Raw genomic sequence first — 57,671 nt, 5'->3', positions numbered from 1 at the left:
GAATCAGTAGCAGCTAAAGCAATCCGAAATATGAAAATTACGGATACTTTAAGTGGCCCACATCAACTTCAAAAAGAACTTGATTTAGAGATCATGATTGGGGAGTATAACGCTACTAATGATTTCAAAAATACGGCTGCGGAAGGATCTACGAAGGAATTTGTTTTAGTACCGAAAGACGCTTCAGTAGATGCTCTATTGAACGCATTGAAAAACGATCAAACAATAACGCTGACCTATAAAACTCAGGAAGATAAAGCAGGTAACGTTGGCGACATCAAGAACAAACTTGGACTGGAATTCCAAGGTGAAGATCGGTTTGTAGAAACGCCTGGCAAACCAGGTTTAATTAGCAAGGGCAGCAGCTTATCACGCGAAGTTCATCATGATGGTAAAGCGCACATCAATTGGACTGTGACGGCAAACTCGACAAAACGAGAATTTGATGAGCTTAAGTTAACCGATGTCTTACCGGAAGGAACTGACCATAATGAAGTGTCGCATGTTCTTGTCAACGGTCAGTCACTGGAGAACGTTAAGGGTGTCACAATGGTTGAAGGATGGGTAACCAGTACGAATCCAGTAGCTGGGAAAAACCCGTATGGATTTACTAGAGTGAAGCCAGAAAATGATAAAAACGCACGAGCAGCACTCCAGTTTATATTCGATAAAAGTTTCTCAACGCACCAAATTTCGATTACTTTCCAAACCGCCCATGAATGGGGTAGCGATTACCACACTAACTTAGTGGGCGCTGCAACGAATGAAGGAATTTATCAGTACACTTCAAAACGACAGGATATTGATGAAGAGACCCGTGACGGTGGTATGAAGGATGGGAAACTGCATCTTGATACCAGTCCCCGGGGTGATAATAACTATGTAACTTGGACGCTTCGTTTTGGTAGCCACCTTAACCACTACTTCGGTAAGGCGGAAGGCCAGACCGACACCATCACGGTTACAGATACACTAAATGGCGATGGTCCGCGCTACCTGAGTTTTCCAGGAAAGAAGACAGATTTCACCCTGTATTCATTAGATAGTAACCGTAACAATCCTAAAGAAATTGGGCAAGATCTGTATGACATTGACTGGGATAAAAATTCAGACAGCCGAGGTAAGCGAGCGTTCACGATTACATTTAATGATAAGGTGCCAAAGGAAGGATACACTAATTTTCAATTGGTATTTAATACACCTATTGACATCAGTGCTTGGGAAAAGGTAGATAACCCGCCATCGCATATTCCAAACACCCATAAATTTGAAAACACAGCGGATGTAGAATATGCCAACAAGCATATTAAGGATTTAGAAGCCAGCGAATCGTTAGCTTCTGAAGGCCTTTACGGACAGAAAACTGCCAAAGAAGTTGATGGTTCATTCTTAAATTGGGAAATCATTGTCAACGCACTGGGACAAGACATTGGTAAGCCTGAAATTAACGATACACTAACTGAAAATCATCGACATTCAGTAGATCGTGATGATATTGAATTGGCGTTCATAACGCCGAAGTATACAACTATCAATAATGGTTCAGGTTACAAGGTCGAAGTTGATAAAAGTAAACCGCAAGATATTTTACCGAAAACGGATTACTCGGTTGATTACGATGGTAATCAGAAAATGACGATTCAACTGAAAACAAAAGTTGACCGGCCTCTGGTAATCCGTTACAAGACCATCATGAATGGCGGAAATGGTGAGTATAGGAACAATGCTAGGATTTCCGTTCATGGGTATTCCACACAGTATACAGCTAAGCATGATATTACTGGGAGTGCGTCCATGGAAGACTGGACCTTACGTTTCCTAAAGGTTGATGGTTCTGATAAAGACAAGCCATTAGCTGGCGCAACTTTTAAATTGCAACAATTAAACAAAGATGGTAAAACCTGGGACGAAGCAAAACGAATGGATAACGGCGAAGGATACGGTGAAGTTGAATCGGGTCCAGATGGTTTGCTTCAGTTCCATTCATTAGGAACACGCGCAGAGTATCGACTAGTTGAAGTCTCACCGCCAAAGGGACATTCTAGTCAAATGAACCCGTTACAATTTAACAAAAAGGATGCTTTAGCAGCTGGCTGGGATAAAGAAACACATAAAATCAAAAACTATTCAACAACACCCGGTAACCTGACACTTAGCAAAGCAACTAAGAATCTCGACAACGAAAATAGTTTCAAATTTGAGGTTCGTGCGGTGGATGAAGAAGGAAATGTAAATACCGGCTTGCAGGGCACTTACGAGATTCCAGGCGTCGGTGAAGTGAGCTTCCACAACGGTGTGAGTGAAGAGATCGCGGTACCCGCTAACAAAGAACGTACCATCATTGGGTTGCCAACTGAAAAAGTTGACGCTGATGGCAACACGTCCGCCCAATATTATGATGTTCGTGAAACGAGTACCAGTGACAAATACAACACCCAGGTTGCAGTCGGCAATGACGACCCGGTTTGGGGGAAGCAGACTAAGCCATTTAAGCTGAGTACCAGCACAGCCGCACCAGTGATGATCTTCTTCACTAACACGGCTGCTACAGGTGACTTGGTTGTTAACAAGACAGTTAGCAGCAAGACTGAAGACGAAATAAACGCCTCGTATGAGTTTACAATTGAAGCTGACAAGGATAGCAAAACGAAGGTGGCCAACAAAACCTATAAGACTGAAGGAACCAGACTTAATGAGCTTAAATTTAAAGACGATGGTACAGCAACCTTTAGTCTGAAACATGCTCAGCAATTGAAGGTGAAAGGCTTGCCAGAAGGGGTTAAATTAACCGTGACTGAAAAGGCCACTGGTATGGTAACCACCTGGTCAGTCAATGGTGACAACTATGTGAATAGTACTGAGCCGGTCACAATCAGTACGGACGAAACGCAGATTTACGACTTTAAGAACAGTAGTCAGCCAACGGGTCAGCTTCAGATCACGAAGCAAATTGCCGGTGCGATTCCTGCTGATGAAGTCTTTAAGTTCGAAATCAAGGCAGATTCAAGCGTTGATGGTAAGTATCCTTACGAAACTTACACCGTTTCTAACCAGCATCCAGGCCAAGCTGGAACGCTTGAGTTTGAGAATGGAAAGTTAACGACACCACTCTCCTTAAAGGGTGATGAATACGTTAAGATTAAGAACTTGCCGCTTAATCAAGCATTTACGGTAAGGGAATTACCTCTTAGCGATAAGGATATTGAGACGACTTGGCAGATCGGCACTTCCAAGGAAGAAGGAATGGAAGCTGATCCAATCACACTGAAGGATGAAAATGATATCGCTAGCGTCACGTTTACTAACCAGTTACCAAATGGTTCACTGACGTTAGGTAAGAATGTTGTGGGCCTTCCAGGTGATTATGCAACGAAGTTTGATTTCACGATTCAAGCCGAGGATGCAAACTCAATCGATAAAGTAAGGAACAAGACGTTTACGGATGCCTACAACGTTGTGCATGAAGTTGACTTCGATAAAGATGGAAAAGCTAACATCAGTTTACGTGATAGCCAAAGAGTAAAAATCCTTGGCTTGCCTGCTGGCATCAACCTGCGAATCTCGGAAGCAAACAACCCAGATTTCAACGCGAGTTACAAAGTTGATGATGAGGCAGACGAAGAAGACGCTGACGGTCCGAGCGTAACTATCGAAGACAATGAAAACACTGCGGTTAGTTACACGAACACCAGGACTAAAAAGGGCGAACTGATTGTCAGCAAGACGGTTAGCAGCACAAACAAAGACGAATTAGATGCTAAGTACCACTTCACAGTTCAAGCTGATCCGACTGATGAAGTTGCCAACAAGACTTTTGAAGCGGATGGCGCAGGCTTAGATGAACTGGAATTTGATAGTAAGGGTCGAGCAGAATTAGATCTGAAAGATGGTCAGCGACTGAAGATTTTGGGCTTACCAGTAGGTGTAGAATTTAAGGTAACTGAAACTACTCCTGAAACTGATATGGACACCACTTGGTCAATTAACGGTGGTGACTATACCAATAATGACAAGTCAGTGACAATTAGCGGTCAAAAACCACAGATTGTCGACTTTAAGAACAGTAGTTATCCAACGGGTCAACTGCAGATTACGAAGCAAATTGCTGGTAGTATTTCGGCTGATGAAGTCTTCAAGTTTGTGGTTAAGACTGATTCAAGCGTTAACGGGAAGTACTCATATGAAACTTACACTGTTTCTAACCAGCATCCTGGCGCAGCCGGAACGCTTGAGTTTGAAAATGGAAGGTTAACAACACCATTGTCCCTGAAGGGTGATGAGTACATTCGGATTAAGAATTTGCCGCTAAATAAGGAATTTGCGGTAAAGGAACTTGCTCCAGACAATTCAGACATTAAGACAACTTGGCAAATCGGGACTACAAAGAAAGACGGACGTGCCGCTGAGCCAATCACATTGAAGGATGAAAATGATATCGCGAACGTAACGTTTACTAATACGTTGCTGAATGGCTCATTAACATTAACGAAACGAGTATTGGGTGCTCCGCAGGATCCCGGAACTGCCTTTGAGTTTACGATTGAAGCTAGCGATGATTCTCTCGAAAAGGTTAGGGATAAGACCTTCCAAGTTGATGCAGATTTTATGGATGAAATTCACTTCAATGATGATGGTCAGGCAACACTTAAACTGCGTGATACTCAACGAGTAAAGATTCTTGGCTTACCTGGTGGTATTACGTTGCGCATCTCCGAAAATTCACATCCTGACTTCAACGTTAGTTACAATGTTGGAAATGGTGAAGAAAAAGAGGATGAAGCTGGTCCTGCCGTGACTGTTCAGGAAGGTAAGAATACTACTGTGAACTTTACGAATACCGGAGTGATAAAAGGTGGCCTGATGTTAGAGAAACGTGCAGAAGGGTCTTTCCCAGTAGATAAAACTGTCAGATTTATGATTAATGCTACTGCTTTGGATGGCGAAAAAGATCCAGAGAAATTAAATGGTGACTTTGAAGCAACCTTGACTAAGAATAATGGTTCTAGTACTCAGCAGAAAGTTAGTTTTGAAAATGGTACAGCTAGAGTGGCAATTAAACCTGGCGAATCACTGTTGATTAAGAACTTAGATTCTGGGTCTTACCAGGTTTCTGAAAGAAGACAGGGTCGCCATGTGGTTACAACTTGGGATATCGGTAATACCAGTGGTATTGGTTTAAGAACCGATGAAGTAAAAGTTGATGGAAATGACACTGCTCATGTGCTGTTCACTAACAAGATCGCCACGGGTAAACTTGAATTAAACAAATTCGTTGCCTCGCATGATGATGCGGATAAGGACAAAGAATTTAAGTTTGAAATCCAGACAATTAACGATGACGACAAAGCATTAGTAGCAGCCAAGTCTTACGAAATTTCCGGATACGCTGGAACTAAACGAATCGAGTTTGACGAAGATGGCATTGCTAAGTTGTCATTGAAGGACGGTCAAACAGCTACAATTTCTGGATTACCAGCTGGTATTGAATTTAAAGTTGTTGAAACTGAAACACATGACTTAGATGCCTTTTGGAATGTGAATAATCTGAACGATTATGAAAAAGTGATAGATGATAACTATCCAGAAGTCACTATCACAGAAAATCAAAGTGACGTTGTCTCCTACCGTAACGTCCGTGATCCGGTCGGTAGCCTTCGAGTAGATAAAGTGGTGAAGGGTGCCTATACTGACGACAACCGTAAGTTTGAGTTTGAAGTGGCCGCTCAAAAAGAAGTTGAAGCTGATCCTGATGCAGAGACCGAAACTGAAGGGGACACTGATGCTGAGACTGAGGTTGAAGGTGAAGATGACAAGACAACGTGGGTTACTGACGATTCATTTAACGGTGAATATAGCGTGAGAATCTACAGCAGTGATAATGAACTGCAAGAAAGTCTGAAAGTCACCTTTGAGGATGGGATAGCGAAGCTCGAACTCAAGGCGGATCAATATGCTGTGATCAATGGCTTACCGCTTAAGGGCGAAGATGACAAAGATGCTCAATTCCAAGTAAGCGAAGTGGATCCTGAGATCGGCAACATGTCAACGACTTGGGCCGTCGATAACGGGACTGCAACCCCTGGTTTAGTAGCTGAACCGGTAGCATTAAATGATACAGATGTGCCAAAGGTTAAGTTCACTAACAGTCTCGAAACAGGCAGCCTGGTGCTTGACAAGAAGCTTTCAGGTGCTATCTCTGACGCAGACAGGAATCAGACGTTTGAATTTACGGTAGACGCACAGACTGAAGATATTGATGAACCAGGCGAATGGAAGACGGATGAAACGTTTGCTGGTGATTACGTGGCAACCAAGACCGACGCTGATGGGCGGCAGACCACGAGCAACGTGACCTTCACAGATGGTCAGCTCGCTGTCCACCTAAAGGGCGGAGAACGGCTGCAGATTCATAATTTACCAGCGGGCACACACATGGTGGTTAACGAAAACGTTGATGGCGACTACAATACGAGTCATCAAATCGACCATGGCAGCGTAACGCCGGGCGCAACCACTGATCAAATCACGATTTTAAACGGTGATGATCTGGCAGTAACGTTCATCAACGAACGGCCAGTACTCCCTCAAGATGCGTGGTTAAGCTTAACCAAGTCAGTGATTGGTGAAAATGGCGAACGCGATCGCGGATTCGAATTTAACGTTCGGTTTCTTGACGATCAGATGAATCCGGTAACCGGTACGATTGATTTCGTCAAGACATCGTCAGTTGGCGGCTATGAACCTGGTCAAATGATGCTTGAAGAAGACGGCAGCGGTTCGTTTGCACTGATGGATGGGGAAACGATTCGCTGGCAGCTGCCAAACGGGACTCACTATCAGATTACTGAAAGTGACTACTCGGCGGACGGCTATTCGACAAGTATCAGTCAAGGCCAAGAACCAGAACGGGAAGGTCTCACGACTACCGGTGTGGCAATGGCTAACGATCCGGTAAACGCGAGGGTGGTTTACTACAACCGCGCCGACCCGACACCTGAGGATGAACCGCATACCCCTGAAGATCCGGAAACAACTACGCCAGAGTTAGTTCCGCCAGCTCCAGAATCAGGCGGGGCAGATACTGAGGCGGTAACCGAACCCGGTTCAGGGACGCAGGCAACTACCGGTACCACGGGTACTGCAGGGACAACTCGTCCGCAAGCTTACGTTGGCGGTACTGGCAGTAAAGGGTTCTTGCCACAGACGGGTGAATGGCTGAAGCAAAACTGGTTACTCGTGTTAGGTCTAGTGATCCTGTTAAGCACAGTTGGCTTAATCATCAGATCTAAACGTAAAAAGAGCTGATGGTATTTCTAAGATCAGCTAGCTCGCTGGTTTCAGTGAGTTAAGGCAAACTGAGCCCCGGTATCATTTCTGGTTATTCGGAAATGGTGCCGGGGCTTTTGATGGGCCACCGTTTCGACACTTCGCTCTTGACCGCCCACTGACAAACGCATAAAATAGCATCTGGAATTCAAGTTAATTAAAACGTTTTACTAATTCAGGAGGATCGTTTATGAAGACTCAGGATGAACTGAAAAAAATTGCCGGTTATAAGGCTGCTGAGCTGGTGGAAGACGGGATGACCGTTGGCCTCGGTACTGGTAGCACAGTGCGTTATTTACTGGATGCACTGGGTGAACGTATCAAAAAAGACGGCGTACATTTTACCGGTGTGCCAACGTCTAACCGGACGGCTGAGTACGGTCGCAACCTTGGGATGACCATTAAGTCATTGGACGATGTGGATACCATTGACATCACCATTGACGGCGCGGATGAAGTCGATCCCCAGATCAATGGGATCAAAGGCGGCGGCGGTGCCCAGACTTGGGAAAAGCTGGTGGCAACTAACTCTAAGCAGTGTGCTTGGATCGTTGACGAAAGCAAAGCTGTCGATCAATTAGGCAAGTTTCCGCTACCCGTTGAGGTGCTGGAATACGGCCACCACCAACTGGTTAAACGGTTGGCTGACTTGGGCTACAAGCCAGAAGTCCGTCAAAAAGACGGCAAATTTTTCCGGACGGATGAAGGCAACATCATTGTTGACCTGCATTTAGGGAAGATTGCTGCACCCTACGATCTTGCAGATGAACTGAGCAACATGACCGGGGTTGTGGAACACGGCCTGTTCTTAGATATGACTAAAACGGTAGTGATTGGAACTCAAAATGGTGCGGTCGTTAAAACCAAATAAGTCCTAAAATAGCGGGTCAGAATTAATCATTGTCCCGACGATATTTACGCAGTCCAACGGCTGGTCAAAGTTGACCGGTTGTTGGGCTGTTTGTTGTTATAGCGGGGTTAAGCGGTGCCTTTAGAAGCGGTAAATTTCTCCTAAAAATTTTTAGCATTTGTATTGTAACCGGTTACATTCCATGTTATTATATAACCGTGGAAGAGATAAGGGACCGGTACCAGGGCGTTTCCAAGTTGTAGAGTTTTACCGATTATGAAGTTGATCCCGTTTTGTAGATCGAAGCTAATGATTGGCAACAAACAGCATAAACGTTTGGTTCCATCTGTTTAGAGTTTCAACAATGAGTTTCACGAGGTTCATATGTTTCATGTGCTTTATGAGTAACAGGTTTCACCATGTAACAGGATGTAAAATGCTTCACGCGGGAATTTCTAACGAACGCTAGCCACCTAAGGCTTTTGTTCCACCACTAATTGAATATGAGTTAAATGCTTAGCGTTTCTGCAAAAACGTGCGAATATCTTAGATGTAGTGATATTTTCTTAGGGGTTACAAAGAGTTCGAATGTGATGTAGGCTGGGTCTACGCGATGGTTATGCAATAACCTCTTGAGCGTAGAGAGTCGAGTTCATGAGATTCAATAAGATTCACGATTTCATTTCCAGTTAAACGGTAATTGAAACTAATATAACTATTACGGCAGTTGACTAGAAATAAGTATTTGAGGCGATAGATTATCATTTTAATGTTTACGAAACGGGTAGACTGGTCAAACGGTTCCGTCTCTTCCAACATAGATTCAAAAGTTTCATAGGGGCTCAAGGGTGAATGAATCATATTTCAACCTTGAGTCTAATTTTTTGGCCTTTTTTGGACCTAGTTATTCAAATAGAAGTGATATAATGTAATTCCTTGGCAGGGGCAACATTGAGGGGAAATTTCCCTGAGAGAAGGATTTACTAAAATTAGTAGATTCTTTTTTTATTGCCATTTTTAGGCAATGAAAGGGCTTTCTCCAATAATTGTTGCCTTGTTGCTTTACTCATCAAGCTTTAATCTTCACTGAAGGACCGCTGAGATTTCTCGAATGTGTGTTTACGGAAGCTTTAAAACAAGGTAAAATGGGATTTGCTTACTTGTTTATTTTAAAGAAGTAAGTGGTGGTTATTGCGAAGTCTGCGGATGTGTAACCGATTATTTTTGAAAGCGCTGAACTTTTTTAGCCGTTTGGTACGCAGTTTGTGCCATTATTCGGAATTCCAGTCAACAAGCGGCTAGATCAGCAAAGCGTTCTTCTGAAACAGTTTAGTTGCGGATCACACAGCAAAAAACAGAAAGAAGGTTTAGTTTAATGTCGATGTACTTAATCGTCAACATTATTGGGGTTTTAGTTTATCTCGGGATCGCGTTTCTGTTCTCGAAGAGTAAAAAGACGATCAACTGGAAGTCCACTGCAATTGTCTTAGTGCTTAACTTGGTTATCGCTTGGATTTTAACTAGTTTCGCTTGGGGCCGTGATATCGTTTCCGGTGCCGCTGCAGGATTCAACTGGTTAGTTCAAGTGGCTTACAAAGGTATTGTGTTTGCCTTACCTAACTGGGTTACACCACAGTTCGGCGGGACTGCTAAGTCAATGAACTTCGTTACCAGTTCACTGCTGCCTATCCTGCTGATCGTGCCAATGTTTGATATCTTAACTTACATTGGTTTCCTGCCTTGGGTCATCAAATGGATCGGCCGCGGCTTATCAGCTATTACTGGTCAACCAAAGTTCGAATCATTCTTCTCAGTTGAAATGATGTTCCTTGGTAACACCGAAGCCTTAGCCGTTTCACGTCTTCAAATTCAATCAATGCGTGCAGAACGTAACGTGACGTTGGCTATGATGTCGATGTCATGTATTACTGCTTCCATTGTCGGGGCTTATACCCAAATGGTTCCTGGTAACTACGTTTTGACGGCCATTCCACTGAACATTTTGAACGCCATTATCGTGACGAACATTTTGAACCCAGTGACAGTTAAGCCTGAAGAAGATACGATTGCTAAAATCGGTGGTGCTTCAGCTGCCGAAGAAGCCGAAATGGAAGATGGCAAGAAAGAACCATTCTTCTCATTCTTGGGCGATTCTATCTTGGGTGCCGGTCGTTTGATCTTGATCATCGCTGCTAACGTTATCGCTTTCGTTGCCTTAGCTGCTTTGATCGATAAGCTGTTAGGCTTGATCAACCCATGGTTATCACTTGAACATATCTTGGGGATCATCATGTTCCCATTTGCATGGTTGATGGGTCTGAACGTACACGATGCGTTCCAGTTCGCTCAATACATGGGGACGAAGTTAGTCACTAACGAATTCGTTGTTATGGGTAAGATTGCCCCAACAATTCACAACGTGCAGATGTATGGTGCTCACTATCAAGCACAATTGACAGTCTTCTTGACTTCATTTGCTAACTTCAGTACGACTGGTATGATTATTGGTGCCTTCAAGGGCTTGGCTGACAAAGAATCTAACGCTCTGATCTCTAAGAACGTTGGTTACATGTTACTGTCAGGGATCTTGGTATCACTATTATCAGCTGGTATCGTGGGCTTATTTGTTTGGTAATCACCACTTACGCATAAGTCAATTAATTAAGTATTAAAACCACGAACAGCCCAGATCGAGGAATACTTTCGGTCTGGGCTGTCATGGTCTAGGGCGTCGAAACTGACAGCAGTCAGCTGAAACCCATCGTTTAAAATAACGATGCAACCCCGATCACAACCGTCTCAACGACGAAAGGATAGGGATTATTTACATGAAACAAGCGCAACAACTTGAAGCAAAGAATAGGTTGTCATTACGAGAAGTATGGCAAAATAAGACGTTGCTGAAGCAAGAAATCATTGCGGGATTGACTGGTTTCTTTGCCATCTCGTACATCATTATTGTGAATCCAGTGATTCTTAAGGATGCTGGCATTCCCACAGATCTGAGTGTGTTTGCCACCATTATTAGTTCCGTGATCGGCTGTTTGATCATGGGGCTCTTCGCTAACGCACCGGTGATTTTAACGCCGGGGATGGGTGTAAATGCGTTTTTTACCTACACCATCTGCGCCACAATGGGCATGTCCTGGCAGGTCGCGGTGGCCATTTCAATCGTGGCCAGTGCCATTTACGTGCTGGTTGCCTTTACCAGCTTAAGCTCGGTGTTGGCAAAGGCCATTCCCGCCTCGCTGAAAAGCGGGATTACGGCGGGAATTGGACTGTTCTTGGTCGAAATTGGCTTGGAAAAAGCCGGCTTGATCGTTGCCGGAAAGACGTCGCTGATCGTTTTGGGCAATTTGACGTCACCCGCCACGCTGCTGGCCATCTTCGGTATTTTGCTGAGCGTGATCTTATATCTGCGGCAGGTACCGGCCAGCTTCCTGATTGGAATCGTCGTTACCAGTGTGCTCGGTGTGGCCTTTGGTATTCGTGATGAACAGAGCGTCAGTGTTCATTTGTCACGGTTAGCTGAGTATCACCAAATCGTGCTTCATGGTGACCTTTCCAAGGCGCTGACGATTCCGTTTATTCTCGCAGCATTCTCCATGACCATGATCCTCGTGTTCGAATCCATGGGGCTCCTGCAGGGGATCTTGCCGGATAACCGGAAATTCAAACGGGCGTTTCAGGCAAGTTCCGTCACCGCGCTGATTTCTGGCATGCTGGGAACCAGCCCAACGGTGGCAGCTGCCGAAAGTGCCTCCGGAATCGAATCTGGTGGCCGGACCGGCGTGATGTCGATCACTGCCGGCGTCCTGTTTGCCCTCTCTATGTTCTTTGTTCCGTTGCTGGCGTACGTCCCACAGGCGGCCATTGCACCGGTGATCATTATTACCGGCGCCCTCATGATGGCGTCCATCGGCTCAATCGATATGCACGATTTTGCTGCCTGGTTCCCGGCGTTTCTGATTATTGTGCTGATTCCACTAACTAACAGTATTTCGACTGGTCTGGCATTCGGTTTCGTGTTCTATCCCATTTTACGGATGGCTAGCGGCGATGGCCGAAACGTCAGCCCAGCAATGTACGTGTTAGGCGGATTGTTTCTCATTGATTTGGTTTTAAGTGCTCTACTATAATAAAAAATGAGTATGGAGGCTATTTATTATGACAATGAAAATTATCATGGATACTGATCCAGGTATCGACGATGCAGCTGCAATCACCATGGCAATTAACGATGACAACATCGATTTGAAGTTGATCACGACGGTTGCTGGTAACGTCACCGTGGACAAGACTACTAAGAACGCACTGAAGCTGGTTCGCTTCTTTAACTCCGACATTCCAGTAGCAGCCGGTGCTAAGCAGCCGCTGATCAAGCCGTTCGAAGACGCTGCCCGAATTCACGGTGAATCAGGAATGCCAGGATATGATTTTCCAGAAGACCTGCCAAAGCCAATGGCTAAAAGTGCCGTTGAAGCACTCCACGACGCTATCATGGTTAGTGATGAAAAAATCACCTTGGTACCAACGGGATCGTACACCAACATCGCTCTCTTATTCTCAGAATATCCAGAAGTAAAGGATAACATCGAACGCATCGTTGCCATGGGTGGCTCACTGGGTATGGGTAACATGACCAGTGCCGCCGAATTCAACGTCTTCACTGATCCTCACGCTGCTAAGATCGTTTACAATTCTGGCGTGCCGATCGTGATGGTTGGCTTGGACATTACCATGAAGGCTTTACTAACGCCTGAAAGTCTTGAAAAGCTGCCTAAGTTAAACGAAACTGGTCAAATGCTGCATGACATTATCATCCACGATGGTGATAACTCAGACAGCGGTATTGCCATGCACGATGTAAATACCATCTTCTACCTGCTTCACCCAGAAGCAATCACTACTGAAGACATGTGGGTGGACGTTCAGACTGAAGGCCCAGCAATGGGTGAAACGGTCGGCGACATTCGCGGTGCTTACCACGATGGCAAGACCAACGCTTCTGTCTGCGTTGACATCGACGCTGCAGCCTTTAACAAGTGGTTCATCGAAGAAGTTAGTCACATTTCAAAGTAATTTAATTTAGTTCAAACGCTGTTTATACCACTATACAAATAGACCGCACCAAGCTGTAAGGGGCTTGGTGCGGTTTATTTATTTGGCTAAAAAATCGTCTTGGATGATTTCCAATACGGGTGAATGTCTTGTATAATTGGAGGGTGTGAAACAAGGTGAGCCAGTCTCTGCCCACTGTAACCTGATTCGGCTATACAGACTCAGAGCTTCCGCTACACTCCAGGCGCTTGGGGGCTGGAACGCGGTGGCTCGCTCCGGAGCTAGTGCAACATAGCCGAAACGTGCTTCACGAGGCAGAGAGTTGCATATAAGTCACTTAGACCATAAACCCAAGTTCGGGGTTTCTGGTCTAAGCACCTTATATTCCACTCTCTTAACGCCTCGTTCCGCACTCTGGCCTCGAATGGATCTCCTCCGTCTCGCGTGATGCTAGGCAGCAGCCAGTGCTTCGCACTGTCAGCTACCAAGTATTACCGACACCGCTGAGCCCCAGCGCCTTCCGTTACGCTGACATAGTGGCCAAACTTCTTCATAGAAGGGCATTTGCGTCAGCAACCTAACTGTTAAGTCATTGTAAGTGCAGGATATAAATGCAGTGGAGTGTTCAGGGTAAATCGTGGTGTCGATGATGTTAGCGAGCGTTTCTTGCTCGGTTACATCATCAGGCGACGGAGGAGATCCGCCCCAAGCGAAACGCAGGTGCTAGCTCCGGAGCGCCTGCACGACGAGTTACCCTGAACACGGAACGAAATGAGCTGCAATGCATTCTCGCAACACTACTATAAAATATTTGTGTAGCAAGTGATAATTAGCACTGAAGCGCCTGCACAACGAGCTGCCCTGAATGCGGAACGAAATAAGCTAACAGTCGCGCCAAAACCACCCATAAAAAAGTTCAAAAAAGCGAGCAATAACCACTTGTAAGAGCTTGCGTACATACCATAATTAATGTAAAGTATACTAGAGCGTGAAACAAAGTGTTTCACAGAATGTCTTAGGAGATTTCAATGAATGATAGCCAATTTATTGCTGCGTTAAAAGTCCAAGGAATTACGGTTTCCGAGGAGCAAATGCAACAGTTCGACCAGTATTTTAAAGTTCTGGTCGACACGAATCAACACCTTAATTTAACAACCATCACTGAACGCGGTGACGTTTATCTGAAGCATTTTTATGATTCAGTAACGCCCGCCTTTTATGCACTCGAATTACGTACTGAGAAGCTGACACTTTGCGACGTTGGTGCCGGAGCCGGTTTTCCATCGTTACCGATGAAGATCCTGTTTCCTAATCTGCAAGTAACCATCGTGGATTCCTTGAACAAGCGGATTAATTTCTTGAAGGATTTGATTGCTGATTTGGGCTTAGACGGTGTGAACGTCTACCACGCGCGGGCTGAAGAGTTTGGCGGCAAGCGTTCCGAACACCGGGAAGCTTACGATGTCGTTACCGCACGGGCAGTAGCACGGATGAGCGTATTGAGTGAACTATGCTTGCCACTTGTTAAACTGCACGGCCAGTTTATTGCGTTAAAAGCACAGCAGACTGAATCAGAACTGGCACATTCACAATCCGCAATTGCCACGTTAGGCGGTAAACTGAGCTTAGACCAATCATTTACCCTGCCTGAGTCAGGGGACGAACGGCACATTGTGGTGATCGATAAGGTCAAGCCGACACCCAAGCGCTACCCACGAAAGGCTGGAACGCCTAACAAGGAGCCACTCGGCGATTAGTTAGAAAGGGGGACGATTAGGATGGCGTTTTCGTTATTTGGTCACGATAAATCCAACCAGCGAGAAACCGAAAACATTAAACAAAAAGTGGTCATGGTACCGGTAGATGCTATTGTGCCAAACCGGTTCCAGCCGCGGCACGTTTTTAATCAGCGCAGCATTGATGAACTGGCACAAACCATTGCGGATCATGGTTTACTGCAACCAATCGTCTTACGGGAGTACGAACCGCATCAATACGAAATCATTGCCGGGGAACGGCGCTATCGGGCGGTAAAATCGCTGAAGTGGCGTGAAGTACCGTCGATCATTCAAGCATTATCAGATGATGAGACGGCTTCACTGGCGCTGATTGAAAACTTACAACGGGAAGGGTTAACCCCGATTGAAGAAGCACAGGCCTACCAATCCTTGATGAAGCTGAACCAGTTGACGCAAAGTCAGCTGGCAAAAGACGTTGGTAAAAGCCAGTCATTTATCGCAAACAAATTACGGCTGCTGAAGCTTAGTGAACCCGTTCAAGAAGCTATCATGAACGAAGAGATCAGTGAACGGCACGGCCGGGCACTGTTGGCGGTGACGCCCAAGCAGCAAGAAAAACTGTTAGAACGGATCATTGCTGATCATTTAACCGTCCGTGATGCGGAACGGCTGATTCAGCGCCACCGTGCTAAGGAAAAGCCAAAGCCGAAGATCAAATCAGTTTCAGCCGATACCCGCGTGGCAGTCAACACCATCAAAAAATCGTTAAAGATGGTCAGTAACGCTGGTCTGAAAGTGAAAACGACGGAAGAAGATCATGATGATAGTTACCGAATTACTATCGACATCATGAAAAAATCATAAAAAGGAGTGACGAAAACCGATGGCAGATATAATTGCGCTTGCGAACCAAAAAGGCGGGGTCGGCAAAACGACGACTGCAGTGAACTTGGGTGCTGGCTTAGCCAACCTGGGCAACCACGTATTGTTGGTCGATATCGATGCACAGGGGAACGCTACCAGTGGGGTTGGCATTGCCAAGTCCTCCATTTCCAAGGACATTTACGACGTTCTGGTTAATGAAGAGCCAATTGCTGATGTGATCTTACATACGAGTCATAAAGATTTAGACATTGCGCCAGCAACCATTCAACTGTCAGGTGCTGAAATTGAACTGACGGCTCAAATTGCCCGCGAGACTCGTTTATTAGATGCCCTTAAAGCCATTCAGGATCAATACGATTTCATTTTGGTGGACTGTCCGCCTTCATTGGGTCTGTTGACCATTAATGCCTTTACTGCCAGCAACTCCATTTTGATTCCAGTTCAATCGGAGTACTACGCATTGGAAGGGCTCAGTCAATTGCTCAATACGATTCAACTGGTACGCAAGCATTTCAATCCTAACTTGAAGATTGAAGGCGTTTTGCTGACCATGTATGATGCCCGAACTAATTTGGGCCACCAAGTAAATGAAGAAGTGAAAAAGTACTTTAAAGACAACGTTTACGAGACCATCATCCCACGTAATGTCCGGTTATCTGAGGCACCAAGCCATGGGTTACCAATTATGGATTATGATCCGAAGTCAACCGGTGCTCAAGTTTATTCGCAACTCGCAAAGGAAGTGGCAGCTGCTCATGGCAAACAAAAATAATAAGGGACTCGGACGCGGCATTGAAGCATTATTTGCGGATAATAGCGTTGACCCAAATGTAGAAACAGTGATTGATATTAAACTCGATCAAATTCGCCCGAACCCGTATCAGCCACGGCAAAAGTTTGACCAGACGGCACTGAAGGATTTGGCACAGTCGATTAAAAAATCGGGTGTGTTTCAACCAATCATTGTTCGTCAGCCGGATCCAGAGGTTTCTCGTTATGAGATTCTAGCCGGTGAGCGGCGTGTGCGGGCTTCTAAGTTGATCAAGAACGAAACGATTCCAGCAATCGTCCGGGAAGTCACTGAACCGCAGATGATGGAAATTGCTGTGATGGAAAACTTGCAGCGTGAAGACCTGACACCGTTAGAAGAGGCTGAGGCCTACGAAATGCTGATGAGCAACTTGAACTTAACACAGGCTCAGGTTTCTTCACGGTTGGGTAAAAGCCGGCCGTACATTGCCAACTATTTACGGTTACTAGGGTTACCAAAGCAAGTGAAGGAACTGCTGCAAAAAAAGCGTCTGTCAATGGGGCAGGCCAGAACGTTGCTGTCTTTGAAAGACCGGTCGCAGATGGTGAGTCTGGCTAACCGGGCTGCGGATGGTAAAATGACTGTGCGGGCTTTGGAAGGCGTCGTCAGTAAGATGAACGGTCAAGCGGCCGCAAAACCGAAGAAGCACGTCAAGCAGAAGTCGCCTTATTTGCGAGCGGGTGAAAACGTGCTCCAAGAGAAGTTTGGGACGCAAGTAACGATCAGTGAGTCTAAAGAAGCCGGCCAAGGCAGGATTGAAATCGAGTATATGTCAGATGACGACTTAAGCCGTATTCTGGATATTCTCGACGTACATTTAGATTAGGAGTGATTCGATGTACGATTTAGGTGATTTAGTTGAAATGAAGAAGCCGCACCCATGTGGTGTTAACCGCTGGGAAATTATTCGAATGGGTGCCGATATTAAAATCAAGTGCACCGGCTGCGGCCATATCGTGATGCTGAGCCGTCGCGAGTTTGAAAAAAAGCTGAAAAAGGTTTTAGAAAAGAAACCAAAAACTGACTAAAAAGGAAGAGTGAGACTTTATTATGTCATTAACAGCAGGAATTGTCGGCTTACCAAACGTTGGTAAGTCAACCTTATTTAACGCGATTACCAAGGCAGGAGCCGAAATGGCTAACTACCCATTTGCAACGATCGATCCTAACGTTGGGATGGTTGAAGTACCGGATTCACGACTAGACCGGATTCAAGAATTGATTCCAGCTAAAAAAGTGGTTCCAACCACGTTTGAATTTACCGATATTGCCGGCATTGTTAAGGGTGCCAGCAAGGGTGAAGGTTTAGGAAACAAGTTCTTGGAAAACATTCGTCAGGTAGACGCTATTGTGCACGTTGTGCGGGCGTTTGATGACGATAACATCACCCACGTTTCCGGTAAAATCGACCCCATCGATGATATTGAAACCATTAATTTGGAATTAGGTTTGTCAGATCTGGAAGCTGTCGATAAGCGTTTGGCAAAGGTACAACGGGCCGCTAAGGGCAGCGATAAGGAAGCTAAGGCTGAACTGGCCGTTTTGAATAAGATCAAGCCGGTACTTGAAGCAGGTAAGGGTGTTCGTTCAATCGACTTTGACGAAGACGAACAAAAGATCGTTAAGGGACTGTTCTTGCTGACCAGCAAGCCAGTACTTTACGTTGCCAACATTGCTGAAGATGATATGGCTGATCCAGAAAAGTCCAAGTACTTCCCAGCAATCAAGGATTATGCTGCTAAGGAAGGCGCCCAAGCGATTGCTGTGGCTGCAGAAGCCGAAGAGGAAATCGCTGAATTGGACGATGACGAAAAAGCGGACTTCCTAGAAGCTGAAGGCGTGACGGAACCGGGCTTGAACCGGCTGATCCGCGCATCATATAAGCTGTTAGGTCTAGAAACCTTCTTCACGGCTGGTGGTAAGGAAACCAGAGCTTGGACCTTTAAAAAGGGCACTAAGGCACCACAGGCGGCCGGAATTATTCACTCGGACTTTGAGCGGGGCTTCATTCGTGCGGAAATTATGGCGTACGATGACTTAGATAAGTTGGAGTCGGAAGCAGCGGTAAAGGATGCCGGAAAGCTGCGTGTTGAAGGTAAGGATTACGTCATGCAAGATGGGGATATAGCGGAGTTTAGGTTCAATGTCTAGAGTGCGGAACCAAGCGGTTAGGGAGTGGAGTATAAGGCGCTTTTGACAGAAATCCTCGAACCTGGGATTTGTGTCAAAAGTGACTTATATGCAACTCCCTGCTTGGCGGAGCACGTTTCAAAAGCAGAGTGTGTAGCCAAGCGGTTAGATAGCGGAGTGTAAGGCGGTTCCGGTAAAAATCCTGGTCTTGGATTTATACCGGAACTGACTTACATGCAGCTATCTGCTTGGCGGAACACGTTTCAGCTATATAAAATTAGACCACCCCAATCCAACCAGAAAAGGAGATTCCAATTTGAGCGAGAATGATAAACGCAATGCTAGTGCGCAGCAGCGTCAACGTAACGCTGCTGTTCACCAGGATCGTAATAGTGCAGCTAAAAATGAGCGGGCTGCTTTCGATAACATTGGTTTGACTAAACGGAATGCAGACTATTTATTCCGGTTTAACCAGGCGTTGGAAGCAACTCAGCTAACGACCGAAAAGAAGGCAGAAATCGTCAAGCAGACGACGAGTGAACTGCTGGAAGGCCAAAAAACGGGTAAAACCGCCCGTAACTTGTACGGCAGTGATATTGACGCCCGTATTAAAGAGATTGTTGAAGGGCCCAAACGGCCGGCTGGTGCCACGGACCCCTACTGGCCAAGTGTACTTTATAACGGGATGAACTTTTTCACGATGTTCTGCTTTATGTTTGGCCTCATGTTCCTGTTTGCACCGGCTTCACAGAAGGATAATCAAGCAGTCGGCATGTTCTCAATCATTTTATCTTCAGTGATTGCAGGATTAGCGTTACCGATTATTCCACGGGCTTTCGATGCCAAACGTGAACATAAGTACTCGCTTTGGATTCGGGTCTTATCTGCGTTGGCATTCCTAGTTCTATGGTTGCTGTTATTCACATTGACATCAATGCTGCCAAGTTATTTGAACCCAGCTATCGGTGCATGGCCAATGCTTATTGTTGGGGTATTTGGCGCTTTGACATCATTCGTCGTCAAAAGCCATTACAAATTGACCCAGGGCTTTTTTGGCAGTACAGCACCAACCCGTCGTAAATAATGCGTCATTAAGAGACATTACGTCGTCTCAACTAAAAATCAGCTTGATAAGCAACCGTTTTGGTCAGTGATCAAGCTGATTTTTGTATACCTAGGATGAGGATGCTCCGAACAAAACGAAGCTAACTTAATAAATTGTTCCCAAATTATTTAAAAATTAAGCTTAAGAGCGTGCTTTGAGAACATGTTTGATGAGAATTCGAAACTTAAATCTTACAAGTTAATGAGAATCCTTGCATTTTCTGAAAGTCGCTGGTATATTACCAAACAATAACAAAAAAATTAATAAGGGAGCGTTCATTTCAATGACAACTAATTGGGATTCGAAGTTTCAAAAACAAGGGATTACTTTTGATGACGTGTTGCTGATACCTGCAGAAAGTCATGTGTTACCGAATGATGTAGATTTAAGGGTCCAGTTAGCTGATAATTTGAAATTAAACGTACCGTTTCTCAGTGCCAGTATGGACACTGTTACGGAATCAAGAATGGCAATTGCCATGGCCAATAATGGTGGCTTAGGTGTTATTCACAAAAATATGTCCAAAGAAGCTCAGGCTGGCGAAGTGGCTAAGGTTAAAGCTGTGACCAGTGATCAAATTGGCAAGCACGCCGCCGTTGATGATCAGGGCCGGCTATTAGTTGCCGCAGCTGTCGGCGTGACATCCGACACCTTCGAGCGGGCTCAAGGCTTACTTGACGCCGGTGCTGATGCCATCATCATTGATACGGCCCACGGTCACTCAGCGGGTGTTTTGCGGAAAGTTGCTGAGATTCGCGAACAGCTTCCGGATGCTACCCTGATTGCCGGCAACGTTGCCACTGGTGCAGGTACCCGAGCATTATTCGAAGCCGGTGTTGACGTTGTGAAAGTTGGTATCGGTCCTGGTTCCATCTGTACCACAAGAATCGTTGCTGGTGTCGGTGTTCCGCAACTGACAGCGATTTACGATGCCGCTGAAGTTGCTCAGGAATTCCACAAACCGATCATTGCTGATGGCGGCATCAAGTACTCCGGCGATATCGTTAAGGCGTTAGCAGCCGGTGGTAATGCCGTTATGCTTGGTTCAATGCTTTCAGGTACGGACGAAGCGCCCGGTGAGGTTTTTGAAGATAACGGGAAGAAGTACAAGACCTATCGTGGTATGGGGTCACTGGCAGCCATGGAACATGGTTCAGCTGACCGTTACTTCCAAGGCGGTGTCAACGAAGCCAACAAGCTGGTGCCAGAAGGAATCGAAGCTCGCGTGGAATACAAGGGCAGCGTCGACGACATCATTTTCCAAATGGTCGGCGGTTTACGTTCTGGGATGGGGTATACAGGCTGTGAAACGGTTCAAGACCTTATTGATGACGCACAGTTTGTACGTATCTCCAACGCTGGCTTGATTGAGTCGCATCCCCATGATGTACAGTTGACTAAGGCAGCACCTAATTACAAATAATTAAACCAGTTTAAAGACGTTTAGAAGCCTGAGAGAGGTTATCAATTAGATTTCTCTTTGGGCTTCTTTTGTTTATTCCAGAAATCTGCTGTAGAATTTAATGAGAACCTTAAATTAACGGAATAATAATGAATGACTGATTATCTTTTGGTAAGATAGACCTAAGCAAACGGGGTGGTTGAATTACGCTCACGGATTGCTCACGAATAAGTGGCTAAGGCCATTTTGATCGATTGCTTGAATAATAAGGAGAACTCAAAAATCATGAAAATTTTAGTTGTTGACGACGATAAAGAAATTGCACAATTGCTGGAAATCTACATTAAAAACGAGGGTTATGAACCAATTACCGCCTACAATGGTAAAGAAGCGCTGACTAAGCTGCATACCACACCGGATATCGGACTGATGATTTTGGATATTATGATGCCTGAAATGAGCGGTATCGAAGTCATTAAGGAAGTTCGTAAGGATTCTGAACTGCCGATTTTGATTTTGTCTGCGAAAACCGATGATATGGATAAGATTCAAGGCCTAGTCAGTGGCGGTGATGATTACGTGACTAAGCCGTTTAATCCGCTGGAAGTTATGGCACGGGTCAAGTCATTGCTGCGTCGGGCTTCCGATCACGTGACTGACGAAAAGCCAGACGTGCTTGATATTGGTTCATTGACCATTAACAAGGACTCCCATGAAGTGAAGACCTTAGCGGGTAAGCTGGTGAATCTGACGGCCTTAGAATTTGGAATTCTATACCTGTTAGCTAGTCATCCTAACCGGGTCTTCTCAGCTGACGAGATCTTCGAACGGGTATGGCGTCAGGAGTCGATTGTTTCCGCTAAGACGGTCATGGTCCACGTATCACATTTGCGGGATAAGATCGAAGAAGCAACTGGCGGCGAGAAGGTCATTCAAACGGTTTGGGGTGTCGGATACAAGATTGAAACACATTAGGGGAAATATGAATACAGACGGTAAGGCAATGAAGCTCACAGGCAGGGAAAAAAGCGCGCTGATCATGGAAGGTATCGTGACCGTCGTGCTTTTGCTGTTGCTTAATTTGTCGGTGATCGTCCTTTTAAACGAAATGATTCAGACGAACCCAGGTCTTCAAGACGGGATCTTCATCATCAAGCGCTCGATCATTATCGGACCCGCTCACTATCAGCTTTGGAGCTGGGAAAACATCTTCATTGTCTTGATGATCCTGTTTGATGCAGGGGTTGTTTACTGGCGGCTGATTCGCCGTTACCGGCAAATGCAATTACGGCACATTATTGATGAACTGCATTACATTGCCAACGGCCATTTTGACCACCGTATTCCGTTTACGATCAAGGGGGAAACACAACGGGTGATCACTTCAGTGAACGCGCTGGTGGACTCCGTCATTGCCTCAATGGATGAAGAACGGCGAATCGAGAAATCAAAGGACGATTTGATCACCAACGTCAGCCACGATTTACGGACGCCGTTAACCTCCATTATTGGCTACCTTGGATTGGTGGAAGATCGACAGTACCATTCCGAAGAAGACCTCTTGAAATATACGAATACCGCCTACAATAAAGCTAAACAGATGAAGTCTTTAGTGGATGACTTATTTGTTTATACGAAAATGCGCCAGACCGATACGCCGTTATCGATTGCTACGTTAGACATTGGTCAAATGTTAGAGCAGCTGGAAGCCAGTTTTGAACTGGAAGCTGGCGAGAAGGGCATGGCCATTAACATTGAGGTTCCCGATAAACCGATTCACATTGAAGCGGATGCGGAGAAGCTGGGTCGGGTGTTCAATAACTTGATTACCAATGCTTTGAAGTATGGTCAGGGCGGTAAACACATTAATTTGCGGGCCGAACAGCCGGATGATCAGCAAGTTGTCATTAGCGTGGAAAATGACGGCAAAAAGATTCCAGAAGCTGCGTTATCGCAGGTCTTTGAACGGTTTTATCGGGTTGAAGGATCGCGGTCTAAGGCAACGGGCGGAACTGGATTAGGGCTGGCGATTGCTCAAAGTATTGTTGATCGGCATGGCGGCTACATCTACGTGACGTCAACCGATGAACTGACCCGGTTCATTATTCATTTACCAGTTAAAAATGGAACTCAATTAAAAGATGATCATAAAAAATGATCCTATGGAGGGAATTATGTTAAATAAATCTCCTAAATATAGCTTGCGATTCGGGCTATTTTTGTGCGTTTTCGTGGTGACGTTATTGTTCGGCGGGTTTAGTGCTAGAGCAGCTACCCCCGATTTACAGGTTAAATCAGCGATTGCGGTTGATGCCAATACTGGCCAGATCCTGTACCAGAAAAACGATCAGCAGAAGCTGCCGATTGCTTCTATGACTAAGCTATTATCGGTTTACATTGTTTTAAGAGAAATTAAGGCTGGCCGATTGCACTGGAACCAGCAAGTGGCGATCAGCCCAGAGATCGCCAAGATGAGCCGTAATCCTGATCTTACTAACGTACCGTTAAGTGCCAATCGGACATACACCGTTCGCGAGCTGTACCAGGCAAGTCTAATTACTTCGGCCAATGGGGCGGTTTCCGCACTTGGCAACGCCGTTTCGGGCAGTCCGCACCGGTTCATAGATAAGATGCGGACAACTGCAAAGCAGCTTCATTTGACCAGCGCGCACATCGTAACGGCTTCGGGGATCACTAACGGTCAGGCTGGTAAGTTAGGCTATCCATCAGTTGCCAAAAACGATGAGAATACCATGTCGGCTCAGGACGTTGCCCGTTTAGCGCAGGTCCTTTTAAAGGATTATCCGGAGATTTTGCAAACTACGCAGTTGAGTAAAGCTTGGTTTGATAAGGGCGGCAGTAGTCAAACCCGTATGCAGAATTGGGATATGATGCTAAGGGGATTGAGTCAGTATCAATCAAATCTGCCGGTGGATGGATTAAAAACGGGGACTTCAAAGGCTGCTGGCGGTAATTTCACCGGCACCGTTTCTAAACATGGCCACCGTATCATCACCGTTGTGATGCACGCGCAGAACAAAAAAACCGGCGATCCGGCCCGGTTTGTGCAGACCCGATATTTGATGGACTGGGTCTATGCCAGCTATCGGCCGGTGACCTTGAACACTCAGACTTACCAATTGAGTAACGTTAAGGTACCTATGGGTAAAGTAAAAACGGCGGAAATCACCGCAGCTAAGCCAACAACGGTTTGGCTTGGAAAACGCCAGTCAAGAACACAGCTCAAATCACAATTACTGATCGATACCGGTCATCAAGAGAAAGATGGTCTGAAAGCACCGCTGGCAGCTAATACCACGGTCGGAAAAGTACGGTTAACACTAGCCGGAAAGACAATTTCACAAATTGACGATTCAGACACGGTCAGCTTACCGGTTAAAACTATTTATAATATAAAACAGGCAAATTGGCTAGTTCGTACTTGGCGTGATTTCTTGTCATTATTTTAAATCTTAAAGTAGCTTAAAGTGTGGATACGAACTTTATTCTTTTTGATTGCTAGATAGTTTGCTATTTATTATGAAATAAGATTGCACAAATTAAACTTACTGTTTTATTGTCCAGTTAACTTGTGAAAACACCGTAGGAAAACAGAATGAAACATGGTAAAATGACCTTGTATTGTGTAATTGTCGATTTGTGGAGCGGATGCATGTTTGGACAGGAAAGTAATTTCAAACTGAATGATTTGCTTGTCCTATACGGCGTCAGCAGCTGGAGAATTATCTTTGCTGCTGCTCTCTAATCGTCTGCTTCGCCACTTTACCTTTTATGGAGGCATCATTCTTGATAAAACAAGTGCCAAACCCTAATGAGCCCAAATGGCGTTCAACATTAAGTGTTGCAATGCCGCTGAACTTAAGTTACATTCCTATCGGATTGGCCTGCGGTGTGCTTTTGCACGCGGCTGGATTCAATACGATTCTAACCGGGCTTGTGTCAATTTTTATTTTTTCAGGTGGTGCGCAATTTATGATTGCGTCCATGCTGACAATTAACGCACCGCTGCTGTCCATTGTGCTGATGCTGTTCTTCTTGGAATTGCGATACGCATTGCTTGGATCAAGTTTATCAAAATACCTGATTGGCACCTCTGAACGGTTTAAACTGATTTTTGCGGTCTCGATGAACGATGAAAACTACGCGGTAAACTATTTAAAGTTTGCCACGGACAAAAAGTGGACACCGCGAGAAGCATTGATGGTTGAACACTACTCCCTACTTTTTTGGACCGTTAGTAATATTATCGGCAGTTTGGTCGGGAGCGCGTTAAAAATTGATTTAACGGTCGTTCATTTTGCGCTTACCGCACTGTTCCTCTACATGATTATTATGCAGGTCAAAAACCGGTTAACCATATTCATTGGTTTAATCGCAGCAGTACTGGCGGTATTCTTCCTGGTACTGACGAAGAGTACCTTAGGATTAGTTATTTCGACCTTAATTTCATCGTTTATCGGATTTGCTTTGGAGCATTACTTACGTAATAAAAAACCGGGGAGCCACCTTCTTTATAAGGTTAGTAGCCCTGGCAGCAAAGAAGCGGCAGTTGAAGAAGAGTCAGACGAGAATTAGTTAAGTAGGGGACAGATATGACAGCAGTAAATCACTGGAATACAGCGCAACATCTCTTATTAGTTATCTTGGGTTTTTTCGTGGCGTTTGCGCCACGATACATACCGATCAAGATTTTTACCCAGCGTAAAATTCCGGAATGGTTCAATGAATGGATGAAATTTATTCCAGTTTCACTGTTCACCGCGCTGGTGGTTAAGGACGTTTTCGTGAGTCCAACCTATCAGTTCGATGTCATCCATCACGTGCCGGAGATCATCGCTTCAGTTATTGTAGGTCTAGTTGCCTACTTTACACGGTCGATGGCGCTTTCCGTAGTGGTGGGCCTAGTCAGCGTGTTCTTACTGGCAGTTGTATTGTGAGGCGTTTAGTTAAATTGAAAACTTGGGACTTTTAGTCCTTTGAATAGTAAAGCAGCGCAATCCGTTTGGGGTTGCGCTGCTTTTTGGCTGTTCACTTTTGTGTAGCTGAATCGGGCTCCGCCAGGCAGAGACTTGCACGTAACGCATTGACACTATAAATCCAAACCCGGGATTTATAATGTTATATAGCCGAATCGGGCTCCACCAGGCAGAGACTTGCACGTAAGCCACTTTCATCACAAATCCCAAGTTCGGGGATTTCCGATGAAAGTGGCTTACGCTCCAGTCTCTAACCGCCTGGTTCCGCACCTTACTTTAATCGGGCTCCACCAGGCAGAGAGCTGCATGTAAAGCGGCCTGACTATAAATCCCAAACCCAGGATTTACAATGTTATATAGCCGAATCGGGCTCCACCAGGCAGAGACTTGCACGTAAGCCACTTTCATCACAAATCCCAAGTTCGGGGATTTCCGATGAAAGTAGCTTACGCTCCAGTCTCTAACCGCCTGGTTTCGCACCTTACTTTAATCGGGCTCCACCAGGCAGAGAGCTGCATGTAAGGCAACTCAGCCATAAATCCAAGCCCAGGATTTCCGGCTGAGTTACCTTACACTCCGCTCTCTAACCGCCTGGTTTCGCACCTTACTTCAACATATACCCCCTCGTCATCGGCAACTCCCTTGAAGAAGGTCCCTTTGACAACAAGAACTGCATCACATCAATATTGCCCGATGCAAACGATGCACTGCATGCCTGCAGATACAAGTCCCACATCCTAACGAAGCGTTCGTCCATCATTTTTGTGATTTCCGCTTCATGCATTTTAAAGTTTTTATCCCAAATTTCCGTAGTCTTTTGATAGTGACGTCGTAGTGGTTCCAAGTCATCGATTTGCAGGCCAGCATCCAACATGTGCTGGATGTTTTCTGTCAGACCCGGTACGTAGCCACCCGGGAAAATCCACTTATTTAGCCAGCCGTTATTGGCACCCTTACCTTGCCGGGTGATACCGTGAATTAACGCCACACCGTTAGGCCTGAGATATTTGGCAACGTCCTTGAAATACTGACCGAGGTTTTCTTCGCCGACGTGTTCGAACATGCCGACAGAGGTGACGTAATCCCACTGGCGATCGCCTAACTCGCGGTAATCCACCAATAGTACTTCAGCCACGTCTTCTAAGTGGTCATCCTTGATCCGTTGCGAAACGAGGTCGTATTGTTCCTGGCTTAACGTGACACCAGTAACCTTTAAGTGGTATTCCTTAGCAGCTGTCAGCATCAAAGTCCCCCAGCCGCAACCGATATCAAGTAAGGTTCGACCAGGTTGCGGGTTGAGTTTATTGATGATGTGATGCACTTTATTAATCTGTGCGGTTGTCAGGTCATCATCGGGATGTTCAAAGTAAGCACAGGAATACGTCATCGTTTTATCAAGCCATAATTTATAGAAATCATTACCTAAATCGTAATGGCTTTGGATGTCCTGCTTGCTTTCCTTCTCATCGTGTTTTTGCTTTGGCAAGAAGTGGATAAACTTATTGTTATGAAAGAAGCTGTTAGCAGTTTCATAGGCTGAAGTGATCAGCTTTTCGATACTGCCGTCGATTTCAATTTTCTTATCCATGTAACCTTCACCAAGCGCAATCGATGCGTTCTTACGAATGTCCCCGATGGGAATTGGCTCGTTCAAAGTAATGTGAACCTCGGGGTCGCCATCCCCATAAGTTTCTGTTTTGCCGTCCCAGTACGTTACTTTAACTGGGATATTGAATGAACGGCTCAGAAAGGTTTTGTAAAACGTCTTTTCAAGCATGAAGTTTCAATCCTCTCTCTATGCAATAATGTCTTTCAACGTTAATTATACGCTTAACCGTCAAGCTGGGATGATCTTCGCATTGGATAATCTTATGAAACGCAACTGCCGTAAGGATTGGCAACATGTTATAATGATGAATATGATACCTAAAGTAGGAGGAATTACAGTGAAAAAGTGGATCTGGACCATTGTGGTTGTTGTGATCGTTGCCATCGTCGGCGGGGTCACCTTTACCAGTCATCATATTACACAGAAAGCTTATACAGCGGCAATGACGACCGGTAAGAAGGCGGTCAACAAGAAAAACTATTCAATTGCTGAGTCATCTTTCCAAGACGCATTGCGCCACCGCACCAATGATAAACAGGCGCAGGGTTATTTGACCCAAACACAAAACTTTGTGTCAGCCGAATCGGCAATGTCCGATCATGAGTTTAATGCCGCAAAGTCCGATTATATGAAAGTTAAGAACGCTAAACCGGCGCTTTCAACTTTAAGCAACCGAGCTAAAACAGCGCTTAAAGTGTTAAAAACGGTTCAGCTTAAAGCAGAGACCTTCCAAGGTGTCTATGACCAGGCGTTAACTCAAAATCAGGGGCAGTCTTATGAGGCTTCCAACTCAACTTTGGACCGTATTTTTAAGGATGCTGAAGCCAAGGAACCTTATTATACCGACATTTACAATAAAGCAGTAGAACTGCGCAGTGCGAACAATAAAGCCATTAATCATGACGGAGATGGTACTGTTGATTCAAGCAGTAGCATGCCTTCTGCAAGTTCTGACAGTTCAGCAAACAGCGATAGTTCTGCAGCTAGCCACGGCATTACTTCGGGCTTAACGGATAGTGAAAAGCAAGCTGCCAAGAACTATAAGGGGTCCAATGAGTTTACCGTTAAAAAATCTCAAACTGAGATCAACGGTAAAGCCATCACGGCTGGTCAGATTGCCAGTGCCCGCAAAACCTTATCGTCAATTGGTGTATCATCAGGCAGTTTTTCAGATCAAGATATTAGAAACGGTTTGATTGCCGCTAATAAGGCGGGGGTCTCGTTTAAATCATACGCACAAAAGACCTTTAAGTAACAAAATGGTCCTTGTTTGACCACGATTAGAAGTGGCTGCAAGGGCTATTTACGTACCTGTGAGAGGAAGAGACGCTATGAGCTTATATCAACGGTTTGTTAATAATGTCATCCTAAGACGCTGGGTCGTTTTGGGCATTTTGATTGGGTTTCTTTGGCTGGTCAGATCGGAAATGAGTAAGATCTTGCTGACCTTTATCTTTACGTTCTTAATCATTAGGCTGATCAGGGCCTTGCAGCGCCGTGCACGGATACCTTATCAGCTCATCGTGATTGTGGTTTATACATTGTTGATCGTAGGCCTGTATTTTGCCATTACCATCTATATTCCTAAAATTACGGCGCAGGTGGTATCAAGTGTTCAGTCAATCTATAATTTCTATCAAGATTCAGCAAACGATACTAACCAAACGGTTAAATTAATATCGGATTGGTTAGCCAAATCTAACCTCCTGCCACAAGTAAGGGGCAGCTTAAAAGTCATTGTCGACTACATTACTAGTATTGGCTCGTTTGGGGTCACAATCGTTCTTTCCATGATTCTAAGCTTTTTTTACACCATTGAATTGAAGCCCATGGAGTCCTTCTCCCGACTGTTTTTAAGCAGTGAATACGGCTGGTTCTTCCAGGATATTTCTTACTTTGGCCACAAGTTTGCTGATACCTTTGGGGTCGTTTTGGAAGCACAATTCTTAATCGCGCTGTTCAATACGGCGGTAACAACGATTGTTTTGGCATTCTTGCATATTCCGCAATTGCTGGCAGTCGCCATCATGATCTTTATTTTAAGCTTGGTGCCCGTCGCCGGGGTCATCATTTCAGCCATTCCGTTAAGTATTTTGGGCTACGCAGTTGGCGGTACCAGAGACGTTATTACGATCTTAGTTTTGCTGGTAGTCGTTCACGCTATGGAAGCTTACGTCTTAAATCCTAAGCTGATGTCAAGCAAAACTGAATTGCCGATTTTCTATACTTTCGTGGTATTATTGGCAGGTGAAGCAATGTGGGGGATCTGGGGGCTGATCGTCAGTGTCCCGATTTTCACTTTCTTTTTGGACATTCTGGGTGTCAAGAAGGCACACGGCTTATACGTTGCGCCTAAAGAGTTAACAAAGAAAATTAAAGAACAACGGAAACGCTGGAAGTCAGATGACTAACAGAGCAGCTGTTCACTAACAAATTGGAGGGTTTATTTTGAAAAAAGCACTTTCGTGGATAATACCAGTTGCTATTGGACTATTATTGGCGCTGGGAATTCGTTTCTTTTGGCTGGTACCAGTTAACGTTTCTGGGGCGTCAATGGAGCCGAATTTAAAGAATGGCCAGCACGTGGTGGCGGTTAAAACGGCGCCGGTAAAGCGCTATTCAGTCATCGTATTTGATGCTGGCGGGGTAGATGCCAACGCCGCGCCGAAGGAAAATTACGTTAAGCGTGTCATCGGCATGCCAGGAGATTCGATCCGTTACAGTAAAACGGGAAAGCTCTACGTTAATGGCAAGTATCAAGCGCAAAACTACATTTCTAAGTATCAGCAGCAAGCTGGCACGGTTACTGGTTATCAAAACGGCTTTAACCTAGTCTCTGCTGCCCGTCAAAACGACTGGAGCAACAAGTGGAGCATGGCCATTGGCAATAACCGGATCAATAAGGTGCCCAAGAACTGCTACTTCGTCATGGGTGATCACCGGAGCGTCTCGGAGGATAGCCGGATGTATGGATTCGTGCCGAAGAGTAAGCTGGTGGGTGTGGTGAAGATCGGCGTTTGGAAGAGTAACCACAAGGTCATCAATAATTACCAAAATTAATTTAAAAACTGATTCATCTTCAGCGGGTTCGATCTTTTTCGGGATTGAACCCGTTTTCCTGATGGGAAACGCGAATTGGTACTGAAATTACAACTGATTTGGTGTAAAATGGTTTGGTAATTAAAAGAAGAAAGAGGTATTTAACTAATGGCTAAATTAGTATTGATCCGCCACGGTCAAAGTGAATGGAACTTATCTAACCAATTTACTGGTTGGGTTGACGTTGACCTTAGTGATGAAGGTGTTAAGCAAGCTATCAACGCTGGTAAGTTGCTTAAGGAAGCAGGCATTCAATTCGATTATGCTTACACTTCTGTGTTAACTCGTGCCATCAAGACGTTGCATTACGCTTTGGAATACTCAGATCAACTCTGGATTCCAGAAAAGAAGACGTGGCGTTTGAACGAACGTCACTACGGCGCTTTGCAAGGCCAAAACAAGGCTGAAGCAGCTAAGAAGTTCGGTGACGAACAAGTTCACATCTGGCGTCGTTCATACGATGTTTTGCCACCATTGCTGAAGGCTGATGATGAAGGTTCAGCTGTTAACGATCGTCGTTACGCTAACTTGGACCCTAACATCGTACCTGGTGGTGAAAACTTAAAGGTGACTCTCGAACGGGTTATGCCTTTCTGGGAAGATGAAGTGGCACCTAAGTTGTTAGATGGCAAGAACGTCATCATTGCGGCCCACGGTAACTCATTGCGTGCCTTGAGCAAGTACATTGAAGGTATCTCAGATGAAGATATCATCAACTTGGAAATGAAGACGGGCCAACCAGTTATCTATGACTTCGATGAGAAGTTGAATGTGTTGGGGAAGAGTAAGTTAGGTTAGAGTAAGAGTGTGGAGTAGACCGTTTAGACCGCGGAGTGTAAGGTACTTGCGACATAAATCCCGGTTTTGGATTTGTGTTGTAAGTGCCTTACATGCAGCGGTCTGGTCTACGGAACACGTTTTGGCTATGTGGCAGGAAACAAAAATCCTGGTTTTGGATTTATGCCAATATCGCCTTACACATAGCTCCTTGCCTGCTGGAACACGTTTCAGCTATGCTGCCCTACAAACAAAATCAAAACAAAAATAATGGTCACTAACGGGCGGTTCGTCTGTCCCGTGGGTGATCATTTTTCTGTGCTAAACCTGGCAACACTAGAAAATGATGGTAACGATTAAAATAAGTAATTGAACAGGAGCAAGAAAGAATTGGATAACGAAACCGAAGTTAGTCAAAAAGAAATGTTAAAAATCATTGGTCTTTTTAGGAAAAATGGGTTCAAGGGTGAGTACGAAACCTTTGAACGTTCTAAAGAAGTTGAGGGTGAGTATCTTGTCATCGTTTCGGATGAAAATACTCACATCAAAGGGTTATTTAAAGCTAATCCCAGCAAGGACCTGGTTTCGTTTCAGCATGTTTTGAATGATCACAATACAGTTGCTTAGTATTGATCCCAAGACCCCTGAATTCGCCATAGCGAATTCGGGGGTCTTTTGACGTTTTTGGGGGAAAAAGTGACGTCATGTGGCTGCCAGTCACTGAATGACTAATTGGGAAAAAACAATCCAGCAGGGACCATTGCATTAATATGAATGTCTACTATGCTATTAAAGTTTGTTTCGTGGCGATAGTAGACTGCTATTTTCAAAAACTGATTGGTATTTTCATGAATAAAAAAACATATCAGAGAATATAAATTACAATTTGACGTTTAAAACGGTTAAGGGCGTTTAACGTCATTAACTGTTTTACTGACTTTTTTGAAAATAATGTTGATAAGTCTATGAATAATGTTACATATGGACTATAATGCGAACTATGACACTTTCATGACACTTACTATAGCTGTCAAGTAGCTACTGTTAATCAGTGGTATTGGCGTTCAATAACTTCAGATGTTATTGAACGAGTGCCTGAATGCCTCATTCATACTTTCTTAATTGTTAGTTGAAGAATATAAAGCAGGATTAATTTAGTATTAGTCAAACGGAATTTAAACGAAATTTTAGCAAGTTAATGATTGAAAACTAACGTAAGGAGAAAGCAGAATTTGAAGAATCGAAATCAAGTTATGAAATGTAACGAGACCAGACATTATAAGATGTATAAAGCAGGTAAGCGATTTTTATATGCCAGCGTTTCTATGGTTACGCTTGGCTCATGGATGTTTTTAAGCCAAGACGTGCACGCGGCAACTCAAACGAGCACTGCAGTGGCGCCCTCGACTACTGCTATCAGTACTGACTCAGGTCAAGTACGTACGCATAGTGATGCACAGGCTTCCAGTAATGCACAAGGGTATCAGGCAACTCCAGCCGTCTCAAACCAAGCGACTACAGATACATCAACGTCTTCAGTAAAGACAATTAATCAATTAGACGGTCAGTATATCGATGATAAGGGCAACGTTTCATCAACTAAGCCATCAGTCGCTACCGGCGCCAATCAGGCGGCCGTTACGAATAACAAGATTCCAACGAGTGTTAACGATAACTTTGTTGGCCAAGGTGGTCAAAATGACAGTTCTAAACACGTTGCTATCGATAGTACGGGTGACTACGGCAAAGTTTATCAAGATGCTGATAATAAGCAGTGGGTCAAACTAGTGGATGATGAAAACGCTGTTGCTGCTTCTTACTCATTTAAAAACCAAATTGATACAACTTCTCGTTTTGATGTTCAGGGTGAGTGGTATATGAGTAAGGACAACCCTGGTGGCGGACTAGGTGTTATTTTGCAACCAGTAAACCCTCAAGCTGCCGGTATCAGTAAGACAAGTGATGCTTCAGTCGATATTGGGATTCAAGGTCAGCCTAATACGACCTTCTTAGGCTTTGATGGGTATACAAGTGAACAACCTGACGACCATGATACAAAACCTGGTACCTTAACGATTCGGCAGACTGATAATCATACGACGTCCATAGGAACGTCTGGTGGCGGGTTTAATCCACTGACGCTTGATGATGATCAAAGCATCAATGCTCAATATGTACAGCAGGCGGGCCCAGATGATTTATTGGGTAAAATAGCACAACTTCTGATCGGAACGAAACCGGATATATATCAAGACAGCCCCTACGCAACGATTGGTCTGCCCGATGCACCAGCGGATCCTAACCAGGCGGGTCCGAAATTAGACGTGCTTTTTGATATTCAATGGCTGCCAAACAGTGACATCGCTGATTTTGACAATAAGGTTAGCGGTACGCTTTCGGTAGCTGTCTATGATACTACCGATACAGCCATGCAAAATCCGTTAGGAAAAGTTGTGACTGATAACACTGAATTACCAAGTGCAACCTCCATTGCGCTATTTGGTGCAATGGGTGGAACTGGTGCAGATCAAGTTCACTATCGTGGTGGCGCAACGATTCCGGGCGGCTTAATTCAGGGCCGTATTAACTCATATAGTTTTGAAAAGGTTCCCCAGACTGTCACGGTTAATTATATTAACAATGATACCGGCGAACAGATTTCAAGCCAAAAAACAACTACGATTAACGCTAGCGTTGGGAATACGCTGGAAGTTACCGAAACGACTTCAGGTAAGACCGCAAGTTATGGCGCACCGGTGATTCCTGGCTACACTTTTCTGGGCGCAGTCGGGACGGACGTTACTGGTCATTACCAAAAGAATTCGATGGATGTTGTTAACACCCAGATGCTTACCAACGCATCTAAGGGCCACTACAACACGATTAACGTTTACTATACACAGCGCCCGTCAGTGACACGGACCATCGATGCTTATCAAGTGCCTAAAACTGAAAGTACCCCAGCCCAAGATGTTCCCCAAGTGACGCAATCGTCAGTTGGTAATATTGTTGCGGTAACACCCGAGATCGGCGTATCGCTTCCAGGAAAAACACCAATCAAGGATGCTAGAAATCAAAATATTAAACTTTCGGCTGGCCTATCACCAATTTCCATTCGCCCAGCGGACGGCTATACGTCTGGTTACACGATAAAGGGCAAGGGCAACTGGATTGCTGCCACCGATATTCCGCCAATCAACGGCACCGATGGCAACACCTATATTGTTCAATACGCTGCTAATAAAATTAAGGAACAGTTTGTTGATCAAAATGGTACGGCAATCATACCTGATGGTGAGATTACCGGATTGGCCAAGGGCATGATAGCTGTCACACCGGCGTCAATTCCTGGTTACACCTACGATGCTGGCTACAAGGCTACCACTACCGATAATCCGGTTCGACTCACGGTGGCTTCTCTTAATGGTCAAAGCGTTGTGACCCTTCACTACAGGGCAAATGATCAGAAAATCAACGTTCAGTTCAAGGATCAAAATGGGAAGAGCTTAGACAACGTTGAATTAACGGGTGTTTCAGATGGCGTTGTTAATTACCAACCGGCCTTTCAAAGACAGCAGGCGCTACTCAGCCAAGGCTATACTTTAAACGTAGCTAAAAACGGCTTAGCAGCAGCTGAGCAGAACTTTGACCGCGATGATCATGCCACGCCAAACTACGTTGTTTACCTGAACAAAATTGAAAATACAACTGCTCTGATGACGTTGACACCGGTATTGCAAAATACTGATGGGTCAGTTACGCCAGTGCCGTATAGTGCCGTTACTAAGGTCGAACAGGTACCTGGGTCAATAATAACAGCACAAACGATTGAAGGTTATACGCCAATCCAGTCGCAAATTACGATTCCAACGCCAGTTCCAACCAGTGAAAACTTTGTAAACGGTAAGTTTATCGGCACGAACATTAACGTTGTTTACACGCCCAATGAAGGTAATGGAATGGTTGTAATTACAACTAGCCAAGGCTCTAAGACGATTACTGGAATTGACGGAAGAACCGGTCAAACCGTTAATATTCCGACGCCGTCCGTTGACGGCTATACGCCAAACCGGGCAACACTGACTGGCGTTGTTAATCCAAATGGCTCAATCACGGTGACGACGCCAAAGAATCCGGATAAAACGGATGTCACTTATACTGGTAATCCAACTAGCCTGACCATCACCTTTGTTAGTCAAGAAAAGGGTGAAGCGGTGATCGGTACCCAAATCATTACCGGCAAAGTTGGTGATAAAGTTCAGGCGCAAACCGCTGTTCCAACAAACTATGTATTAGTTAACGAGAACGACAAAACAGTCGGTCAGACGTTAACTAGTGGTGATAATTCACTAACGATCAAGGTGAAGCACCAACATTCAACTGCTTTGCCAGCCGATTTCAACGGGACTACGACTCGAACGATTAACTTTACAGGTGTTAATGGCACCAATCCTAATCCAGTTACTCAAACGGCCACTTGGACTGCAGATACCGACTTAGTAACGGGCGTGACTACTTACACGTCTAAGAATAACTATGCCGCGGTTTCTGCACCAACGGTTGCTGGCTATGCGGCAGACCAAGATACGGTTCCTGCAGAAACTAATCAGGCGACAACTGTTAAACCTGAGAGTACTGCAGTGAATGTCAACTACACTGGTAATCAAACAAACCTGACCATCACTTTTGTTGATCAAGATAAGAGCGAAGCCGTTGTCGGTACGCAAACCATTACCGGTAAAGTTGGTGATAAAGTTCAGGAGAAAACCACTGTTCCGGCACACTCTGTATTGGTTAATGAGAACGACAAAACAATTGATCAGACGCTGACTAGTGGCGATAATTCACTAACGATCAAGGTAAAGCACCAACACTCAACTACCTTGCCAGCTGATTTCAATGGGACTACAACTCGAACGATTAACTTTACGGGTGTTAACGGCAACAATCCAAAGGCGGTTACTCAAACTGCCACTTGGACAACGGATACTGATTTAGCAACGGGCGTGACAACTTATACGTCTAAGGATGGCTATGCTGCATTTGATGTACCAGCAGTTGATGGCTATACGGCAGATCAAGATACAGTTCCTGCTGTTACTAATCAATCGACGACTGCAAAGCCTACGAATAGGACTGTAACCGTAACCTACAAAGGGAAAGCAACCAGTTTAACCGTCACTTATGCTGATCAAGACGATGATGGTGCAGCAGTTGGGACGCAAGTGCTTGCTGGTAAAGTTGGTGATGAAGTCAAGGCACAAGCTAACGTTCCAGACAACTACGAATTGGTTAGTGATAATGACCAAACGATTGACCAGACTTTAACGGCTGATGGTAATGCACTGACGATTAAGGTAAAGCATCAACATTCAACTGCTTTGCCAGCTGGTTTCGATGGTACGACGACTCGAACAATTAACTTTAGCGGCGTTCACGGCACCAATCCTAAATCGGTCATCCAAACTGTCAACTGGACCACGGACACTGATTTAGTAACGGGTGTGACAACGTACACGCCTAAGAATGACTATGCCGCTGTCTCTGCACCAACAGTTGCGGGCTATACAGCAAATCAAGATACAGTTCCTGCAGAAACTAATCAGGCGACAACTGTTAAACCTGAGAGTACTGCGGTGAATGTCAGTTACACTGGCAATCAAACTAACCTGACGGTCACCTTTGTTGATCAAGATAAGGGTGAAGCCGTTGTTGGTACACAAGTGCTTGCTGGAAAAGTCGGTGATGAAGTCAAGGGACAAGCTAACGTTCCAACCAACTATGAATTAGTTAGTGATAATGACCAAACGATTGACCAGACCTTAACGGCTGATGGAAATGCACTGACAATCAAGGTAAAGCATCAACACTCAACTGTTTTGCCAGCTGATTTCAACGGGACCACGACTCGAACGATTAACTTTACAGGCGTTGTTAATGGTGCTAATCCAAAAGCGGTTACTCAAACTGCCAACTGGACCACGGATACTGATTTGGCAACCGGCGTGACAACATACACACCTCTAGACGGCTATGAAGCAGTAACTGTACCAACGGTTGCTGGTTATACGGCAGACCAAGATACGGTTTCTGCTTATACTAACCAACCTACGACTGCCAAGCCTGAGAATAGCGTACTGAATGTAATTTACACTGGTAATCAAACAAACCTAGCTGTAACTTTTGCAGACCAGGATAACGGTGGTATTTCAGTTGGTACTCAGACAATGACTGGTAAAGTTGGTGATGAAGTCAAGGGTCAAGCTAACGTTCCGGTAAACTATGTGTTAGTTAATGATAGTGACCAAACGATTGATCAGATCTTAACGGCTGATGGCAATGCACTGACGATCAAGGTAAAGCATCAACACTCAACTGTTTTGCCAGCTGAATTTAACGGGACGACGACTCGAACAATTAACTTTACTGGTGTTAATGGCACCAATCCAAAGGCGATTACTCAAACTGCCAATTGGGTAACCGATACTGACTTGGCAACTGGCGTAACAACGTACACACCTCTAGATGGTTATGAAGCAGTAATTGTACCAACAGTTACTGGCTATACGGCAGATCAAGATACGGTTCCTGCAGAAACTAATCAGGTAGCAACTGAAAAACCAGCAGATAGTACTGTGAGCGTTGTTTATACTGGTAATCAAACTAATTTAGCTGTCACTTATGCTGATCAAGACAATGGTGGTGCTGCAGTTGGGACCCAAGTGCTTGCTGGTAAAGTCGGTGATGAAGTCAAAGCGCAAGCTAACGTTCCAACCAACTATGAATTAGTTAATGATAGTGACCAAACGATTGATCAGACGTTAGCAGCTGATGGCAATGCACTGACGATTAAGGTAAAGCACCAACACTCAACTGTCTTGCCAGCTGATTTCAACGGGGCGACGACTCGAACAATCAACTTTACTGGTGTTAATGGCACCAATCCAAAGGCGGTTACCCAAACTGCCAACTGGACAACGGATACTGATTTGGCAACCGGCGTAACAACGTACACACCTCTAGACGGCTATGAAGCAGTAACTGTACCAACGGTTGCTGGTTATACGGCAAACCAAGATACGGTTCCTGCGGAAACTAATCAGGCGGCAACTGAAAAACCAGCTGATAGTACTGTAAGTGTTGCTTATAAAGCTGATTCGCAAAGCATTCAGGTTCGTTTCGTAGATAAGCAAACTGGTAAAGAATTAGGGACGACTACTTTAAGCGGTTCTTCCGATGATAATATTGATTATCAGCCAGCTTTCGAAGCGCAACAGAATTTACTAAATCAAGGTTACACACTGAACAAAAAGAATCAAAATGGCCTCTCTAGTGCCACTAAGACTTTTAACGTTTATGGTAAGACGCCAACTTATGTAGTTGAATTAAATCGTATTGAGAGTGTCGAACTCGGCAAAGTGACAACAGACGGTGTTCCAAGCGCGAACCAGTACACGATCAACTTTACGGACTATGATGGCAATGTTGTTGGTAAAATCACTTTTGTTGGTAATGCAGGTGACAACTATGACCTCAAGGGTAATTTACCCAAGGGTTATGTATTGACACCAGGTCAGACAAATACAGTCGTAAGTGTGCCAAAGGGTCAAGACCCTAAAACACCATTAACCGTAAATGTCACTACACCAGCCGGCCAGGATACTGACGGTATCGAAGTTGTTACCAAGGAACAAGTCGACGACGATGTCGCAAGTGCTAATCAATATACAATCAACTTTACGGATTACAATGGTAACGTCGTAGGTACAACTACTGTCGATGGCAATCCTGGTGATAGTTTTAATATCACTTCGCAAATACCAAAGGGTTACGTGTCAACGCCAGGTAAGGATGGTATGGTAAGTCTTTCAACTGATGGTGATTCAAGTCAGCCAATCAGCTATAACGTCACTACCCCAGCTGGCCAAGATACTGAGGGTATCGAAGTTGTTACCAAGGAACAAGTCGACGACGATGTCGCAAGTGCTAATCAATACACGATCAGCTTTACGGACTACAATAGCAACGTCGTAGGCACAACTAGTTTTGCTGGCAATACAGGTGACAACTATGACTTCCAGGCTAATTTGCCAGAAGGATACGTATTGACACCGGGCCAAACTAGCACGGTTGTAAGTGTGCCAAAGGGCCAAGATCCAAGCAAACCGTTGACTGTACATGTCACTACACCAGCCGGTCAAACTGCAGATGGCATCGAAGTCGGTACTAAGGAACAAGTTGCCAAAGACGTTCCGAGTGCGAACCAGTATATGATTAACTTTACGGATTACAGCGGAAAAGTTGTTGGTACTGCTACCGTTGATGGCAATGCTGGTGACAGTTTTAATATCACTTCGCAATTGCCTAAGGGATACGTCTCAGCACCAGGTGAAGATGGGATGGTAAGCTTTCCAACTGACGAAAATTCGGATCAGTCAATTGGCTATCACGTGACGACACCAGCCGGTCAAGATACTGATGGTATTCAAAGCTTCTTTGCGGAGAAAGTACTGTCGAATAGTCAATCAGTAACTCAGGATGATTATTATGATTACACGCAGCCGGGCCAATTAACTGATGGTATTCAAACCTTCTTTAAGGGGCAGGTATCTGATGGCCAATCGGTAAATGGAAATCAGTACTATGATTACATGCTGGCTGGTCAACTAGCGGCAGGAATTCATAGTTACTTTAAGGGTCAAGTGTCATCAGATAGTCCGTCAGTGGCGCTTGATAAGTATTACGACCTTACTCAGAAGAATCACGCTGCTGAAGATGATTTAACGTCAGTCAGTGAATCAAATGCAACTGCTGGTCGCGGATCTTCGAAGGCTGATCGTCTCGATAATCATGGGGAGATCAGTAGTGAAGTCAGCGGTCAGTCTAATGGTGGCGCTGTGGCTAATATCGGCACAAATTCAGAAACTCATTCTGGCATGAGTGCAGGTGCAGCTGCTTCGACATCAGAGGCCCGCGTTACTTTGCAATCTCAGAAATCAGCGAGTCAGAACCGATTACCACAGAATAAAGCGCAGACCACCGCTAATAAAATGCCACAAACTAATGAACAGCGTGCAGAAATCGCATCATTATTGGGATCCGAATTATTACTGGGATCAATAGGTCTGCATGAAATGAAACGTAAGAAACACAGTCATTAAAAGTTGTTAAAACCAAAGGAAGCCAATTCAGTTACGAATTGGCTTCCTTTTTGGCGTCATTAATCAAACTAATCGCAGTAGGATATCAAAAAGGACAACGCCACTCACCAGGAGCGTTGCCCTTGAATATGAAATTAGCGAACCCGAGGAGGTTTGTTACCTGGTGTTACTTTATCGACGCCGGTTGAAACCGCCGATTTTGTCTTTTTAGCACCTTTGCTCACCGTTTGCTTTGTTTAGTCGCCAAGTTTACCGACTTTATCCTGTATGCTTACTGAATCGCTTCATGTTCAGCCTTAGTTTTCACGTCTACAACTGTCACGTTCTCTTCGATCACGTCAAGACCAGAGGTGACGTCATTCGTATTCACTAGTTTATCGGCAACGTTAGTAAAGAAACTGCCATCGACCGTGAACAAGTCTTCGATATCGTCTAAACAAAGACTGACAATTTTTTGCAATACCTCGTCTTCATAGGCCAATTCGCCTTTAACTTTAGATTTAGTGTGCTTTGTTTCGGGTTTGTTGAGTGTTGTGGTTGGCATTAAACGTCCTGCTTTGACGCGGGGTTACTTAAATAATCGTCTTCCAAAAACCAATCGTCAGTAACAGCAATGTGATCACTAAACCTGTGAAACCACCGATGATTGATACCAGCAATGTCTTCAAGTCTTGTGCTAATCTTTTTCGTAAACTGTTTAGATTACAACGTTGCGTTTGGTGATGACCGCAGCATACCGTGAATTTTTACCTTCAGCTGCCTTCGCGAAAGCTTAGTGGTAACTTTGGGTTCGCTAATAAATGGTTTCTGTCGAAGCGCTGAAGGGTAAAAGTTATCAATGGCCTTTTTAGATATTCGCAGCTGACCATTGGTATGGCGGATGCGATATAACTGGAAAGTCTTAGGCCAGTTGATAATCACAATCAGGATCACTGTTAAAGCTAAGCCACCCCAAAAGAGGTAATTCTGAGTCACGTTCTGCATCGTACCTGAGTCTAAGAAAGCTAAGTGCAATGGTTTACCGACTACGGACCAGATTTCAAGCATTAGACCTAAAGACAACGGTATTGCGAGAACAAGTAGGATTGCAAGTCCCATTTTAGTGAAGGTTTGCAAGTTATCACCACCTTTCTTTGTAATACCATCATAACAAGTGAGAAGCGGTGATTTCTAGAAGAATGCTTATAAATTTATTATCGTTATCATAAGTGATTTATTTAGTTAGCGAAATAATACTTTTAGAATATTTTGTCTTATTTTAGAACAAAAATTGGTCATTAGTTACGTACACTAGCAGTTGGGTTGCCCACTGAAGGGTCGATCGCCAAACGGAATAAGATGTCGCTTTTTTCGGAAAACGGCAGGCCGTCTATATACAGTTCGCGGTAGGCGTCAACTTTAGTCCGCTGGTAGTCGGCTTTTTCAATGGCGGTGTTAAGCACCTGCAAGGTTTTGGCTTGCGAACCGATTTCGCCGTGCCCCGTTGCTTGAATCTCGGTGCCTTCAGCCAGCTGTTCAAAGTGGATTTGATCAGAAAGTGATTTTTCCCAGTTGGCGTAATTCTTGGCAGCTTCGAAGGTATTCTGGTGGATGAACAGGGGCTGTTTAAGCCAGATCTTAAATTTTTCCCCATCGCCGTCAAGCGTCCAAACCGCTTGGAGCGGGTAGGGGCGGTACGTCTTAAAACCACCGACTTCGATGCCAATATTTTGACTATCGGCAATGATGGCCGCAATCTTTTGCACGGCCCTTGCCAAGAGAACGAATGTATCGTCGGCCGTATGCTGCAGTGCCCGTCCTTCAGCAGTGATGTAGCTGCGAGTAGTTAATTCAACTAATGACGGTGTTGCAGTGCGCTGATACTCAGCAGGTTCGTAAGTTTCCCAGTTGAACATGGTGAATCCCTCCTTAATTGTTTGATAACGGTAAAGTCCGGTTCTAATGCGCCGTCATTTTAGACCATTCGGAGTGGACACACCACTAACTAGGCTTGTTTTGGGACAATCTGAGACAATGCTGTCTATTAGTTTGATTTCAAGCTGCAGCTTAGGCAATCTGAAAGGACTCACAAGCACTAAAATAAGTCGTCATGATTTTAGGCGAAAGTTTTATTTGGAATACGCCATGTTAGTCGCGAGCTATTTGGCGTGAAGGGCATTGCATGAGTATTTTTCTGCGTCAAAAAATAGGGTGAAATCGTTGAGTTTCAGCGACAATATCGATAAACTGACACTGTAAAATAACGTATTGATCGTTTTTAATAACATAGGAAGGATGTTATCGATGAAAGTCCAATATGTTCTTGCTGCAGCCTTGACGTCACTGATGCTAGCCGGCTGCAGTTCAAATCATCAGTCGCAGGATAAGAGCAGTGCATCTTCTTCTAGCGCTGCCAGTCACAGTCAGTCAAGTTCAAGCAGTCAGTCATCGTCAGACAGTGATGTCAGCCAGGTCAAACTACCAGCAGCCACAGCGATTAAAACGTATCAGAAAACCTTTGCTGATTCGCAGATCACGGATCTTTCAGTTGAGCGGGAATTGGGAAAATACCAATATGAAATCGATGGTGTCGATGACAATCATGAACATACGCTGAAATTAGACGCGAATAGCGGCAAAATCCTGATCAAAAAGAGTGAACGGCTAGAAGCGGATGAAGCAAATGGTGCAGAACGGCAAGACGCATTGGATCTGAATAATGTGATTGGCTTATCACGTGCCGTGAAAACAGCTCAGCCAAAGGCGAAAGGACAAACGGCAACGGAGGCTTCAATTGATAAAGAGAGTGAACAAACCTATTGGGAGATCCAATTTGAACACCAGGGGCAGGAGACTAGTGTGAAGCTCAACGCGCAAACGGGCAGGATACTGACGGTCGATACGGATGATTGATTCGATTTCAGCGCATATGGGAACGCTTGCTTCAACGTCATCAAAAGCGTATATTACTCCTTAAATGAGGTGATTTTTGATGAGGAAATGGATTGTTGCTGGAGTCGTATTGTTTGCTGGATTAGGGTTGACTGGTATCAGTGCCAGTGCAAGCAGCTATGGCACGACTGCTAAGTCAGTTCGGGGAAACTGGTATTGGACAACTGGTCACTACCGGGGAGCAGCTGCTGGTGAAGAGGTAACATTGTCAACGCATAAATTTGCCTGGAACGCTTTTCCGGTAGGCACGGGAAACTTCGGTTATCTGTCAACCATCAGTAAGGTTCATGGCTGGTACAGAATCAACCTTGGAACTGCCGCCAAATTAAGCAAGAATAAGAATCAGGGTCTTCATGGTTTGGGCAAGTCGGCCTACATGTATTTTCGCAAGACCACTCACAAGGTAAATGGTAAGACTCAGTCCGTTCTGTTATGGCGCGTAACGGGTTCAAAACTGAAATCAGCGCTGATCCTGACGCATCATAAAACGTATCTGCATAAGGGGCAGCAAACTGTTACTGTTAAAGCGAACGGTTCATATCACTATTAAACTAAAGTTGGATCCGAAGGTCGCAGGCAATCGCCCGCGACCTTTTTTCGACCATTTATCGGGGAAATAGACCAGTTATTCCGACAATCTAGCTATTAGTAAAGAATGCGGATAAACTGTTTTTGAAAGGAGGGGAAGAAAGTGGATGTTATTTTTAATCTAGCCAAGAAATTTGTCACACCATCAATTAGTATCAACGCGCAAAAGGAAAACCCAGAACTGATTCAGTTGTCGATTGAGATCGATCGGCTGGTGAATAAAATGACCGTCATCGGTTACCAAGATAATCGGCGAATAGTGGTGCCGTTTTATCGCATTATTCGGTTTTACACGCAAGGTAAGCACGTGGTCTGTGAAACCACAGCGGGTACCTACCGTGTGCATCAGCGGATGTATGAGTTAAGATCGCAGCTTTCAGATTCAACGTTCATCTCCGTTTCCAATGCTGAAATTGTCAACAAGGCAGCCATTCAGTCGTTCTCATTGACTAGCAGCGGCAGTTATCGGATTAATTTAACAACGGGAGCGAGTACCTATACGTCAAGACGCTACGTTAAGCAAATCAAGGAGGCTTTTTTGAAATGAAAGTAATCGGACATATGATTTCCGGAGCGGTGATCGGGATTACCATCGGGTTTATGATGGCACTCGTTTTTTCGGTGCTGAATCAAACCGCAACCTTTATGCCGTCAACACCGGAATTTGTCGCTCGGTTCAGCAATAATTTAATGGCGACTATCGTCTCAGCGGGTTTGTGGGCTTTGATGGGAATCGTTTTTGACGTGACCAGCTATTTGATCTTTGAAAAGAGTCAATGGAGCATCACCCATCAGACAATCGTTCACTTTATCGTGACCTATGCGTGCTTTACACCGTTAGCCATTATTGCGGACTGGTTTCCGGTACAGCATTACTTCCTTTCATACACGCTGGAGTTTGTCATAATCTACGTGATGATGTGGTTCATTTCCATGCAGATTGCTAAAGCCAAGGTTCGCCGGCTGAATCAGTTGCTGCATGAAAACAAATCCTAAAATGACAGAAATTTAAATACGAAAGAAATTCATGAATTAATTGAAAATTAACTACCACATTTCTCCCATCCATAGTATGATTTAAGCACGTTAAATCGGGTCAGTTTCAAAACTTTGCGAAGTGTGAAAATGCGAATTTCATAGCATTTTTACTAATTGGACCGTATCAATTTAAAAAGTTGTTGACTTTTTTGGGATAATTGGTATTATTAATAAAGCAAATGGACCATAACGATTTTTCGTTAATTGTCAGAAGTAAAGCTATTTAAATGAAGGAGTGTATAATTTCATGGCAGTAGATTATGATTCCAAGTCATACTTGGAAAAAGTTGACGCCTGGTGGCGTGCCACAACGTATCTTTCAGGTGGTATGATCTTCCTGAAGAACAACCCATTGTTCTCAGTTACTAACACACCAATCCAAGCGGACGACGTAAAAGTTAAGCCAATTGGTCACTGGGGTACGATTTCAGGACAAACGTTCCTGTACGCCCATGCCAACCGTTTGATCAACAAGTACGGTTTGAACATGTTCTATATTGGTGGTCCCGGTCACGGTGGCCAAGTAATGGTTACTAACTCATACTTGGACGGTACTTACACCGACGCCTACCCTGAAATCACACAGGATCTTGAAGGTATGTCACGTCTTTACAAGCGGTTCTCATTCCCTGGTGGAATTGGTTCCCACATGACTGCTCAAACTCCTGGCTCACTTCATGAAGGTGGCGAACTTGGTTATTCACTTTCACACGCAACTGGTGCCGTTCTGGATAACCCAGACCAAATCGCCTTTACTGTTGTTGGTGATGGTGAAGTTGAAACCGGTCCTGCTATGACTGCTTGGAACTCAATCAAGTTCTTGAACCCTAAGAACGACGGTGCCGTTTTACCAATTCTTGACTTAAACGGCTTCAAGATTTCCAACCCAACTCTCTTCAGTCGGATGAGCGACGAAAACATCGCTAAGTTCTTCGAAGGCCTTGGCTGGTCACCTCGTTTCCTTGAAAACGATGATATTCACAATTACATGACTTACCACGAAAAAGCTGCTAAGTTATTTGATCAAGCAATTGCTGATATCAAACAAATCCAAAAAGATGCTCGCGAAAACGGCAAGTACGAAGATGGTACTATTCCAGCTTGGCCTGTTGTTATCGCACGTTTGCCTAAAGGTTGGGGCGGTCCTAAGACAAACCCAGCTGGCGAACCAATTGAAAACTCATTCCGTGCTCACCAAGTTCCGCTTGGCTTGAGCCAAAAGAACCTTGCTGAATTACCAGAATTCGAAGCTTGGATGAACTCATACAAGCCAGAAGAATTATTTAACACTGATGGTTCATTGAAGGCCGAAGTTGCTGACTTTGCCCCTAAGGGTGACAAGCGGATGGCAGCCAACCCCGTAACTAACGGTGGCCGTCGTCGTGGCGAAAAGCCTGCTATGCTTGACTTACCTGACTGGAAGAGCTTAGCCAACGACATCAATGCTGACAACCGTGGAACGTTATTACCAGATGGTAACCGTAACATGGATATGAACGTTCTTTCTTCGTTCTTTGCTGGCGTTGCTACTAAGAACCCAACTTCATTCCGTGTATTCGGCCCTGACGAAACCATGTCAAACCGTCTCTGGGATATGTTCAAGATGACTAACCGTCAATGGATGAGCAAGGTCAAGAACCCTAATGACCAATACGAAGCCCCAGAAGGCCGTATTTTAGATGCTCAATTGTCAGAACACCAAGCTGAAGGCTGGCTTGAAGGTTACACTCTGACTGGTCGTCAAGGAATCTTTGCTTCATACGAATCATTCTTGCGGGTTGTTGACTCAATGACGACGCAACACTTCAAGTGGATCCGTCAAGCTGCTGCTGAACCATGGCGCAATGATTACCCATCATTGAACCTGATCTCAACTTCAACTGTCTTCCAACAAGACCACAACGGTTATACCCACCAAGACCCAGGTATGCTGACCCACTTGGCTGAAAAGAAGTCTGACTTTATCCGTCAATATCTTCCAGCCGATGGTAACACGTTGTTAGCTGTCTTTGACCGTGCCTTCCGTGACCGTCAAAAGGTTAACCACATCGTTGCTTCTAAGCAACCTCGTCAACAATGGTTCTCAATCGACGAAGCTGAAGAATTAGCTACTGAAGGTATCAAGGCAATTGATTGGGCTTCAACTGTTGCTGAAGGTGAAGATGCTGATATCGTCTTTGCTTCAGCCGGTGTTGAACCAACTATCGAAACCTTAGCTGCTATCGATTTGATCAACGATGCATTCCCATCAGTTAAGATGCGTTATGTCAACGTTGTTGAACTTGGACGTCTTCAAAAGAAGAACGGCCCTCTGAACGCAGAACGTTCATTGTCAGATGACAAGTTCACATCACTATTCGGTCAATCAGGAACTCCAGTACTCTTTGGTTTCCACGGTTACGAAGACTTGATCGAATCAATCTTCTACGAACGTCAACATGCTGGTGCACACGTCCATGGTTACCGTGAAGATGGTGATATCACCACTGCTTACGACATGCGTGTATACTCTAAGCTTGATCGTTTCAACCAATCTAAAGATGCTGTTAACACATTGATTGAAAAGGGTGTTATCGACGAAGCTGCCGGTAAAGCCTTCGACAAGAAGATGGATGACATCTTAGCAAAACACTTCAAGGTTACTCGTGACGAAGGTCGCGACATTGAAGAATTCACTAAATGGCAATGGACACCATTGAAGAAGTAATTTCTTTAACGGCTAAATGAACATTTTAAAAAAGCACCGACTCAGAAATGGGTCGGTGCTTTTTGTTGTATTTTGAATGAGCTTGATACAATGTTTCAATGGTCGCTTATAAATGATCAAGCATTTTATCGTCGCTAACTGAGACGGCAGGCACCGTTGAACGTTCCCTCGAGGCGAAGAAACCAAAGATAACACACCATAAGATGCCTAACGTTGCGGGGAGCCAGTTGCTGCTATCGAAGAACAGGCTGATATAAATAACAACGAAAAAGCCAATCAATAACGGATCAACGACTTTGTAGGCTGGCATCAAAAATCCGTCAGGCATAAAATCAGCTGATTGACGATATCGGTAATGAGCCACAACGGTTAGCGAATAAACAATGAGATATAAGTCACTAGATGTAGAAGTAATCAAGCTAAAGGCGTTTGAGACGATGGGGAGAGCACTGATAAGGGGTGCCAACAGAATTAGGGTAGCGGAAATTAAGATGCCCTTAGCTGGGACTCCATGAGTTGAAATGATTTTAAAACGGCGCATGAACCGACCGTTCGATTCTGTAGCTAGCTGGTAAAAATGGCGACCAGATGAATAAATCATACTATTCAGCGACGACGCTGCAGAGGTCAAAACCACAAAGTTAATTACCGCGGCAGCTGCTCGCAAACCGACCAATGAAAACACCTGTACAAATGGACTTTGTTTTACTGACAAACTTTGCCATGGATAAATCAACATAATGACTATTAGGGCACCAATGTAGAAAATCAGGATTCGATAAATGACTTCATTAATTGCTTTTGGCAGTACGTGACGAGGATTTTTGGTTTCAGCGGTGGTGATCCCAATGAACTCCATTCCTAAAAAAGCGAAGAAGACCATCGGGAAGGCTCCGATAAAACTGTGAATGCCGTTTGGAAATAGTGAAAGATGTGTTGTGATATTAGCTAAACCAACTTGACCGGTAGGCGTCTTGAATTGCGTGAGCAACAACATGATTCCGGTAGCAATCATTGCCAGGATAGCGACGATTTTAATCATTGCAAACCAGAATTCTGCTTCACCAAATATACGGACGGCAATTAAATTAACGCTGGTCAATACAGCCAAAAAGCCAACTTGAATTAACCAAGCAGGGGTGTGCGGGAACCAAAACCGAACGTAAGTTGCGATGGCAGTTAACTCAGCCATGCCGACAAAAATCAAACCGATCCAGTAGGTCCATCCTGCAAAGTATCCTGTGCGTTGACCCAGATAACGACTAATAAACGCGATAAAGGTATGCTGTGAAGGATCCTGGTACAGCATTTCACCAATGCCACGCATCATCAAAAAGAAAAACATTCCAATAATAACGTATACCAAAATAATCGACGGACCAGTTTTAGTTATGGACGTGCTGGCACCTAAGAAGAGGCCAGTACCAATTGTGCCACCAAGTGCAATCATTTGAACATGCCGATTAGATAGAGTTCGTTTTGTACCATCGGCATTCGTGTTTTCTTGTTTGTCCATAGTCTCACTCCTTTTATTGGTGTTAATTTAATCACCAAATGAAATAAAATTCAATAGAAAAATTAAAAATAAATGAGATTTTGAATTAAAAATGATTTTTATTAGGTTTGAAATCACTGACTTTAATGAAACAAACGGCATTTTATATAATCAAATTATTTTTTAATAGTTAATTATGCATAATAGTAATGAATAAATAATTACATGACGGCGTCAATTATCAACCGACCATTACATGACTGCGGCGAATTAATATCAGCCATAATATACTAAGCGAGTGATGTCATTTATTAGGTTAAGACAAGGATGGCGATTTTTAAAAGTTTACTAGTAAATGTTAGTAATGTGGGTTAAATGATGCATTTCTTTAAAAATGGATATTCAACACCTGAATATTTTGCTGATGAGTAGGTAAAAACATATCGGAATATTTGGCGAAATAAAAAAAGAATTTAGCGCCACACTTCCCGGCTAATCAGGCTTAGAGGGTGTTTAACAAGGTAAAGATTTGCAATAAAAGCTAAAACTGCGCTAACCCACGTTATGTTTAATGACATAGGTTTTACTTTAATTGATAATTTACAATGGCGTCAACGCTTAATTTATCGGTAATTGGCTTAATATCCTATTATTGGCCAACCTTACATAGTTCTGATTATTGCGGTATTTTATTGATTATCTATTAGAAAGGTATAGGATGTATTTCATTATGTTAAGCTTCCTAACATAAACTACTTGGACTAAACGATAGGAGAGATCGATATGAGAATTGAACAGGACTGTATTGGTAAATTAGCGATTGATGACGATGCTTTATACGGTATTCACAGCAAGCGAGCAGTAAAGAACTTTCCCATTTCAAATGAGAAAGTCCATCCCTTAATCATTGAAAGTTTCCTCCAAATCAAAAAGGCTGCGGCACAGGTTAATCGTCAAGCTGGAACTTTATCAGCGGAAAAGGCAAGCACCATTACAGCGGCGTGCAATCAGTTATTGCTTGGTCAACATCAAGAAGCGTTTATTGTTCCTGCGATCCAAGGAAGTGCTGGTACATCAGCTAATATGAACGTGAACGAAGTAGTTGCCCACTTAGCAGAGGCACTAACGCCTGGTATTCATATTCACCCTAACGACGATGTTAATCAGTCGCAATCAACTAATGATACGTTTCCAACGGCCGGTCAAATGGCAATGTTAAAGAAACTCCCATCATTGTTAAAAGTGACTAATGGGTTGCTTGACGCCTTGGGGAAACTGGCACAGCAAAACAAGGATGTACTGAAAGTTGGTCGTACACAGTTACAAGATGCTGTACCAACCACCTATGGAAGAACCTTTGCGGCATATCGGTCACTTTTTAAACGGGATCTAGCCCGCTTGTCTGCTGTACGAAATGGCTTAGCGGTGGTCAATCTTGGGGGAACCGCAATCGGCACTGGGCTTAACGCTACTCGGTATTATCAAACGCATATTGTGGAACAGGTCAACCAGCTAACGCAATTAAATCTTGTGCAGGCTTCGGATTTGATCGATGCTACCCAAAATTGTGATATTGCGGTGGCCTTTTCCGGTGTGCTCAAAGCATTGGCAGTTGACTTGTCCAAATTTGCTAATGATCTGCGGCTGCTTGGCAGTGGCCCTCAAGCTGGGTTAGCAGAATTGCACGTGCCAGCAGTTCAGGCTGGGTCTTCGATTATGCCCGCTAAGGTAAACCCTGTCATTCCAGAAGTGGTTAACCAAGTTGCATTTGAGGTTATCGGTAATGACACCACGGTCACCTTAGCGGCACAGGGCGGGCAGCTTGAATTGAACGCTTTTGAACCCATTATGTTTCGCGACATACTTGCTAGTGAGACTTACCTGGAAAGGGGCATTCAAACCCTGGTTACTAACTGTCTGAACGGGCTCCAAGTTAACCGGACACAAACGCAACGTTACGTTGAGCATTCTGCGATTGTAGCAACAGTCCTATCACCGATTCTGGGCTATACCAAGACAACTGCGCTGATTAAACAAGCACTGCACGAAGACCGCTCCGTACGAGAAATTATTCTTGACGATCGGCTCTTACCTGCCGAGCAAGTTGACCGTTTATTGTCGCCTGAAAGCCTGCTTCACGGGCAATCTGCTACAAAAAGAAACATCAAAGAAGGATAAGGGATTGATTTAACTAGTTTGAACTATTGAATTCAGAAATTATCAAAAACGGGGAATCTTGCTGAAAGGAGTCTTGTAAAATGGCAATTGCTAAACATCGACCGAGCCGAATCGTGATCAATGAGACCGCAATTTATCAAAATATTGTAAACGAGAAGGCTAGGCTAACTGATGGAACCGATTTATTCATGGTGGTGAAGGCAAATGCATACGGACACGGTCTTATTCAAGTGGCAGCGATAGCAGTCCGTGCGGGTGCGACGGGTTTTTGTGTGGCGGTTCTAGATGAGGCACTGGCTTTACGGGAGGCTGGTTTCACGCAACCCATTCTAGTGCTAGGGATCACTGAATCACAGAATGCCGCGCTATTAGCGATTAACCATATTTCCGCAACAGTTTGTTCGCTAGCTTGGTTAAAAAATGCCAGTCGTTTTTTAGATGCAGCTCACGTTAAGCTGCCATTAGCGGTTCATCTGGGACTGGATACGGGAATGGGAAGAATTGGTTTTCAAACCCCAACGGAATTATCATTAGCTTTGGCGTACTTGAAGACAACGAAGCAGTTTAAATTTGAAGGTATTTTCACCCATTTCTCAAAAGCTGATTCGACTGAAACCGGGTATTTCGAAAAGCAGCTTAAAAGATGGTGTGCCTTCATGACGGTCGTTACTAATCGGCCCAAATACGTTCACGTCTCCAACACAGCCACAAGCTTATGGCATGATACCTGTAATGGTAATCTGATCCGTTTTGGCGTTGGCGGGTACGGCTTAAATCCATCGGGAGTTGACCTTGAGGCACCATTTGTTTTACAGCCCGCAATGCGGTTAGAATCGCGTACGGTTTTTGTAAAGTTGTTAAAAGCGGGTCAATCAGTGAGCTATGGGGCTACCTATACGGCACAGGAAGACGAATGGGTAGCCACTGTTCCGATTGGCTATGCCGACGGGTACAGACGCCAGCTTCAGGGTTTCCATGTGTTAGTAGATGGTCATTTTTGTGAAATCATTGGTAGAATATGTATGGATCAACTGATGATCCGCTTACCGCGTCAATACTCAGTAGGCACACTTGTTACACTGGTTGGTAAAGATCATGGCCAATCGATTTCGCTTCAAGCTATCGCAGATTACTGTGGCACGATTCATTACGAAATTGCCTGCGGCTTTACTGACCGCTTACCACGGGTTTATCAGAATTAGAAATGTCATGATCGATGTTAAATTTTGGGACTTTTACAAAGTTTAGATTTTTGAATAGTATCTATAAATTTAGGCTACAAGCTGTCGGCTTAGCATCGACTGACTTGTAGCCTATTTTTGATAATAAATGTTGGCATCTACCAAGGTTCGTTTTACCCTACGAAGTTTTCTGTTGGCGATATTCTCTTGGCGAAACTTGGTATTCCTTTTTGAAAACGCGGGAGAAGTAGTAGCTGTCGGTGTACCCCAACCGGGCAGCGATTTGCTGGATTGGAATATTGGTAAATCTAAGGTAGTGGCTAGCACGAGCTACTTTAGCTGATGTGATAAATTGATTCACGCTGACCTGAGTCACTTTGCGGAAGGTTCGGCTCAGGTAACTGACTGAGATGCCCAGCTTTCTAGCAATGTCTTCTAATTTAATCGGGCTGCTGATGTTGTTATAAATGTATTGAATGGCTGTGTCAACGTAGGTACTGCCCGTAGTAACATCGCTTTTGTTGACGCTTAAGCCAGAGAGAAGCGCACCTAACAGCTGTGAAACATACAGTTCACGATTAAACGAAAAGCCTGGTTGAAAGGTTTTTATCATGAACCAAAACAACTCCATGACTGATTTAATTTGATTAATGGGTAGTTCTTCTAAATAAAAAGCAAAGCTTGGGTAGACACAGGGGTAACTAGTTGCCAGTTTACCGCGAAAATGTACCCAGTAGATGTCCCACGGATCGTTTGCTGCTGTGAAGTATTTATGGGCGACATTAGGGGGCAAGATAATGAACGAGTGCTGTTTCATTGCGTACGTCTTCTTGTTGACAACAACCGTTCCTGACCCGTTGGTACAAAAAATCATGACCCAGGTATTGGTGCCGTGTTTACGGGAAACGTAGTGATAATCGGCATTGGGGAAAAAGCCCAAGTCGGTGACGTACAGGTTGTTAAAAATGGGTGAGGATGCATATGACTGTAGCAGGGCAGGAGGTAACACAAACAGATATTCGTTATCGAAATTTTCTAAACGACGCATAGTATCACTCCATCGATAAATATAACGTATTATATAAAGCGCTTACATTATATACCGATTGTAGCGAATAATCCATCTTTGGGTGAAGATAGTGCATTTTAAGAAAGCGCTTTCTGTACTATGGTTTAGGTAATCAAAAGACAGAAAGGACGATTTCAATGAATACAATTACCGGTGTTTCTATTACGGAAACGACGATCACGTTACCAACGTATCAAACCAGTAAACCCGAAAAGAACCCGATGTTTCTCGAAAAGAGAGTCTACCAAGGCAGCAGTGGCAAGGTATATCCCTTCCCCGTTACGGAAAAGATCCACGAAGACAAGGTTGATCAAAAATATCGCGCAATCATCCTGGAGAATCAGTATCTCCAGGTAACCTTTTTACCTGAATTAGGTGGCCGAATCTACCGGGCTTTAGATAAAACAAATAACTACGACTTCGTTTACTATAACCACGTGATTAAACCCGCTTTAGTCGGTTTAACGGGGTCTTGGATATCAGGCGGGATTGAATTTAACTGGCCGCAGCACCACCGTCCGGACACCTTTTTACCGGTTGAAACGAAAATTGAGGAACATGATGGCGCCAAAACGTTGTGGATCAGCGATATTGATAAAATGTACGGGACTAAAATCCTGGTTGGCTTTACGATGTTTGCCGACAAGGCTTATTTAAAGTTAGATGAGCACTTCAGTAACCCGACTGATTTACCGCAAACCTTCCTTTGGTGGGCTAATCCGGCTGTACCAGTGAATGACAATACGCAATCAATTTTCCCGCCGGACGTTAATGCCGTCTTTGATCACGGCAAGCGGGCAGTCTCCACTTTTCCAATTGCCACCGGTGAGTACTATAAGATCGACTATTCTGCGGGGGTTGATATTTCCCGCTACAAGAACGTGCCCGTACCAACGTCGTACATGGCTGCCCATTCCGAATATGACTTTTTGGGCAACTACGATCACCAAAAGAAGGCTGGCTTACTGCACGTTGCCGATCACCACACTTCACCTGGTAAGAAGCAGTGGACATGGGGCAACGCCGACTTTGGCCAGTCTTGGGACAACCAGCTGACGGATAATGACGGTCCGTATATTGAACTGATGGTTGGTACCTATACTGACAATCAGCCAGACTTTACCTGGTTGAAGCCACACGAACAAAAGACTTCTACGGAGTATTTCATGCCGTATAAGGACGTTGGGGCGGTTAAAAACGCCACCATTAACGCGGCCGTGAACCTGGAAGTCACCGATCAGGGTGTGGCAGTTAAAGCTTACGCGACGTCTGTTTACCATGATGCACACGTTAAATTGTACCAGCAGGGTAAACTGGTGGCAGATGAAACGGTGACGTTGAGCCCCACTCAGACATTTGAGAAAGAATACGATTTAAAGGGCGCAAAGTCCGAGTTCAAACTCGTTGTAACGAATGCCGACGAACAGCAGTTGGTCACTTATCAGCCGGCAGCAGACCAAATTCAACCGATTCCAGATCCTGCTAAGGCCATTGCTGCGCCAGAAGAAATCAAGACCAACGATGAATTATACTTTGCGGCTCAGCATCTCGAACAGTATCGGCACGCCACTTATCGACCCGATGATTACTATCTTGAAGGCCTTAAGCGTGATAAAGATGACGACCGGATCAACGATGCTTATGGTCTTTTACTCTATCGGCGCGGATTATTTGCCGAAAGTCAAACGTATTTTGAACGGGCAATCGCACGTGAGACCGAACACAACACCAACCCATTTTCCGGTGCTGCACACTATCACTTAGGGCTTAGCCTAATGATGCAAGGACAGCTTAAAGAGGCTTATGATCACTTCTTTAAAGCTACTTGGTCTTATGAAACACAGTCAGTCGGCTTTTTAGCGTTGGCACAAGTGAAGAGTCTCGAAGGCGATTTAGATGCCGCGCTAGTTGATGTCGATAAGGGGTTAAATACCAACTATCGTGATATGACATTGCGGACACTCAAGGTAAACTTGCTGCGCCGTGCGCATAAAAATGAAACTGCTAAGCAACTGGTAAAGCAAAACGCTGCTATTGATCCGCTAAGTCTGGGTAACCGTTACGAAGCCTGGAGACTGGATCCGAGCACAGAGCATCAACAGGCGCTGGAAAAAGCCTTAAATCACAAGCTAAATAATCATTTGAGTTTAGCAGAGCCGTACATTAAAGCGGGTCAGTTCGCGGATGCCTTAGCTATTATCCAACTATATTCAGCTGACAGTCCAATCAAGAGTTACTACGAAGCCTTTCTCTCAAATAAATTAGGTGATTCCAAGGCTGCTAAAGCGCTTGCTAAGCAGGGTGCAGCTGGTGATCCGGACTACGTCTTTCCAAACCGGTTAATGGATGTCGTCGTTTTAAACGCTGCGATTGAGCAAAACCCAAGCGATGGGCTGGCCGCTTATTATCTCGGCGATTTCTACTATGATCGAAAGGTCTATGACCGCGCGACGCAGTTATGGGAACAGTGTGTTAAAGCTAACCCGGATTATCCAATGGCACACCGGAACCTGTCGATTGCTTACTTTAACCGGCAGCATCAGCCCCAAAAGGCACTGCATGAATTGGAATTAGCGTTTAAGCTGGATCCGCAAAACAGTCGTTTAGTCTTTGAATTGGATACCCTCTACGAGAAGCTCAATCGGCCCTTGACTGACCGGCTGAAGTTTCTGCAAGATCATTTTGATCTGACTCAGCAGCGTGACGACAGCTATATTTCATTGGTGACGCTGTTAAATGAAACTGGGGATTATCAGCAGGCTTATGAGAAGGTGATGGACCATGTCTTCCACCCGTGGGAAGGCGGTGAAGGCAAGGTCAGCACGCAGTACGAATATGCGCTGGTTGAGCTGGCGAAACAAGATTTGGCTGCTAATCAGGTACAAGATGCCATCGGTAAACTTCAACAAGCGTTGACTTATCCACGCAGCTTAGGCGAAGGGAAACTGCCAATTGCCGTTGACAATATCATTAACTACTACCTGGGATTGGCCTTTAAAGCAAGTGGTGATGATGACCAGGCAAAGGAACACTTCGAGAAGGCAACGGGTGGTTTGAGTGAACCGACCGATATGATGTACTACAACGATCAACCGGCTGACACGATCTTTTATCAAGGATTGGCGTTTGAACAGCTGCACCGAATTAGTCAAGCTGATGCCCGCTATTATAAGCTGATCAGCTTTGGGGAACGACACTTATTCGATCAATTCAAGATGGATTACTTTGCCGTTTCATTACCGGATGCGCTGCTATTTGATGAAAATTATCAGGACCGGAATTCCGTTCACTGCTACTACTTGATGGCACTGGGGCACTTGGGCTTAGGACACGTGACGCAGGCGCAAGAACTCTTTAATAAAGCGCTGGCGATTAGCAACCATCATCAAGGTGTTTTACGGCATCACAATTTTAAAAAGGCAAGCGCTAAGTAAAACACCATAAGTGCAAGTTAAATAGAAAAAACGCCTTTTAATTATCTGCGATAATCCCTTTATGGTTGTCAGATGAAATACAATAATTCATCTGATGA

General features: G+C 44.6%; 38 protein-coding genes (1 of these 38 running past the window's edge). 32 read left to right on the top strand and 6 right to left on the bottom strand.

What is annotated here, in order from left to right; translation table 11 throughout:
* From CES81_RS07240 to CES81_RS07155, 18 genes are all read left to right on the top strand, one after another.
* Positions 1-7,305, top strand: partial view of a DUF7601 domain-containing protein gene (locus tag CES81_RS07240; RefSeq protein ID WP_089121249.1) — the 3' portion only. The gene continues 1,893 nt to the left of window position 1, outside the view; only the last 7,305 of its 9,198 coding nucleotides appear in the window; the start codon falls outside the window, past its left edge; its stop codon occupies positions 7,303-7,305.
* 211 nt (positions 7,306-7,516) lie between these two features.
* Positions 7,517-8,197 carry a ribose-5-phosphate isomerase RpiA gene (gene rpiA, locus CES81_RS07235; protein WP_089088959.1) on the top strand — a complete coding sequence of 227 codons (681 nt, stop codon included), beginning with the start codon at positions 7,517-7,519 and terminating at the stop codon, positions 8,195-8,197.
* Positions 8,198-9,557: 1,360 nt separating this feature from the next.
* The gene (locus CES81_RS07230; RefSeq protein ID WP_089121265.1) at positions 9,558-10,811 is read left to right on the top strand and encodes a NupC/NupG family nucleoside CNT transporter; all 1,254 of its coding nucleotides are present in this window, start codon (positions 9,558-9,560) and stop codon (positions 10,809-10,811) included.
* A 193-nt stretch (positions 10,812-11,004) separates the two neighbouring features.
* Entirely contained in the window at positions 11,005-12,315 is a 1,311-nt protein-coding gene (locus CES81_RS07225) for an NCS2 family permease (protein WP_089121248.1), read from the top strand.
* 28 nt (positions 12,316-12,343) lie between these two features.
* On the top strand, positions 12,344-13,258 hold the full coding sequence (gene rihC / locus CES81_RS07220) for a ribonucleoside hydrolase RihC (protein ID WP_089121247.1): 915 nt from the start codon (positions 12,344-12,346) through the stop codon (positions 13,256-13,258).
* A 1,007-nt stretch (positions 13,259-14,265) separates the two neighbouring features.
* Entirely contained in the window at positions 14,266-14,994 is a 729-nt protein-coding gene (rsmG, locus tag CES81_RS07215) for a 16S rRNA (guanine(527)-N(7))-methyltransferase RsmG (RefSeq protein WP_089121246.1), read from the top strand.
* Positions 14,995-15,015: 21 nt separating this feature from the next.
* Complete coding sequence (noc, locus tag CES81_RS07210) at positions 15,016-15,840, top strand: nucleoid occlusion protein (protein WP_089088955.1); 825 nt, start codon at positions 15,016-15,018, stop codon at positions 15,838-15,840.
* 19 nt (positions 15,841-15,859) lie between these two features.
* Complete coding sequence (locus CES81_RS07205) at positions 15,860-16,633, top strand: ParA family protein (RefSeq protein WP_089088954.1); 774 nt, start codon at positions 15,860-15,862, stop codon at positions 16,631-16,633.
* The gene (locus CES81_RS07200) at positions 16,617-17,498 is read left to right on the top strand and encodes a ParB/RepB/Spo0J family partition protein (RefSeq protein ID WP_089088953.1); all 882 of its coding nucleotides are present in this window, start codon (positions 16,617-16,619) and stop codon (positions 17,496-17,498) included. The genes CES81_RS07205 and CES81_RS07200 overlap by 17 nt, the downstream gene beginning before the upstream one ends.
* A gap of 10 nt (positions 17,499-17,508) precedes the next feature.
* Entirely contained in the window at positions 17,509-17,700 is a 192-nt protein-coding gene (locus tag CES81_RS07195; RefSeq protein WP_089088952.1) for a DUF951 domain-containing protein, read from the top strand.
* Between the two features lie 22 nt (positions 17,701-17,722).
* On the top strand, positions 17,723-18,823 hold the full coding sequence (ychF, locus tag CES81_RS07190) for a redox-regulated ATPase YchF (RefSeq protein WP_089088951.1): 1,101 nt from the start codon (positions 17,723-17,725) through the stop codon (positions 18,821-18,823).
* 295 nt (positions 18,824-19,118) lie between these two features.
* Entirely contained in the window at positions 19,119-19,886 is a 768-nt protein-coding gene (locus tag CES81_RS07185; RefSeq protein ID WP_179211662.1) for a DUF1129 family protein, read from the top strand.
* Positions 19,887-20,190: 304 nt separating this feature from the next.
* Positions 20,191-21,330: an IMP dehydrogenase gene (gene guaB / locus CES81_RS07180; protein WP_089121244.1), complete on the top strand. Its 1,140-nt coding sequence runs from the start codon at positions 20,191-20,193 to the stop codon at positions 21,328-21,330.
* A gap of 264 nt (positions 21,331-21,594) precedes the next feature.
* Positions 21,595-22,284 carry a response regulator transcription factor CroR gene (croR, locus tag CES81_RS07175; protein ID WP_089088948.1) on the top strand — a complete coding sequence of 230 codons (690 nt, stop codon included), beginning with the start codon at positions 21,595-21,597 and terminating at the stop codon, positions 22,282-22,284.
* A gap of 28 nt (positions 22,285-22,312) precedes the next feature.
* Positions 22,313-23,467, top strand: coding sequence for a sensor histidine kinase (locus CES81_RS07170; protein ID WP_089121264.1), 1,155 nt, complete (start codon positions 22,313-22,315; stop codon positions 23,465-23,467).
* Between the two features lie 16 nt (positions 23,468-23,483).
* Entirely contained in the window at positions 23,484-24,779 is a 1,296-nt protein-coding gene (locus CES81_RS07165) for a serine hydrolase (protein WP_180949753.1), read from the top strand.
* A 322-nt stretch (positions 24,780-25,101) separates the two neighbouring features.
* Positions 25,102-25,905 (top strand): AzlC family ABC transporter permease, encoded by an 804-nt coding sequence (locus CES81_RS07160; protein WP_089088946.1) that lies wholly within the window; start codon positions 25,102-25,104, stop codon positions 25,903-25,905.
* A gap of 17 nt (positions 25,906-25,922) precedes the next feature.
* Positions 25,923-26,267, top strand: a complete 345-nt coding sequence (locus tag CES81_RS07155) for an AzlD domain-containing protein (RefSeq protein ID WP_089088945.1) — start codon at positions 25,923-25,925, stop codon at positions 26,265-26,267.
* A 643-nt stretch (positions 26,268-26,910) separates the two neighbouring features.
* Here the strand turns inward: CES81_RS07155 and CES81_RS07150 are convergent.
* A complete protein-coding gene (locus CES81_RS07150; protein ID WP_089121242.1) occupies positions 26,911-28,083 on the bottom strand; it encodes a class I SAM-dependent methyltransferase in 1,173 nt (390 codons plus the stop codon).
* Positions 28,084-28,252: 169 nt separating this feature from the next.
* Between CES81_RS07150 and CES81_RS07145 the strand changes: the two genes are divergently transcribed.
* The 6 genes from CES81_RS07145 (at position 28,253) to CES81_RS07120 (ending at position 40,952) form a co-directional block, all read left to right on the top strand.
* Positions 28,253-29,170 (top strand): hypothetical protein, encoded by a 918-nt coding sequence (locus CES81_RS07145; RefSeq protein ID WP_089121241.1) that lies wholly within the window; start codon positions 28,253-28,255, stop codon positions 29,168-29,170.
* A 76-nt stretch (positions 29,171-29,246) separates the two neighbouring features.
* Entirely contained in the window at positions 29,247-30,326 is a 1,080-nt protein-coding gene (locus CES81_RS07140; protein WP_089121240.1) for an AI-2E family transporter, read from the top strand.
* 37 nt (positions 30,327-30,363) lie between these two features.
* Positions 30,364-30,975, top strand: coding sequence for a signal peptidase I (lepB, locus tag CES81_RS07135; RefSeq protein WP_225356364.1), 612 nt, complete (start codon positions 30,364-30,366; stop codon positions 30,973-30,975).
* A 147-nt stretch (positions 30,976-31,122) separates the two neighbouring features.
* On the top strand, positions 31,123-31,812 hold the full coding sequence (locus CES81_RS07130; protein WP_089121238.1) for a 2,3-diphosphoglycerate-dependent phosphoglycerate mutase: 690 nt from the start codon (positions 31,123-31,125) through the stop codon (positions 31,810-31,812).
* A 369-nt stretch (positions 31,813-32,181) separates the two neighbouring features.
* The gene (locus CES81_RS07125; RefSeq protein ID WP_225356363.1) at positions 32,182-32,418 is read left to right on the top strand and encodes a hypothetical protein; all 237 of its coding nucleotides are present in this window, start codon (positions 32,182-32,184) and stop codon (positions 32,416-32,418) included.
* A 605-nt stretch (positions 32,419-33,023) separates the two neighbouring features.
* Positions 33,024-40,952: a mucin-binding protein gene (locus CES81_RS07120; RefSeq protein ID WP_089121237.1), complete on the top strand. Its 7,929-nt coding sequence runs from the start codon at positions 33,024-33,026 to the stop codon at positions 40,950-40,952.
* A gap of 271 nt (positions 40,953-41,223) precedes the next feature.
* On the opposite strand, the gene CES81_RS07115 is transcribed toward CES81_RS07120, so the two are convergent.
* From CES81_RS07115 to CES81_RS07105, 3 genes are all read right to left on the bottom strand, one after another.
* A complete protein-coding gene (locus CES81_RS07115) occupies positions 41,224-41,496 on the bottom strand; it encodes an Asp23/Gls24 family envelope stress response protein (protein WP_439951282.1) in 273 nt (90 codons plus the stop codon).
* Between the two features lie 158 nt (positions 41,497-41,654).
* Positions 41,655-42,068 (bottom strand): alkaline shock response membrane anchor protein AmaP, encoded by a 414-nt coding sequence (gene amaP, locus CES81_RS07110; RefSeq protein ID WP_089121236.1) that lies wholly within the window; start codon positions 42,066-42,068, stop codon positions 41,655-41,657.
* A 161-nt stretch (positions 42,069-42,229) separates the two neighbouring features.
* Positions 42,230-42,847, bottom strand: a complete 618-nt coding sequence (locus CES81_RS07105; protein WP_089121235.1) for a hypothetical protein — start codon at positions 42,845-42,847, stop codon at positions 42,230-42,232.
* A 388-nt stretch (positions 42,848-43,235) separates the two neighbouring features.
* Between CES81_RS07105 and CES81_RS07100 the strand changes: the two genes are divergently transcribed.
* From CES81_RS07100 to CES81_RS07080, 5 genes are all read left to right on the top strand, one after another.
* Positions 43,236-43,844 (top strand): PepSY domain-containing protein, encoded by a 609-nt coding sequence (locus CES81_RS07100; protein WP_180949752.1) that lies wholly within the window; start codon positions 43,236-43,238, stop codon positions 43,842-43,844.
* Between the two features lie 79 nt (positions 43,845-43,923).
* Positions 43,924-44,433 carry a hypothetical protein gene (locus tag CES81_RS07095; protein WP_089121233.1) on the top strand — a complete coding sequence of 170 codons (510 nt, stop codon included), beginning with the start codon at positions 43,924-43,926 and terminating at the stop codon, positions 44,431-44,433.
* Between the two features lie 141 nt (positions 44,434-44,574).
* Positions 44,575-45,018, top strand: a complete 444-nt coding sequence (locus CES81_RS07090; RefSeq protein WP_089088933.1) for a LytTR family DNA-binding domain-containing protein — start codon at positions 44,575-44,577, stop codon at positions 45,016-45,018.
* Positions 45,015-45,467: a DUF3021 domain-containing protein gene (locus CES81_RS07085; protein WP_089121232.1), complete on the top strand. Its 453-nt coding sequence runs from the start codon at positions 45,015-45,017 to the stop codon at positions 45,465-45,467. The genes CES81_RS07090 and CES81_RS07085 overlap by 4 nt, the downstream gene beginning before the upstream one ends.
* A gap of 289 nt (positions 45,468-45,756) precedes the next feature.
* On the top strand, positions 45,757-48,216 hold the full coding sequence (locus CES81_RS07080) for a phosphoketolase family protein (protein WP_089121231.1): 2,460 nt from the start codon (positions 45,757-45,759) through the stop codon (positions 48,214-48,216).
* Between the two features lie 106 nt (positions 48,217-48,322).
* Here CES81_RS07080 and CES81_RS07075 read toward each other — a convergent pair whose 3' ends face one another.
* Entirely contained in the window at positions 48,323-49,732 is a 1,410-nt protein-coding gene (locus CES81_RS07075) for an amino acid permease (protein ID WP_089121230.1), read from the bottom strand.
* 762 nt (positions 49,733-50,494) lie between these two features.
* Here CES81_RS07075 and CES81_RS07070 point away from each other — a divergent pair.
* The gene (locus CES81_RS07070; RefSeq protein WP_089121229.1) at positions 50,495-51,889 is read left to right on the top strand and encodes an aspartate ammonia-lyase; all 1,395 of its coding nucleotides are present in this window, start codon (positions 50,495-50,497) and stop codon (positions 51,887-51,889) included.
* Between the two features lie 80 nt (positions 51,890-51,969).
* A complete protein-coding gene (gene alr, locus CES81_RS07065) occupies positions 51,970-53,091 on the top strand; it encodes an alanine racemase (protein ID WP_089121228.1) in 1,122 nt (373 codons plus the stop codon).
* A gap of 157 nt (positions 53,092-53,248) precedes the next feature.
* Here alr and CES81_RS07060 read toward each other — a convergent pair whose 3' ends face one another.
* Complete coding sequence (locus CES81_RS07060; RefSeq protein WP_089088927.1) at positions 53,249-54,118, bottom strand: AraC family transcriptional regulator; 870 nt, start codon at positions 54,116-54,118, stop codon at positions 53,249-53,251.
* Positions 54,119-54,276: 158 nt separating this feature from the next.
* Between CES81_RS07060 and CES81_RS07055 the strand changes: the two genes are divergently transcribed.
* Positions 54,277-57,573, top strand: coding sequence for a tetratricopeptide repeat protein (locus tag CES81_RS07055; RefSeq protein WP_089121227.1), 3,297 nt, complete (start codon positions 54,277-54,279; stop codon positions 57,571-57,573).
* Positions 57,574-57,671 lie beyond the last annotated feature (98 nt).

This window comes from Secundilactobacillus pentosiphilus, from assembly GCF_002217985.1.
Lineage (GTDB): Bacteria > Bacillota > Bacilli > Lactobacillales > Lactobacillaceae > Secundilactobacillus > Secundilactobacillus pentosiphilus.
This window is presented reverse-complemented; position numbering and strand designations above follow the sequence as displayed.

Coding starts and splice junctions, on each gene's coding strand:
- rpiA (WP_089088959.1), top strand. CDS start 7,517: ATGAAGACTCAGGATGAACTGAAAAAAATTGCCGGTTATAAGGCTGCT.
- CES81_RS07140 (WP_089121240.1), top strand. CDS start 29,247: ATGAGCTTATATCAACGGTTTGTTAATAATGTCATCCTAAGACGCTGG.
- guaB (WP_089121244.1), top strand. CDS start 20,191: ATGACAACTAATTGGGATTCGAAGTTTCAAAAACAAGGGATTACTTTT.
- CES81_RS07105 (WP_089121235.1), bottom strand. CDS start 42,847: ATGTTCAACTGGGAAACTTACGAACCTGCTGAGTATCAGCGCACTGCA.
- CES81_RS07150 (WP_089121242.1), bottom strand. CDS start 28,083: ATGCTTGAAAAGACGTTTTACAAAACCTTTCTGAGCCGTTCATTCAAT.
- CES81_RS07060 (WP_089088927.1), bottom strand. CDS start 54,118: ATGCGTCGTTTAGAAAATTTCGATAACGAATATCTGTTTGTGTTACCT.
- CES81_RS07155 (WP_089088945.1), top strand. CDS start 25,923: ATGACAGCAGTAAATCACTGGAATACAGCGCAACATCTCTTATTAGTT.
- CES81_RS07070 (WP_089121229.1), top strand. CDS start 50,495: ATGAGAATTGAACAGGACTGTATTGGTAAATTAGCGATTGATGACGAT.
- ychF (WP_089088951.1), top strand. CDS start 17,723: ATGTCATTAACAGCAGGAATTGTCGGCTTACCAAACGTTGGTAAGTCA.
- CES81_RS07165 (WP_180949753.1), top strand. CDS start 23,484: ATGTTAAATAAATCTCCTAAATATAGCTTGCGATTCGGGCTATTTTTG.
- croR (WP_089088948.1), top strand. CDS start 21,595: ATGAAAATTTTAGTTGTTGACGACGATAAAGAAATTGCACAATTGCTG.
- CES81_RS07080 (WP_089121231.1), top strand. CDS start 45,757: ATGGCAGTAGATTATGATTCCAAGTCATACTTGGAAAAAGTTGACGCC.
- CES81_RS07205 (WP_089088954.1), top strand. CDS start 15,860: ATGGCAGATATAATTGCGCTTGCGAACCAAAAAGGCGGGGTCGGCAAA.
- alr (WP_089121228.1), top strand. CDS start 51,970: ATGGCAATTGCTAAACATCGACCGAGCCGAATCGTGATCAATGAGACC.
- CES81_RS07195 (WP_089088952.1), top strand. CDS start 17,509: ATGTACGATTTAGGTGATTTAGTTGAAATGAAGAAGCCGCACCCATGT.
- noc (WP_089088955.1), top strand. CDS start 15,016: ATGGCGTTTTCGTTATTTGGTCACGATAAATCCAACCAGCGAGAAACC.
- CES81_RS07100 (WP_180949752.1), top strand. CDS start 43,236: ATGAAAGTCCAATATGTTCTTGCTGCAGCCTTGACGTCACTGATGCTA.
- CES81_RS07115 (WP_439951282.1), bottom strand. CDS start 41,496: ATGCCAACCACAACACTCAACAAACCCGAAACAAAGCACACTAAATCT.
- CES81_RS07230 (WP_089121265.1), top strand. CDS start 9,558: ATGTACTTAATCGTCAACATTATTGGGGTTTTAGTTTATCTCGGGATC.
- CES81_RS07095 (WP_089121233.1), top strand. CDS start 43,924: ATGAGGAAATGGATTGTTGCTGGAGTCGTATTGTTTGCTGGATTAGGG.
- CES81_RS07170 (WP_089121264.1), top strand. CDS start 22,313: ATGAAGCTCACAGGCAGGGAAAAAAGCGCGCTGATCATGGAAGGTATC.
- rsmG (WP_089121246.1), top strand. CDS start 14,266: ATGAATGATAGCCAATTTATTGCTGCGTTAAAAGTCCAAGGAATTACG.
- CES81_RS07225 (WP_089121248.1), top strand. CDS start 11,005: ATGAAACAAGCGCAACAACTTGAAGCAAAGAATAGGTTGTCATTACGA.
- CES81_RS07160 (WP_089088946.1), top strand. CDS start 25,102: ATGGAGGCATCATTCTTGATAAAACAAGTGCCAAACCCTAATGAGCCC.
- CES81_RS07055 (WP_089121227.1), top strand. CDS start 54,277: ATGAATACAATTACCGGTGTTTCTATTACGGAAACGACGATCACGTTA.
- CES81_RS07200 (WP_089088953.1), top strand. CDS start 16,617: ATGGCAAACAAAAATAATAAGGGACTCGGACGCGGCATTGAAGCATTA.
- rihC (WP_089121247.1), top strand. CDS start 12,344: ATGACAATGAAAATTATCATGGATACTGATCCAGGTATCGACGATGCA.
- CES81_RS07085 (WP_089121232.1), top strand. CDS start 45,015: ATGAAAGTAATCGGACATATGATTTCCGGAGCGGTGATCGGGATTACC.
- CES81_RS07075 (WP_089121230.1), bottom strand. CDS start 49,732: ATGGACAAACAAGAAAACACGAATGCCGATGGTACAAAACGAACTCTA.
- CES81_RS07130 (WP_089121238.1), top strand. CDS start 31,123: ATGGCTAAATTAGTATTGATCCGCCACGGTCAAAGTGAATGGAACTTA.